Origin of the sequence: Streptomyces sp. NPDC092370, assembly GCF_044755265.1 — a bacterium.
Classification (GTDB): domain Bacteria; phylum Actinomycetota; class Actinomycetes; order Streptomycetales; family Streptomycetaceae; genus Streptomyces.
Genome location: NZ_JBIVQO010000020.1, coordinates 1 through 56,732, shown reverse-complemented (window position 1 = coordinate 56,732; position 56,732 = coordinate 1). Strand labels below are relative to the sequence as shown.

The 56,732-nt window shown below is 68.3% G+C and carries 48 protein-coding genes and 5 pseudogenes (1 of these 53 running past the window's edge); 35 read left to right on the top strand and 18 right to left on the bottom strand.

Annotated elements, in window-relative coordinates; all coding sequences use genetic code 11:
• The 4 genes from ACIQHQ_RS36425 to ACIQHQ_RS36410 form a co-directional block, all read right to left on the bottom strand.
• Positions 1-2 carry a 2-nt sliver of a WhiB family transcriptional regulator gene (locus ACIQHQ_RS36425; RefSeq protein ID WP_402620808.1) on the bottom strand. It extends 304 nt beyond the left edge of the window, so just 2 of its 306 coding nucleotides fall inside the window; only part of the start codon is in view: it crosses the left edge, with 2 bases visible at positions 1-2; its stop codon lies off the left edge, out of view.
• Between the two features lie 164 nt (positions 3-166).
• The gene (locus ACIQHQ_RS36420) at positions 167-352 is read right to left on the bottom strand and encodes a hypothetical protein (protein ID WP_402620805.1); all 186 of its coding nucleotides are present in this window, start codon (positions 350-352) and stop codon (positions 167-169) included.
• Positions 353-434: 82 nt separating this feature from the next.
• Positions 435-599 carry a hypothetical protein gene (locus tag ACIQHQ_RS36415; protein WP_402620802.1) on the bottom strand — a complete coding sequence of 55 codons (165 nt, stop codon included), beginning with the start codon at positions 597-599 and terminating at the stop codon, positions 435-437.
• 174 nt (positions 600-773) lie between these two features.
• A complete protein-coding gene (locus ACIQHQ_RS36410) occupies positions 774-1,382 on the bottom strand; it encodes a hypothetical protein (RefSeq protein WP_402620799.1) in 609 nt (202 codons plus the stop codon).
• Between the two features lie 381 nt (positions 1,383-1,763).
• Here ACIQHQ_RS36410 and ACIQHQ_RS36405 point away from each other — a divergent pair, with 381 nt between their 5' ends.
• The 13 genes and pseudogenes from ACIQHQ_RS36405 (at position 1,764) to ACIQHQ_RS36345 (ending at position 15,208) form a co-directional block, all read left to right on the top strand.
• Positions 1,764-2,519, top strand: coding sequence for a GntR family transcriptional regulator (locus ACIQHQ_RS36405; RefSeq protein WP_402620796.1), 756 nt, complete (start codon positions 1,764-1,766; stop codon positions 2,517-2,519).
• Between the two features lie 669 nt (positions 2,520-3,188).
• Positions 3,189-3,896: a hypothetical protein gene (locus ACIQHQ_RS36400; RefSeq protein WP_402620793.1), complete on the top strand. Its 708-nt coding sequence runs from the start codon at positions 3,189-3,191 to the stop codon at positions 3,894-3,896.
• Entirely contained in the window at positions 3,893-4,483 is a 591-nt protein-coding gene (locus ACIQHQ_RS36395) for an isochorismatase family cysteine hydrolase (protein WP_402620790.1), read from the top strand. Before ACIQHQ_RS36400 ends, ACIQHQ_RS36395 begins: the two co-directional genes overlap by 4 nt.
• Positions 4,480-5,388, top strand: coding sequence for an NAD(P)/FAD-dependent oxidoreductase (locus tag ACIQHQ_RS36390; protein ID WP_402620787.1), 909 nt, complete (start codon positions 4,480-4,482; stop codon positions 5,386-5,388). The genes ACIQHQ_RS36395 and ACIQHQ_RS36390 overlap by 4 nt, the downstream gene beginning before the upstream one ends.
• Before the next feature lie 100 nt (positions 5,389-5,488).
• Entirely contained in the window at positions 5,489-5,785 is a 297-nt protein-coding gene (locus ACIQHQ_RS36385) for a helix-turn-helix transcriptional regulator (RefSeq protein WP_402620784.1), read from the top strand.
• 777 nt (positions 5,786-6,562) lie between these two features.
• On the top strand, positions 6,563-8,755 hold the full coding sequence (locus ACIQHQ_RS36380; protein WP_402620781.1) for a hypothetical protein: 2,193 nt from the start codon (positions 6,563-6,565) through the stop codon (positions 8,753-8,755).
• Positions 8,752-9,618, top strand: a complete 867-nt coding sequence (locus ACIQHQ_RS36375) for a DciA family protein (RefSeq protein WP_402620778.1) — start codon at positions 8,752-8,754, stop codon at positions 9,616-9,618. Before ACIQHQ_RS36380 ends, ACIQHQ_RS36375 begins: the two co-directional genes overlap by 4 nt.
• 55 nt (positions 9,619-9,673) lie before the next feature.
• A complete protein-coding gene (locus tag ACIQHQ_RS36370; RefSeq protein WP_402620775.1) occupies positions 9,674-10,060 on the top strand; it encodes a hypothetical protein in 387 nt (128 codons plus the stop codon).
• A gap of 149 nt (positions 10,061-10,209) precedes the next feature.
• A complete protein-coding gene (gene tap, locus ACIQHQ_RS36365; RefSeq protein ID WP_402620772.1) occupies positions 10,210-12,420 on the top strand; it encodes a telomere-associated protein Tap in 2,211 nt (736 codons plus the stop codon).
• Between the two features lie 12 nt (positions 12,421-12,432).
• The gene (gene tpg, locus ACIQHQ_RS36360) at positions 12,433-12,990 is read left to right on the top strand and encodes a telomere-protecting terminal protein Tpg (RefSeq protein WP_402620770.1); all 558 of its coding nucleotides are present in this window, start codon (positions 12,433-12,435) and stop codon (positions 12,988-12,990) included.
• Positions 12,991-13,249: 259 nt separating this feature from the next.
• Entirely contained in the window at positions 13,250-13,747 is a 498-nt protein-coding gene (locus tag ACIQHQ_RS36355) for a hypothetical protein (RefSeq protein ID WP_402620913.1), read from the top strand.
• Between the two features lie 25 nt (positions 13,748-13,772).
• Positions 13,773-14,122, top strand: a pseudogene (gene tpg, locus ACIQHQ_RS36350) (telomere-protecting terminal protein Tpg); the annotation flags it as partial.
• Between the two features lie 219 nt (positions 14,123-14,341).
• Positions 14,342-15,208, top strand: a complete 867-nt coding sequence (locus ACIQHQ_RS36345) for a GNAT family N-acetyltransferase (protein WP_402620767.1) — start codon at positions 14,342-14,344, stop codon at positions 15,206-15,208.
• Positions 15,209-15,225: 17 nt separating this feature from the next.
• On the opposite strand, the gene ACIQHQ_RS36340 is transcribed toward ACIQHQ_RS36345, so the two are convergent.
• A complete protein-coding gene (locus ACIQHQ_RS36340; RefSeq protein WP_402620910.1) occupies positions 15,226-15,390 on the bottom strand; it encodes a DUF6233 domain-containing protein in 165 nt (54 codons plus the stop codon).
• A gap of 268 nt (positions 15,391-15,658) precedes the next feature.
• On the opposite strand from ACIQHQ_RS36340, the gene ACIQHQ_RS36335 reads away from it, so the two are divergent.
• Together ACIQHQ_RS36335 and ACIQHQ_RS36330 are read left to right on the top strand one after the other, a co-directional pair.
• Positions 15,659-17,692: an HNH endonuclease gene (locus tag ACIQHQ_RS36335; protein ID WP_402620764.1), complete on the top strand. Its 2,034-nt coding sequence runs from the start codon at positions 15,659-15,661 to the stop codon at positions 17,690-17,692.
• 9 nt (positions 17,693-17,701) lie between these two features.
• Complete coding sequence (locus ACIQHQ_RS36330) at positions 17,702-19,060, top strand: hypothetical protein (RefSeq protein WP_402620763.1); 1,359 nt, start codon at positions 17,702-17,704, stop codon at positions 19,058-19,060.
• 137 nt (positions 19,061-19,197) lie between these two features.
• On the opposite strand, the gene ACIQHQ_RS36325 is transcribed toward ACIQHQ_RS36330, so the two are convergent.
• The gene (locus ACIQHQ_RS36325) at positions 19,198-20,451 is read right to left on the bottom strand and encodes an endonuclease domain-containing protein (RefSeq protein WP_402620760.1); all 1,254 of its coding nucleotides are present in this window, start codon (positions 20,449-20,451) and stop codon (positions 19,198-19,200) included.
• A 109-nt stretch (positions 20,452-20,560) separates the two neighbouring features.
• Here ACIQHQ_RS36325 and ACIQHQ_RS36320 point away from each other — a divergent pair, with 109 nt between their 5' ends.
• Positions 20,561-21,121, top strand: a complete 561-nt coding sequence (locus ACIQHQ_RS36320) for a hypothetical protein (protein WP_402620758.1) — start codon at positions 20,561-20,563, stop codon at positions 21,119-21,121.
• Positions 21,122-21,129: 8 nt separating this feature from the next.
• Here the strand turns inward: ACIQHQ_RS36320 and ACIQHQ_RS36315 are convergent.
• Positions 21,130-21,649: pseudogene (locus tag ACIQHQ_RS36315) on the bottom strand (DUF6233 domain-containing protein).
• A 2-nt stretch (positions 21,650-21,651) separates the two neighbouring features.
• The gene (locus tag ACIQHQ_RS36310) at positions 21,652-22,014 is read right to left on the bottom strand and encodes a nucleic acid-binding protein (protein WP_402620755.1); all 363 of its coding nucleotides are present in this window, start codon (positions 22,012-22,014) and stop codon (positions 21,652-21,654) included.
• Between ACIQHQ_RS36310 and tpg (ACIQHQ_RS36305) the strand changes: the two genes are divergently transcribed.
• On the top strand, positions 21,980-22,639 hold the full coding sequence (gene tpg / locus ACIQHQ_RS36305) for a telomere-protecting terminal protein Tpg (protein WP_402620753.1): 660 nt from the start codon (positions 21,980-21,982) through the stop codon (positions 22,637-22,639). The genes ACIQHQ_RS36310 and tpg (ACIQHQ_RS36305) overlap by 35 nt on opposite strands.
• A 306-nt stretch (positions 22,640-22,945) precedes the next feature.
• Here tpg (ACIQHQ_RS36305) and ACIQHQ_RS36300 read toward each other — a convergent pair whose 3' ends face one another.
• Entirely contained in the window at positions 22,946-23,110 is a 165-nt protein-coding gene (locus tag ACIQHQ_RS36300) for a hypothetical protein (protein WP_402620751.1), read from the bottom strand.
• A gap of 194 nt (positions 23,111-23,304) precedes the next feature.
• Here ACIQHQ_RS36300 and ACIQHQ_RS36295 point away from each other — a divergent pair, with 194 nt between their 5' ends.
• The 8 genes and pseudogenes from ACIQHQ_RS36295 to ACIQHQ_RS36260 all read left to right on the top strand — a co-directional run bounded on the left by ACIQHQ_RS36295 (position 23,305) and on the right by ACIQHQ_RS36260 (position 35,127).
• On the top strand, positions 23,305-27,048 hold the full coding sequence (locus ACIQHQ_RS36295) for an NACHT domain-containing protein (protein WP_402620748.1): 3,744 nt from the start codon (positions 23,305-23,307) through the stop codon (positions 27,046-27,048).
• 488 nt (positions 27,049-27,536) lie between these two features.
• Entirely contained in the window at positions 27,537-28,298 is a 762-nt protein-coding gene (locus ACIQHQ_RS36290) for a hypothetical protein (protein ID WP_402620745.1), read from the top strand.
• A gap of 743 nt (positions 28,299-29,041) precedes the next feature.
• On the top strand, positions 29,042-29,275 hold the full coding sequence (locus ACIQHQ_RS36285; RefSeq protein WP_402620743.1) for a hypothetical protein: 234 nt from the start codon (positions 29,042-29,044) through the stop codon (positions 29,273-29,275).
• A pseudogene (locus ACIQHQ_RS36280) lies at positions 29,275-29,548 on the top strand (hypothetical protein). The gene ACIQHQ_RS36285 and the pseudogene ACIQHQ_RS36280 overlap by 1 nt, the downstream one beginning before the upstream one ends.
• A gap of 883 nt (positions 29,549-30,431) precedes the next feature.
• A complete protein-coding gene (locus ACIQHQ_RS36275; protein WP_402620907.1) occupies positions 30,432-31,490 on the top strand; it encodes a bifunctional DNA primase/polymerase in 1,059 nt (352 codons plus the stop codon).
• Positions 31,487-33,016 (top strand): phage/plasmid primase, P4 family, encoded by a 1,530-nt coding sequence (locus ACIQHQ_RS36270; RefSeq protein ID WP_402620740.1) that lies wholly within the window; start codon positions 31,487-31,489, stop codon positions 33,014-33,016. Before ACIQHQ_RS36275 ends, ACIQHQ_RS36270 begins: the two co-directional genes overlap by 4 nt.
• A gap of 190 nt (positions 33,017-33,206) precedes the next feature.
• Positions 33,207-33,590, top strand: a complete 384-nt coding sequence (locus ACIQHQ_RS36265) for a DUF6009 family protein (protein ID WP_402620738.1) — start codon at positions 33,207-33,209, stop codon at positions 33,588-33,590.
• A 1,069-nt stretch (positions 33,591-34,659) separates the two neighbouring features.
• Positions 34,660-35,127: a hypothetical protein gene (locus ACIQHQ_RS36260; protein WP_402620735.1), complete on the top strand. Its 468-nt coding sequence runs from the start codon at positions 34,660-34,662 to the stop codon at positions 35,125-35,127.
• 52 nt (positions 35,128-35,179) lie between these two features.
• Here the strand turns inward: ACIQHQ_RS36260 and ACIQHQ_RS36255 are convergent, their stop codons facing one another.
• The 4 genes from ACIQHQ_RS36255 to ACIQHQ_RS36240 all read right to left on the bottom strand — a co-directional run bounded on the left by ACIQHQ_RS36255 (position 35,180) and on the right by ACIQHQ_RS36240 (position 41,666).
• A complete protein-coding gene (locus tag ACIQHQ_RS36255; RefSeq protein ID WP_402620732.1) occupies positions 35,180-36,544 on the bottom strand; it encodes a hypothetical protein in 1,365 nt (454 codons plus the stop codon).
• A gap of 777 nt (positions 36,545-37,321) precedes the next feature.
• Positions 37,322-38,440 (bottom strand): ParB/RepB/Spo0J family partition protein, encoded by a 1,119-nt coding sequence (locus ACIQHQ_RS36250; protein ID WP_402620729.1) that lies wholly within the window; start codon positions 38,438-38,440, stop codon positions 37,322-37,324.
• Positions 38,437-39,585, bottom strand: coding sequence for a ParA family protein (locus ACIQHQ_RS36245; protein WP_402620726.1), 1,149 nt, complete (start codon positions 39,583-39,585; stop codon positions 38,437-38,439). The genes ACIQHQ_RS36250 and ACIQHQ_RS36245 overlap by 4 nt, the downstream gene beginning before the upstream one ends.
• 152 nt (positions 39,586-39,737) lie before the next feature.
• On the bottom strand, positions 39,738-41,666 hold the full coding sequence (locus tag ACIQHQ_RS36240) for a protein kinase (protein ID WP_402620723.1): 1,929 nt from the start codon (positions 41,664-41,666) through the stop codon (positions 39,738-39,740).
• Between the two features lie 1,419 nt (positions 41,667-43,085).
• Here ACIQHQ_RS36240 and ACIQHQ_RS36235 point away from each other — a divergent pair.
• The 5 genes and pseudogenes from ACIQHQ_RS36235 (at position 43,086) to ACIQHQ_RS36215 (ending at position 47,201) form a co-directional block, all read left to right on the top strand.
• Entirely contained in the window at positions 43,086-43,688 is a 603-nt protein-coding gene (locus ACIQHQ_RS36235; protein WP_402620720.1) for a sigma-70 family RNA polymerase sigma factor, read from the top strand.
• A complete protein-coding gene (locus ACIQHQ_RS36230; RefSeq protein WP_402620717.1) occupies positions 43,685-44,353 on the top strand; it encodes a hypothetical protein in 669 nt (222 codons plus the stop codon). Before ACIQHQ_RS36235 ends, ACIQHQ_RS36230 begins: the two co-directional genes overlap by 4 nt.
• Before the next feature lie 739 nt (positions 44,354-45,092).
• Positions 45,093-45,963: pseudogene (locus tag ACIQHQ_RS36225) on the top strand (IS5 family transposase).
• A gap of 142 nt (positions 45,964-46,105) precedes the next feature.
• On the top strand, positions 46,106-46,549 hold the full coding sequence (mscL, locus tag ACIQHQ_RS36220; RefSeq protein WP_402620714.1) for a large conductance mechanosensitive channel protein MscL: 444 nt from the start codon (positions 46,106-46,108) through the stop codon (positions 46,547-46,549).
• A gap of 397 nt (positions 46,550-46,946) precedes the next feature.
• Entirely contained in the window at positions 46,947-47,201 is a 255-nt protein-coding gene (locus ACIQHQ_RS36215; protein WP_402620904.1) for a DUF6207 family protein, read from the top strand.
• Between the two features lies 1 nt (position 47,202).
• On the opposite strand, the gene ACIQHQ_RS36210 is transcribed toward ACIQHQ_RS36215, so the two are convergent.
• From ACIQHQ_RS36210 to ACIQHQ_RS36190, 5 genes and pseudogenes are all read right to left on the bottom strand, one after another.
• Complete coding sequence (locus ACIQHQ_RS36210) at positions 47,203-47,352, bottom strand: ATP-dependent DNA ligase (RefSeq protein ID WP_402620711.1); 150 nt, start codon at positions 47,350-47,352, stop codon at positions 47,203-47,205.
• A 30-nt stretch (positions 47,353-47,382) separates the two neighbouring features.
• Positions 47,383-47,577 carry a hypothetical protein gene (locus ACIQHQ_RS36205; protein ID WP_402620709.1) on the bottom strand — a complete coding sequence of 65 codons (195 nt, stop codon included), beginning with the start codon at positions 47,575-47,577 and terminating at the stop codon, positions 47,383-47,385.
• A 423-nt stretch (positions 47,578-48,000) separates the two neighbouring features.
• Positions 48,001-49,284, bottom strand: a complete 1,284-nt coding sequence (locus ACIQHQ_RS36200; RefSeq protein WP_402620706.1) for a pentapeptide repeat-containing protein — start codon at positions 49,282-49,284, stop codon at positions 48,001-48,003.
• Between the two features lie 1,236 nt (positions 49,285-50,520).
• Positions 50,521-51,015 (bottom strand): annotated as a pseudogene (locus ACIQHQ_RS36195) (IS5 family transposase); the annotation flags it as partial.
• Positions 50,991-51,191, bottom strand: a complete 201-nt coding sequence (locus ACIQHQ_RS36190) for a hypothetical protein (protein ID WP_402620703.1) — start codon at positions 51,189-51,191, stop codon at positions 50,991-50,993. The pseudogene ACIQHQ_RS36195 and the gene ACIQHQ_RS36190, both read right to left, overlap by 25 nt.
• A gap of 101 nt (positions 51,192-51,292) precedes the next feature.
• Here ACIQHQ_RS36190 and ACIQHQ_RS36185 point away from each other — a divergent pair, with 101 nt between their 5' ends.
• The 5 genes from ACIQHQ_RS36185 to ACIQHQ_RS36165 all read left to right on the top strand — a co-directional run bounded on the left by ACIQHQ_RS36185 (position 51,293) and on the right by ACIQHQ_RS36165 (position 56,569).
• A complete protein-coding gene (locus tag ACIQHQ_RS36185) occupies positions 51,293-51,604 on the top strand; it encodes a hypothetical protein (protein ID WP_402620701.1) in 312 nt (103 codons plus the stop codon).
• Positions 51,601-53,769, top strand: a complete 2,169-nt coding sequence (locus tag ACIQHQ_RS36180) for a pentapeptide repeat-containing protein (protein ID WP_402620698.1) — start codon at positions 51,601-51,603, stop codon at positions 53,767-53,769. Before ACIQHQ_RS36185 ends, ACIQHQ_RS36180 begins: the two co-directional genes overlap by 4 nt.
• A 536-nt stretch (positions 53,770-54,305) precedes the next feature.
• Positions 54,306-54,884, top strand: coding sequence for an RNA polymerase sigma factor (locus ACIQHQ_RS36175; protein ID WP_402620695.1), 579 nt, complete (start codon positions 54,306-54,308; stop codon positions 54,882-54,884).
• A complete protein-coding gene (locus ACIQHQ_RS36170) occupies positions 54,881-56,104 on the top strand; it encodes a hypothetical protein (RefSeq protein ID WP_402620693.1) in 1,224 nt (407 codons plus the stop codon). Before ACIQHQ_RS36175 ends, ACIQHQ_RS36170 begins: the two co-directional genes overlap by 4 nt.
• A gap of 84 nt (positions 56,105-56,188) precedes the next feature.
• A complete protein-coding gene (locus tag ACIQHQ_RS36165; RefSeq protein WP_402620690.1) occupies positions 56,189-56,569 on the top strand; it encodes a hypothetical protein in 381 nt (126 codons plus the stop codon).
• The last annotated feature ends 163 nt before the right edge of the window (positions 56,570-56,732 follow it).

The following is a 56,732-nucleotide window of genomic DNA, read 5'->3' as shown; positions in this document are numbered from 1 at the left end:
ATTCGGGCCTCCCAGAAGGTCCAGTGCAAGAGACAGCCCCGGGGTGGCCGCCCCGGGGCTGTTACGTGTTGTGGCGGCCGGATGGCCGGAGCGGGGGATGAGCTCCCGGCGCTCTCCGCCGGCCCCGGCCGGGAAGGCGCGGGGACGACGGGCAGGGCCGGGGGGATCAGCGCTGCTGTTTCTGGCGTGCGGTGTAGGCGTCCTGGAGGCGGGCGAACCGATCGTGGATCGGCACCCCCTCCGCACACGGCGTCTCGCCCTGGCAGGCCGGGCAGGCGGCGGTGTGCTCGGTGGAGTCCTGGAACGCGCGCATGTAGCGGACGAACAGGTCGTCGGTCGGCCGGGCGCTCATCGGCGGTTGGCCTCCGACCGCTTGTTCTGCTCCCTGTTCTTCTGCGAGAGCGCCTCGCGTTCGGCGTCGGTGAGGCTGGTGATCACGCCACTACCTCCCAGTCGGTCGCCGCCGACGCGGTGTTGGGAACGAGGACCAGGGCGACGTCGACGCGGGCGGCGTCCTCGGGCTCGTAGCCCTTGGCGTCGTCCTCGCGCTCGATGTCGTCGATGATCCCGGCCCGCGGCTGGGCCGTGGTGCGTGTCATGCTGTGCTGCATCAGGTCCTCCGAGTCAGGTCCTGGACAGCCCGTCGGGCCGCAATCCCTAGGGCTGTCGCGATCACTCCCCAAGTGGGGAGCTGACTGCTTGTACGAGCAGCCAAGGCCCCGGCCTCCCCTCTTACGGGGTGGCCGGGGCCTTGGTCGTTCGTCCGGAGCGGGTCAGCTCGCGCGGCGCTCGGGGTGCAGCGTCGTACGCGGCACCGGCGGCGCACCCAGCGGCGCGTCACCGGCGGGCAGCTGCGCGCGGCGGGTGTCCGCGTCGCGGACCGCCGACTCGGTCGCCGCCCACTGTTCCTTGCGCAGCAGCCACATGGGCCGGCCGTCGCCGGGCTGGTCGACCGTGGTCGTCTGCTTCTGCGCGGCGATCTGGCTGACGGCCGGGGCGACCGCGACCTTCGGCTTGCGCCGCACGGTGGTCCGGCGGCGGTGCACGGTCTCCGAGTTGCCGTCCGTCAGGCGCTCCTCCCACTTCCTGGCCGTGACGTTGACGATGACCAGGCGGTTGCTGCCCAGGCGGCAGCGGACGGCCGCGTCCTTGCCCGCGCGGCCAGCGTCGTGCGGCACGACCTTGGGCTTCTTGGTCTGGAGGCCGGTGATCGGCACCCACGTCTGGCAGTCGGGGCAGATCAGCGACGCGCAGGCCGGGCGCAGGTCGTACTGGTGGGGCTTGAGGGTGGAGAGGGCGAGCGCCAGGCGGTTGTTGACGGTGCGGGAGCGGGTCCGGCTCCGGCGGGGTCGGGCGGTGCGCTCAAGGGTCGAAGCAGACATCTGAACTCCTCACGGACGGAGCGGCAGGGGGAGCGTCGCGATGCTCTCTCCGCCCTCCGGGCCGCACGGCACGAGGCCGGCGTCCCGCAGGACAGACAGCGCACAGCGCTGCGACGTGCACACAGTCGTCGCGGCCGTCAGGCTCCGGGGGAGTTCGATGGTGCTCTCGCGCCCTCGGTGACCCGAGGACTACCCCGGCCGCCCCGAAGGGCGGACGACTACCTCCGCAACTTCGATATCGAAGTTGCAGTACGATGGTGCGCAATCTCGCTATCGATGTCAAGCACTTCGATAGAGATATTTCCTCGCTATGTAAGTCGCGAGCCGTAGCTGACGCTGAGCATCGAAGCCCTTAGGATCGCTAGCGAAGTTAGGAGACACATGGCAGGCGGAAAGGGCCCTAAGCAGCCCAGATACCTCCAGATCGCTGACGAGCTGAAGGCTGCGATCGAGCGTGGGGACTACCGACCCGGTGATCGGCTGCCGGGGGAGAACGCACTTGCACCGCAGTACGGCGTCGCCGTGATGACGGCTCGGCGAGCGCTGCGCGCGCTCACCAACGAAGGGCTCGCGGAGTCCCGGAAGGGCGCGGGGGTGTTCGTTCAGGCTTTCCGCCCCATCCGGCGGCGCGGTATTCAGCGTCTGGCACAGGACCAGTGGGGCGCCGGGAAGTCGATCTGGTCGGCTGACGAAGACCGCCCCCTGACGGTCGACCAGGTCTCCGTACAGGAGGTCGTTCCGCCGGTGCACATTGCCGAAATGCTTGCCCTGGATGCCGATGAGACCGCCTGCGCCCGGTCCCGGCGCTTCGTCCTGGATGGCCGGCCAGTCATGCTCGCCACCTCGTACCTGCCCTACGCCTTGGTGGAAGGGTCGGCGATCACCCAGGCCGACACCGGGCCGGGAGGAACCTACGCTCGTCTCGCTGACCTCGGTCATGGCCCGGTTCGCTTCCGGGAGGAGATCCGCGGACGGCTGCCCACTGCCGAGGAAGCGGCAACGTTGGGCATGTCCCCTGAGCGCCCTGTCCTGAAGATGTGCCGGACAGCCTTCGACGCCCACCAGCGAGTTGTTGAGGTCAACGAGATGACCCTCGACTCCGCCTCGTACGTTCTGGACTACGAGTTCGATGCCTGACGGCACGCAGGACTCGCCGCGGGCACGGCACTGGGGTGTGCCCGGGATCGCCATGGTTCCTCCGGCCGGGATTGCGGGTGTGGATCAACAAGAAACAGCATCCGCACCAGGGGCCTTGAGCGAGATGTCTGACCGTGGAAGTGGTGTAGCAACAGCGTGGCAATAGGGCCGTTGATACCTGGAACGTGACCGCCAAGGGGGTGTGTAGTGATCGCTGTGGACAGGTGGACAGGTGAGGAGGCGCTGTTGTTGCGGTCGGTGATGCGAGCGTCTGTGCGCGAGTTCGCCGGTCGCCTCGGCATCAGCCCCAGGACCGTCTCGAACTGGCAGCGGAACAAGACGAGCGTCTGTCGTCCCCAGATGGCGCAGATCCTGGACACGGCGCTCCTCCAGTGCACTCCTGCTGAGCAGCAGGCGTTCAGCCTCCGTCTAGCAACGCTGCGTGGAGCGGCAACTCCCATCACCGCCGAGTCGGCAGCGCGTCCGGCACCGTGCACGGTCGTCTCCCACAAGTTCTTGCCGGTGTACCTCGGTGAGTGCAGTGCGCCCCTCTACGCTGCGGGTTCGCCAAGCGAGCCTGGGCCCGGCGGCTTGGAGCAGCGAGTCCTGCCTGCTGACCACCCCTCCGCGCAGTCGTCGACGGTGCACATATACGCCTGCGGTGTCGCTGTGGTGCATCTCGAAGAGCACCACAGCCTCGAGTCGTTGACCGAGTTGGCCTTGTGGCGTTACCGCACGTACCTGAAGGAGCCGGGCTGGGTGGGGGAGTGGATGGCCCACCTGCTGGTCCGCCACGGCGACCACAAGGACCAGCGCGCCCAGTCGCTCGTTCCGCAGTACGTGCTGTCGGCCTACGAGCTCCGCACACATTCCTGGTCAAGCGCCGGCCTGGACACGGCTCTCCAGCTGCTCGCTACGCCATCGGTGCTGGTCAACCGGCAGAATCCAGCAAATGTGGTACCGCTCGGGCCTGGGGTCGAGGAAGCCAAGTTCCGTGAGGGCTGGGCTCACCCCGAGGCCGTGACATTCGACGGTGGAGTCTCCCGCGGTGTCGTCGGCTGGTCTGGTGTCGCCTATCACCCGCAGTCGGACGAGCGGGCTCTGACCATGAGCCAGATCGTGGCCCTTGAGCTCGACGTACAGGCCCTCTGGGCCCTCTCGTCGCACATCCTGCACATGATCGAAGACGGCCAGGACCCGGTGATGCCGACGGCCTATGGCTGGCGCTTTCTACGCAGCGCATACTTCCGGCTCACTACCGCACGCCCCACCGAGACCGCCCAACACCGGGTGATGCGCGAGGCCATCCTGGCCACCAGCGAACTTCCTGATCGGCTGCGCGCCGCCCAGGACGCTCTCCGAGACAGCAATCCGTGACGGCCATGTGGAAGGCGGAGTGGGTGGACCCTCGATCGACAGCGCTGCTGGTCATTGATGTGCAGCAGGGCTTTGTCAACCAGCACAGCCGCGGAATCATCCCTGCGGTTGTTCGGCTGGTGGAGGGCTGGCAAGCAGCCGGCGCTCCCGTTGTGCTGTCACGGTTCCACAACGAGCCCGGATCGCCGTACGAGACGATCACGGGATGGACGCGATTGCGTACTCCCGAGGAACAAGCCCTCGTTGCTGACCTGGCGCCCTTCGCCGCCACCGCCGCCGCGATCATCGACAAGCCCCAGGCGTCAGTGTTCACCCCTGAGGGCGCCCGGACTATCCACGAGGCGGGCTGGACCGATCTGGTGCTGTGCGGCATCGACACGGATGCATGCGTATACGACTCCGCTGTCGCCGCCTATCAGGCCGGATACCGGCCCTGGATCGTCACCGACGCTTGTGCCTCTACCGGCGGCGCCCGCTACCACGACGCCGCGCTCCTGCTCGCCGCCCGGAACATCGGCGCTGAGCAACTGGTGACGAGCGAAGTTGTATTGTCCCGAATTAGCGGAACGCAGGGAGCCCACGCATGAACACACCGCACGAGACAGACGTGCTGGTAGTCGGCGCCGGCCCGTCAGGCGTCGCGGCCGCGGTGATGGCGGCCAGCCTGAACCTTCGAACGGTCATCGTGGAGGCTGACTCAGTAGGCGGCAAGCTGCACGTCATCGGGGCGCTGGAGAACGTCCCTGGCAATTGGTCGACCGGCCCCCAACTTGCTGAAGCCCTTGCCGCCGACCTGGACCGCCTCCAGCAGGCTGGCCGATGCTCCGTCATGCAGGGCCGTGCGGCCAGCGTCACCGGCTACGACGACCGGGCGGAGCTCGCACTCGAGGACGGGCGCACACTGAGCGCACAGGTAATTGTGGTCGCCACCGGCGTGGCCGCCCTGGCTCCGCCCGATGCCGACTGGATCAGCGCTCCTGCACATTTGTCAGTTCCTCCGCTGTGGCGCACCAAGCCTGCAGACCTGGCGGGTCGGACCTACGTCCTCGGAGGAGACCGTCCCCTCGGAACGTGGCTCCGCACCCATCCACACTCCTCAACGACGCTTCACGTCCTCTGTCCGCCGGCGGATGACTACAAGATCGCCGAGGTCGCGGGGGACGAGCGCGTGCGCGTCGTACCTGTCTCTCACGTCACCCTGTCGCCGATGGCCTACGGAGACGAGTGGAGCTTGCAGGTCAAGGACCGGCAGGGAGAGCGCAAGTCCTACGTCGCCAAGACTGTGCTGAACAACCTGGGCAACACACCAGCGGGTCTGGACGGTCTCACCTCGAGCGAGGACGGCTACTGCCCTCCCGGCAAACAGCACCCTCGGATCCAGGTCGCCGGCGACTTGCGGGCGGCCCAGTTCCAACGCGTCACGACGGCGCAGGGCTCTGGGGCGGAAGCTGTGCTCGCCTCCTATTACGCCTCGGTCCTGAAGCCATGTTGAGGTCCAACGCCCACCGCCCTGCCGGCGTATCGATGCGTGCACCCGAGATCGATCCCGTGGTGTATCTTTCAGGAATTCGGTGATCATGAGAGGTTGGGGCATGTCCGACGCGGATCCCATGCAGCGGGTCAACGCTATCCTCGACGACGTCCTGCCGACGCCGCGCGTGCGTCAACAGCTGCGCCTCGCCGCGGGGCTCACTCAGCAGGAAGTCGCGGACGCCGTAGGTGTGAAACGCCTGGCCGTAGCCCGCTGGGAGCTAGGCCAGACCCACCCCAGGCGGCCCCATCGCGCCGTCTACATCCATCTACTCAAGGGGCTCGCGGAGCGTTTCCCCGAGGTCGCTGAGCTGAATGCAGGCAGCACGACGCCGGCCTCCGAAAGGGGGTCGGGATGACCTAGCGGTCATCGGCCGCGCGCGCCAATGAGGTGGACTGCAATCCACTGTGGCCCCGCGCGGCCCGTCTCACCGACCGTCAGGTCGGCCGCCCAGTCCCCGGTTGGCGCCGGTTCTGGGCTCCAGCTCATGGAGCTGGTTCATCTCTCGCAAAACCCCGCTTTGGCAAGCGGGTCCACCCGGTCCGCTTTGGCAAGCGGGCCACCTCGGCTCTCCAGGAGCCCCTTTGGCAGGGGGCCTCTGTTGAGCCACCAGCGTCACCCCGGGTTCCGGCGGCTTTGGCAGGCCGTTCGGTGCTCGGGGCTCCGTCCGTACAGATCGCTCGGCCGTGGTCGGGCCCCTTGGCGGGGGCTTGGTCGCGGTCGGGGCGATCCATATGAAGGTTGGTGTCCCCGCCATAGTGCACGAGATCGGTGTTCCCTGTCAGCTCGACCATGTCCGATTCAGCCTGGTTCGAGCCCTCGACCTTTCCCGTGTGACGGGATTCGCACACCCTGTTTGCCCTGTTCGCGGCATTAATCACGAAGATTCATGGGGTCGGAGTGTCACACGCCCCACGGCCCGGCGTACCTATACCGAGAGGGGGACCCATGTCCTCCTGGCGGCACCGGCCGCCGCTTTCTTCCGGAGCTCCGTCCCATGGGGCGGGACGCGATCCGAAGTTCCTGCCCGCCGGGCGGGAGGAACCGGGGGTCTCGCCGCTGCTCGGAATCTGTCCACAGGCAACCTGCGCAAGGCTGCCGAGATGATCTCTTTCTCGTCCGTCCGGGTGGGCCGATGAGCGCCGTGGCGGCGTCGGCCGCCGTCCTCCCGCGCTCGCGCACGAAGTTCGCCGGTGAGGCGTCGCGCCGTCGACTGCGGTCGGTTCCGGCGCAGGCCGGTCCCGCTGTGCCGCCGAAGCTGGGCAACCCGCTCCAGCTGGGGAAGTCGATGCGGGCCCGGCTGCTCGCCGCGGTGCGTGCGCTGGTGACGTCTCCAGCGCTGGCCGGTGCGTCGGACGGCGCGCGGCTGGCGTCGGTGGTGCTGACGGCGAAGTCGAACGTGGCCAACGACTACCAGGCGTCGATCTGGGCGGCGGAGCTCGGTCGGTGGCTGGGGGTGTCGCAGTCGACGGTCGCGCACACCGTGCTGCCCGAGCTGCGCGCTGCCGGGTTCCTCGGCTCGAACGTCGCGACGAACGCCTTCGGGCACGCGACGGGCCTGGAGTGCTGGGTGATCCCGATGTACCGGGCGCAGAAGGCCGGCGACCGGCGGCACCCGCTGGCGCTGTCGCGCTCGGAGCTGGCGGTGTTGCTGAGCCTGTGCGAGGTGCTGTTCGGCCCGGGGTGGGCGCCGAAGGACAAGGCGCCGGTCCCGGCCGGGCTGCTCGCCGGTCGTACGGGCCGGGGTGCGGCGACGGACCGGCTCGGGCTGCTGCTGATGGTGCTGACGACGGGTTCGGCGGGCTGGCTGCAGCTGTGCCCCGGGTCGGTGGACACCGGCCGTGGGCGTCCGGCAGCGACGGTCGCGCGGCTGCTGGGCTGCACGGCGGCGGCCGGGGCAAAGGTGCTCAAGCGTCTCCAGGAGCACGGCGTCGCGGACGTTGTGCGCAAGGAGACCGGCTCGGGCCTGAACGCGCAGTCGCGGGTGCGCCTGGTGCCGGTTGCCGAGGCCCACGGCGTGGCCGTGCGGGAGGCTCGCCGGGTCGCCAAGGCTCTGATTTCAGACCTCGCCGGTACTGCATCCGGAGATCTTGAGTCCGGCGAGACGGGCGAGTCCCTTGTGACCACTGGGATCGAGGGCGCCGGGCAGGGCGAGGTGGCCGGATCGGCAGACCTCGCCGCAACTGCACAGCACCACGCTTCCCACGCTGCTGTGGTTACTCCCGGTGGTTCTCTCGCGCTCTCTGGTGGCTTTTCCGGCGAAGGCCGTGGTGGGAACCACGGTCTGCCGGACCGCGCGTGCGTGCGCGAGGACGGCGGCCCGCTCCGCGGGGAACAGCAGGAGAAGTCCCCGTCGATCAGCAGCGAGAAGCCCGGCCGCGGGCCGGTGGCCGGCACTCCGGTGCGGGCCGTGGACGGTGAGGGTCAGGGCAGGCAGCAGCGGGGGAGGGTGCCCCTGCCGCCGGAGGATCTGCGGGCCGTCCTGGCGCCGGTGGACCTGGTGTGGGCGCGGCTGGAGCGTCCGGCCGCCCGTCGCCTGGTGGAGGCCGCCGCCCGCAGTGAGCTGGGCAGGGTGGTTGGGTTCGTCGGCCGCGCCGATGCGCCGCAGGTCCTCGCCGACCGGCTCGCCCGGCGTCTGGCTGACCAGATGCGGCTGGCCGGGCCGATCAAAGACCCGGTGGGCTGGCTGATCGGCCTCGGTCTGCCGCAGCGTCAGCAGTGCGGCGACGTGCGGTGCGATGACCGGGTGCTGCTCGACTCCGGGCAGGACTGCCCACGCTGCGAGGAGAAGCAGGCCGACCGCCGCGACCAGCGCCGTGCGGTCGCGGCCGCCGTCGACGCCGCCATGCCGCACGCCTCCGAAGCCGAGCGCCGCGCGGCGACCGAGCAGCAGCTGCACCAGGATGTGACGGCCAGGGCGTGGGCGAAGGTGCACGAGTGGGACCAGGTCCGGGCGAGGCAGGCCGCCGCAGCTCAGGCTCGTGCCGAGGCCGCGGCCGCGCAGCTCGAGGAGAACGTCCCGGCCGCGCCGGTGGCCCCGGTCGTGCTGCCCGCGCCGCGCCAGGCCGTCATCGCTTCGGTCTCGGAGGCGGCTGACGTCGACGACGACCAGGAGCAGGAGCTGGTCCTCGAGGACCTGACTCGCGACCAGGTCCGCGACTGGCGGGTGCGCGCGATGAAGGACCCGCAGTTGGTGTTCGACCACATCGACCGGTACGGCGAGACGTCGGCCCGGCGCCTGTTCACCGGACGGCTGGTGGACCAAGTGCGGCGGGTGGCTGGCCTCGGGCACCTGGACCTCGGCTACATCCCGTGGGGGCAGGCATGAACGGCGGCGAGATGTCCGGCGTGGACATGGCCCGGGTCGCGCTGCGAGCCGCGATGGCGCAGGCCCGCCAGAACGGTGGCGGGCAGAAGGCGAAGGCGAAGCCGCGGCCCGTTCGTACGGTGCGCCGGGACGGGCGCGAGCCGATGGGCCTGGGGGCCGCAATCGGCGCGCTGGTCACCGAGCGCGCGTGGGAGCTCCCGGCCGCCGGCGCGACGCTGCGCGAGCGGTGGGCGGCCATCGCCCCCGAGCTCGCCGGGCATGTCGCCGCCGTGTCGTACGACGCCGACTCCGGCCGGCTCACCGTGTGCCCGGAGTCGGCGGCCTGGGCGACGAAGGCCCGGCTAGAGCAGACCCGCATCGTCGCGGCCGCCAACGAGTCGGCGGGCCGGACGGTCGTCCGGTCCCTGCGGATCCTGGCGCCCGGCGCGGTGCCGGTGCCCGAGCCGACCGACGTCGCCCCGGCTGCCCCGGCCGACGCCCCCACGGGCCCGGCGAAGACCAGGGAGACGGCATCCGAGGGCTACCGGCGCGCCCTCGAAGCGCACCGCGAGGTCGCGCCACCGTCCCGGATCGATCCGGGGATCGCGGAGGCGGTGGAGCGGCAGACCAGGGCGATGCGCGAGCTGTCCCGCAGGGCGTTCCCGGAGCCGGAGACCGTGTCCGACGATGCGCCGGCCCCGATCGCGGCGGCTCGCACCCAGCGCCGTCACCAGGCCGACGCCTCCCACGCTGCGGCTCTGCGCCGGGCCCGTGACGCCTCCCACGCTGCGGCTCTGCGCCGGGCCCGTGCGGAGCGCACGGCGCGGGAGGCCGGGACGTCGGCCGTGTTGCCGCAGTCGGCCGGGCTCCAGGAGTCGGCGTGAGCGGGAATGACTGGATCTCCTCCGTGCTCGGTTCGTCAGGGGGCACCATCGTCGAATGGACACTCAACGGGTGCGCTACTACGCCTACTTCACCAACGCCGACGCCGCCGAGGGAGAGGATGACGAACTGGAGCTGCTGGTGGAGTCCTGGGACGCGGACGGCAGGGCCCTGGTCCTGGTCCCGGAGGAAGGCCGGCTCGTGGCAGCCATGGACCGGCCGGGTTTTCTGCGGGTGGAGCGGTACGAGGTGCCGCAGGTGCGCGGCGTGCTGCCGGGCGGGAACTGGAAGCTGCGGAAGAAGGACGGCCCGAACAAGTTCGGGCACCAGGTCGTCGCGTTTCTGGTCTACGACAAGTACGTCCGGCCCGTGTCGAGCCTTCCCGCCGCCAACGGCCGGTGGCGGACCAATGCGGAGACGCACCACCTCTTCCAGTCGGACTGACCAGCCCTCCAGCCTGACCGCGGCGCCCTTGCTCAGCAGGGGCGCCGCGCGTCGTTTCCACCCCCGAACGCAAGCAGTACGCCATTCGTACGCCAAACGTACGTGAAACGTACGGTTCATGGGGTAGGGTGTCGGTCAGGAGGTGTTCCATGTCCGAGTTGTTCGACGCGGTCGACGCACTGCTCGCGTCCCGTGCCACGCTGCCGCCCCCGGCAGAGCGCAAGCGGCTGCGCGCCGCGCACGGCCTGACGATTGACGAAGTGGCCACCGCACTGAAGGTGCGCCGGGCCACGGTGTCCGGCTGGGAGTCCGGCAAGACGGAGCCCCGCCCGCCGGAGCGCGACGCCTACGCCCGGCTGCTGGACAAGCTCGCGGAGCTCTACCCCGCCCCGGTCGACGCGGCCGCACCCGCCGCGGCGGAAGCGCGGACTCTGTCCACAGGTCCGGCGCCCGAGGCTGCGGACATGACTGCAACCGAGAACACCCAGATCCCTGCCCCTGCCCCTGCCGCCACCGCTGGTCCGGCGGCCGCGCCGCGTCCGGCGCGCACCACCAGGCCGACGTCGTCGACGTCGCGCCGCCCGGGTGCGAAGAAGGCGGCCCCGGCCGCGACCCTGGCGGGCGGCGCCGACCCGCGCTTCGAGAACGGTCCGCTTGCGGTCGTCGACGTCGAGGACGGGCAGGTGCTGGCGTACTGCACCGGCGGCCTGGTCCTGGATGTGCCCGCCAAGTCCATCCCGGCCCTGGTGGACTGGACGCTGAAGGAGGCCAAGCTCGGGCAGCCTAAGTTGTCCGGTCCGGGCAAGGACGCCGACCCGCTGCTGGTGCTCACCGAGGCCGCCCTGGAGCGCTACGGCCTGCCCGTCGCCCTCACGGAGGAGGAACGGCTCGCCGGGCGGATCCCGGAGGGCCACAAGGTAATCAAGCAGCTCGCACGCGCGGACTGGAAGCTCACCAAGCGCGGGTTCGGCCCGTGGGCGCGGATCTACCGCCCTGCCATCGGTTCGGAGCGGGCCTGCGTGCAGCTGTGCATCCCGTCCTGGCATGCGCTGGACTCCCGCCACTGGGGCAACGCGGGGCAGCTGCCGCCGGCGGAACTCGCCCGGGTGCTGGGGGTGTACGCGTCGCGGGTGATGACGCCGCGCGGCTCGACCGCCGTCACCGGCCTGGAGCTGATGACCGCCCTGCACCCGCCGACCCGCGCCTCCGAGCCCGACGAGACGGGGAAGCGGCACTCCGAGCACAACCCCGGCAGCCTGGGCAAGGACCCGGTGGACTGCGCGCCGTGCGAGGCCCCGGATGGTCACCCGCTGCTCAAGGACCTGCCGCGCTTCCACGTCCGCGGCCCGGCGGAGAAGCTGTTCGAGGAGGCCTATGACTGGGCGCGGCCGATGACCGATGCCGAGTGCACCTTGCAGCACCTGGTCGGCATCGACGTGAACATGGCCTTCGCCGCCGGAGCCAACGGCCTGGTCGTCGGCCTCGGAGCGCCCACCCACGTCAAGGCCCCGGTGTTCGACCCGAAGCTGCCGGGGAGCTGGCTGGTGGACCTGTCCCACGTCGACCTGTCGAGGGTGAAGGTCGGCAAGGACAAGTGGGCGGACCTGGACGCGAGTCTGCTGCCCAGCCCGTTCACGCCGAAGGGCGAGCGGCCCGAGGGCCCGGCCTGGTACGCCACGCCCACCGTCGCTTACGCGGTGGAGCTCGGCTACGAGGTGCGGCCGATCGAGGCCTACGTCCGGTACGAGAACGGCCGCTACCTGGACGGCTGGTACAACCGGATGCGCGACGCCTTCCTCGCCACCATGGCCGACCTTGGCGTCGACGCCGACCTGTCGCCGGCCGACTTCCTCGCGGCCATGGACGGCTACAAGGAACGCGACCCGCAGCTGGCGATCGTCGTGTCGGCGATCAAGGCGACGGTCAAGGGCGGCCTGGGCAAGCTGCGCGAGCGGCCCCGGGGTGAGGGCTGGCGGCCGGGCGAGCCGTGGCGGGCGCTGTCCCGGCCGACATGGCGGCCTGACATCCGTGCGGCGGTCATCTCCCGCACGCGGATCAACCTGCACCGCAAGATCGTGAAGCACGCGGCGTTCACGGGGCAGTACCCGGTGGCGATCCTGTCGGACTGCGTCGTCTACGCGGCCGACGGAACGTCGCCGTTGGACTTCCTGCCCTACCGGGACGGCAAGCCGCTGCCCGGCGGCTTCAAGCTCGGCATCAACCCGGGCCTGGTCAAGCACGAGGGCACCCAGAGCGTCCTGTGGGGCGAAGAGGTCCGCGAGCGGTTCAACGCCCCGGAGCTCAACCTCGCCCGGTACATCAAGGACGGCACCGTCACCGACGTCGACAACGGAGAGTAGGAGAGGGCGACGATGAGCCTGTTCGGGGACGGCCTGGAGGCCGCGGTGCAGAAGGCGTTCACCCGCCCGGCGCCCAAGAGCGCGGGCGCGCAGATGCGGTACCTGGTCAAGCAGCTCAAGAGCACCAAGGCGGTCGCCCAGATGCTGCGGGTCTCCCAGCGCACCGTCGAGCGGTACGTGAAGGACCAGATCAAGAAGCCGCGCCCGGACCTCGCCGCGCGCCTGGAGCGCGAGGTGAAGGCCCGCTGGCAGCCGCAGATCCGGGCCAAGGCCCGGCAGCAGGCGGCCACCACCGGCGGCATCGTCATCGACACCCGCGCCCGCCTCGGCTACACCGCGCCGATCGGGTCGACGGACCAGGACCGCATCCGGCACCTGACCGTCGCCCTGCCGCCCCGCTACGCCGCCCGTCTCTTCGAGGCCCAGGAGGCCGGAGCCAGCGACCAGCAGCTGCGGGAGATCGCGGCCGAAGGGCTCAAGGAGGTGTACTTCCAGGACAACGGCCGCCGCGCCGGCCAGCTGGAGGAGGTCCGCTTCACGGACATCGAGCACCTCGAGTTCGATCTGTAGCAGCTGCTCCCCGAACAGCCTGCGAACCCGGACCAGGAGGAAGTAGTACGGGATGCCCGTGCCTTCGTGGGTGTTCATCTGCCGCAGACCGGCCCTCGGACCTAGCCGTGCTCGTGCAGTGATCCCACGCCGCCGCTGGGCTCTCGGCGCAACTTATCCCTCTTTCAGGGAGTTTGATTGCCGTTGGGCTTCGCAGAGGCAACACCGACCAGTACCTCTAAGTGTTATGACGTTTCTCGGAGGACGGCTCTCAGCCGCTGTGGCCAGGACTTTGCTGGCAGGTCTCTTCGTACTGGTGGCAGGTGCCGTTCCTGCCCAGGCCGCCAGTTCCCGCCTCTCGGTAGAAGGGTGCAGCTCGGAAAGGGATAATCGCAGTCCGGACAATTGGACGTCAGCTACGTGGAAGATCTGTATCGGCGACTACGGCGGAGCGCATGGCCAGGCTGACGTGAAGTGCTGGGCCGGTCAGACCATCGGCTGGAACGCAAGCAGGTGTTTGATCACGGGGCAATTCGAGATCCGCAAGGGGAATGAAGTCATCAAGTCGGGCCCCTTCGCCCTCGATGTCCCTCTGAACGGTGCAAGCACCGCCCGTCCGTTCCGCTTCTACTGTCAGGGCCACGGCGAGTACACCTTCAGCACCACCGGTGTCCAGGGAACGCTTCTACAGACGGACAGCGACGGGGACGCCCAGGCCAGGCCCGGGTACCAGTCCGTGAACATCGCGGATGCGACGGCCACTGTCACCATGTGCTGAGCTGAGCGACATCGTTCCCTCACGCAGAAGGCCCCGCCCGGACCTCGCCGCACGCCTGGAACGCGAGGTGAAGAAGCGCTGGCAGCCGCAGATCCGGGCCAAGGCCAAGGCGAAGGCGGCAAGCACCGGCGGCATCATCATCGACACCCGCGCCCGCATGGGCTACACCGCGCCGATCGGCTCCACTGACGAGGACCGCATCCGGCACCTGCCCGTCTCTTCGACGCCCAGGAGGCCGGCGCCACCGACCAGCAGCTCCAGGAGATCGCCGCCGAAGCGCTCAAGGAGGTGTACTTCCAGGACGGCGGTCGCCGTGCCGGAAGCCTGGAAGAGGTCCGGTTCACGGACATCGAACACCTCGAGTTCGACCTGTAGCAGCCGTACCCCGAACAGCCCGCGAGCCCCGGACCGATGTGGTCCGGGGCTCGCCCGCGCATGGACCCGGTACGACACCCAACGAGGCTCAAGCCTTCCGAAGGATCTTTCGCAGGATCTGCCACGCAACGGACCAGCCGGGGAGATTCTGGACGGGAGCAACGACGGTGAGCTGCTTCTCCGGAACGCTGCGCACCACCGACACTGAGGGAGACACACATGGGGCGGGTCAAGGCACGCAAGGGGGAGACGTCGGGCGTACGCCCGGCTCGTGTCGGAGAAGGCGACGCCGTCCGGACCCTGCTCGCGGAGGTGGCCCGGGATGAACAGGACCGGATGCAGCTGGCGGCGTCCTGTCATCTCCTCGACAGCGGGGTCGACACGGCCCGGTACGCCGAGCCGTTCCGCCTCCTGGTCTTCGAGCGGCACCGCACACTGCTGGGCGCCGTGCTGGTCCAGGGCGGCAACCTCGGTTCGAAGCCGGGCGACGACTTGGCCGACCTGAAAGCGCATCAGAACCTGTATGCCCAGCAGGTTGGCATGCAGCGCAAGATGTTCGACCGGGTCAACGCGGTCAGCGCGCACTTGGCCTTTATGGCTGTGGCACCCGCCTCCCGCGGGCAGGGCATCGGCCGGCAGCTGGTCCGTGCAGCCGCCGACATCGAGCGTCGGCGCGGCCGCCGGCTGCTGACCGGCTACGTATGGGACGACGATCTGGCGCACATGTACGAGAGGTGGGAGTTCATCGTCTCCCCGGCGGAGATGGCCGCGTTCTTCCTGCGGGAGAAGGTCGGCAACCTGTACGCGCCCTCCGCTGCCGCGCTCAACCTGACGGAGGGCTCCCGCCTGATCGTGCTGCCGCTCGTCCCAGAGGTGCGCGCCTACGACATCGGGACGGCAGACCAGCCGTTCCCGGCGGTGGTCGGTGTCGAGGAGCCGTTCGATCCCACACACCTGGACACGCCGGAGGAACTCACCAAAGTCAAGGAACGCATCGAGGCCCTCGTCCAGCAGCAGATGACCCTGTACGGGCCGGAGCGCGCCCGCGCCATGTTCGATGCCTTCTTGGGCCAGTCCGGTAACTGAGGCAGCGCCCGGATCCGTCAGCTGCCGCCGTGGCCGAAGCCCCGGAGCACGGGATCGAGTTCGAGGGCAGCACCGTACAGGGAACACAGCCGGACGCCCGGGTGCTCCGCCGTACCCAATGCCTGGTCCAGGGTGAGCGGCGGCGCCCCGGCGGGTGCTTCCCCGCAGCCGACGGCGTGGATGACGCCCTGGCTGGGGCCGCGGCCGCTGCCCCAGCTTCTGCAGGACCCAGCCGGGGTGCCAGCGCGGCCCTAGGATCCCGCGGACCGTCGACGGCTTCTCCAGGCGCTCAGTGCGTTGTGCGCCTGCCGACCTGTCCTTCGGCCCGTCAGCCGATCAGAAAGAAGTGATGATCGGTCAATCCCGTTCAGTACACGGCTCATTGTCAGACCCCGCCTGTAGCCTGCGAACCGGCACTGAGGTGCATATCGGGGGACTTAGGGAGCTGTAGTGGCGGATCGGGATCCTCAGCGGTTCTTCACCCAGAACCAGCGCAACATCCTGTACGACCTCGCCGAAGGACGGTGCGAGACGTGCAGTGCACCGCTGCTGGACGGCTGGGAGGCCGACCACATGGTGCCCTGGGTGCAGGGCGGCCGGACAGTGATCGAGAACGGGCAAGCACTGTGTGCGCAGTGCAACAAAGGAAAAGGACGTGGGGTGCAGTACACCGACGAATTCTCGCCGCGGCCCTTCCAGCGGGAGGTCATCGATCAAGTCTTCGACCGTATCCATGCGGGTGAGCGCCTGACGGTCGTCCTTGCCTCTCCCGGGTCGGGAAAGACGCTCACCTACCAGGCAACAGCCACCAGGCTCTTCAGGGCCGGCCTGATCGACCACGTGGCGGTCTTCGCCCCCCGGGTCGCTCTCGCCGAGCAGTGCGAGACCGACTGGATGCAGCGGGACAGTCAGGGCTCTGTGACGAAGGGGATGTGCCTGCTGTTCGACAGCACCAAGCGCATCGGGATGATTCGTCACAAGATCAAAGAAAAGCCGCTCACACCGGTAACCGAACCGGGAAGCGGCTTCGTCTCCACCTATAGCGCGCTGGTCACCAACGAGTCGGTCTTTCTGGAATGGGCGGCCAAGCATCAGGGCCGGTTTCTGCTCGTGGCTGACGAGGCGCAGTTCTGCGGCGACACGACCGACCCCGACGCCGGCGAGGGCGGTACCCGCGCTGGCGCGTTGATCAAGCAGATGCACGAGTACGCCCGGCACACCCTGCTTTTGACCGGCACGCCGAACCGCGCAGACAACCAGCGGCTGGTGCTGGCTGACTACGAGCCCCACCCGACCGACCCCAAGCGTGAGGTCCTGGTCCACCACGCGGAAGCCAAGTACTCCAACGGCATTGCGGAGGGCTACCTGCGCAAGTTCGAGATGCGCCTCACCAATGCGCGCGTCTCCAAGCGAACGCTCGCCGACGATGCCGGCCGCGGGGACAGCGTCCTCGAGTACAACCTGTCCGACGACGGCAGCGAACTCGTACCCGTGCTCAGGGACGAGAAGACCTGGCAGCCCCTCGTCGACGACGTCGTGAGGGCCATCCGGGACAAGCAGAAGTTTCACGCCTCCTACCGCGGCCTGATCTCCTGCATGCAGCAGCAGGACGCCAAGAAGGTCTACAAGTACCTCCAACAGCGCTACCCCGACCTGCGCGTGGCGCTCGCCGTGTCTTCCGACACCGGCGCCTCACAGGTCCTGCAGGACTTCAAGGTCAAGCCGATGGACCTGCTGGTGACCGTGCGCATGGCGTTCATCGGTTACGACTGCAAGACCATCACCGTCGTCGGCATCCTCACCCACTACCGCGACGGCGGCCACCTGATGCAGTTGATCGGCCGCGGCCTGCGTGTATGGGACGGCACACCGGCCCGTGAACAGACCTGCCTGATCGTGGCCCCGGACGATCCGAAGATGCAGGGCTTCCTTGACCTCCTGCGCGAGGAGAACGACCGGGGACTGAAGGTCCTGGAGGAACGGGAACAAGAGGAGCGCGAGGAGCCGGGAGACGCCGTCCAGGAGGAGTTCTCCTACATCGACTCCGCGGTCGCCACGACCACCAGGGCCTCGAGCAACGAACTCGACATGGACGCGGACGAGACGCTGATGGTCGAGACGCTGAAGCGAGCTGTCGACGCGGCAGAAGACGTCACCAAGCTGAAGCAGATCATCGAGATGGCCGGGATGATGCTCAAGCAGCCGACCCCGGTCCCCCAGCCGCGCACCGAGCCGGAACCGGAGCCGCCCACAGAGGCCCCGAAGACCGAGCGCCAGAAGATCGCCGATTTCAACTCCAAGACTTCAGAGACGATCAGGCAGTATCTGTACCGCGGCGGTGTGAAGCCGGGAGACGCCGGCTACCGGGACGCTGCGATGAAAGCGACGGCACGCGTGAACGAGGCTGCCGGCTGCACGGCAGCGAACGCCAATACCGTAGAGAAGGCCAGCAGGAGGTTCCGCGCTGCACTGGCCCTCAAGTAGGAGAGCTCCATGACCGTCCGAGTCGAATCAAACAGCTATCTGACTGAGGAGCAGCATCAGGTCTACCAGCTCCGAGACTCCCTGGAGCGCAACGGTGGCACGCCGATCGGCTTCCTGGAGCTGCTGGCAGCCGTCATGGCGGAAGGAACCTGGAAGAAGGTCCCCTCCGGCGTCAACCAGGAGAAGCCGTTCAACAGCTTCTCCGAGTTCATCGAAGCGAACCCCCCCTTCGGGCTTGGCGCCAGCGTGGAGAACGTCCGCATACTGCTTCAGTTGCGGCATCCACACGAAGGCGTGCCACGCATCCGAGAGCAGATGGACGCCATGCGCGCGGAGGTCACCCGGCTCCTCGGGCCCGACCCCGAACGCGACCCCGTTGCCCGCGATGCCCGGGTTTTCGGCGCCTATGACCGAAGCGGTGGATGGGTCTTCGGGCTCTTGGTCGCCCGCAACGTCCAGCCCGGCGCAGTCGAGCGCCGACCGAGCGAGACGTGGGGTGTCGACGATGGGGATGTCGAGAAGGTATCCGCCAGCAGATTCGCCGAGATGGCCGGCACCTCTGCTGCGCGGGTGATGCGCTATTACCGTGCATGGGAACGTGCGGCGGCAGCCAGTAAAGTCCCCAGTTTCGACCAGCTGACCCCGGGCCAAGAGATTGACCTGCCCGACGCGAACCTTTGGGGCGACTACTTCACCGTCTACGAACAAAGCACCGACCGGCGCGAGCGCATCGCGGAGGAAGCCAAAGCCGCAGGCACCAGCTACACCGAAGCCATGAAGGTGGCCAAGAATCCGGCCGCGATGCGCACTGCGATCCTGGGCGACCCCAAGACAGCCGAAGCCGCTCGCGATGCCTTGATGGGACGCACGGAACTCAGAGCCACTGTGGTTGCGCAGGCGATGTCTGACCCGGCGATCCGCAAAGAAGCCGCGGCCCAGACACGCAAGGCAGAACGCATCGAGTTCGTACGGCAAGTCGCCACAGAGGGGAAAGCCAAGACCCCCGCCGGCCAGATCATCGAGCTAAGCAGCCAAGCCCGCCAGAAAGTTTCCGCGTGCCTGGCAGCCGTCGAAGACTCAGAGGCGACCCCTGAGAGCGTCACTGATGCATACGAAACCGTACGGGAAGCCATCGAGGAGACGGTGGAGTCCGATCGGGACCTCCAGACAATTGAACAGCGCACCCAGTATCTCAAGGCACTGAAGTCCACCGCGAAGGGCATCGAATCAATCGACCCCCAGCAACTGGCAACGGTGATCGACGATGACGTCCGCGAAAGCATCAAGCAACTCCAGCTGAGGATCAACGCGCTGGCCAGCTCCATCGCGGACCCGAACGCGGAAGCGTCGGCTCCTGTAGTCGGGTGACACCTTCGATCTGTAGCAGCCGCGCCCGAACAGCCTGCGAGCCCCGGACCGATGTGGTCCGGGGCTCGCTCGCATATCCGCGGGGGTGGGAGGATAATGCACGCGACGCCGTGCTCAACGACGTCCCCGCGTGCCGGTCACCCCGCGCCCGTGGCGTCGCCGGGAGAAGGCCGGCCATCCTGCGCGGCGAGTGCCGTATCGACGAAGGCCTGCACGAGCGCGGCGGCCTCGGCCGCCGTGACGTCCTTCGTCCAGTTGCTGACCGTGTGCCAGCCGCTGCACTCCAGCTGGAACCGGTGAACGCCGTGCGCGTGCTCCACCTCGCGGGCGTACGGCTGCTTGCCGCAGCGCCCGTGCCGCTCGGTCTGCTCCAGGTGCGCGCGGACGACGTCGGTGTGGAACCGGCGCGGCAGGGTCCGCTGTTCGAGGCAGCCGCGGCACTCCAGGAGGTGCAGAGCGGCGCCTTCGAGCCGGAGGAAGTAGTACGGGATGCCGGTGCCCTCGCGGGTGTTGCAGCTGCCGCAGAGCGGCCCTCGGACATAGCCGTGCTCGTGGCAGTGATCCCACGCCGCCGCTGGGCTCTCCTTGCACAACCGGCACAGGTAGTCGTCTGCCCGGGTGCCGCGCCGACGCTGCGTCTCGTAGAGCACGCCCCGCAGGTGGCCCATGTAGAGCTGGCAGGCTTCCCCGGCGCAGGGCGGGCACATGGTGACGTACCCCGTCCTCCTGTTCCGCCTCCAGCCGCCCCAGTACGGCCCCTGCGCCCCGCAGGAGCAGAGCCGGGCCCGGGCGGTCAGCTCGCCCTCCCGCTGCTGCCAGCGGTCCAGCAGCTCCGTGTAGGCGCGAGGCAGGAGCCAGGTCTCACCGGACCAGGTCAGCAGTTGCAGAGGCCGGGTGCCGGCGATGTTCTGCAGGTGCCGGGCCCGGCTGCTCGATGCGACGAACTCCTCCCACGTCAGGCCGCCGGGCAGCCCGTTCGGCCCGATGTCCCTCCAGGCGCCCCACTCCTCATAGGGACGCTCCTCCTGGAGCAGCTTGTTGCGGGCCCGATCGACCATCCACGACACCAGCCGACGCCTCCAGTCGGGGCGGTGCCACTCCTCCGGATCGCGTTCCGGGATGTCGCGGTACGCGGGCAGCTGCACATCGACGACGTCGTCCAGGTCCAGGTCCAGCTCCGCGAACGCCCGGCCGGCGGCGCGGATGTCGCGTTCGTCGTACGTCCAGCGCGCCTTGTGCTTGTAGCAGCGCACCGCTATGTCGCCGAAGAAGACGTGGCCGTGCTGCCGCAGACGAGGCATGTGGAGGAGCTCGTCAGGATCCAGCGGGACCGTGGCGCTCTGCGTCAGGTCCGCGAACAGTGAGCGCGCGTACTCACGGCTGATGGGCATGGCCGGATGGTGGCAGCAGCCACTGACAATCCCCCGTGAGCTGGGCGCCCTTGCGGTCCAATGCAGTTGAAGCCGTCCGGCGACTGCTCCAGCGCGCCTACGATGCCGTGTGCGGAACACAAAGGCGTTCAAGGAAGCCGTTGCCCAGACGCTCGCGGAGCTGGCCCGTCGGGGGGTGACGCTCGCGCCGTCGACCGTTGAGGACACCATCGAGAAGAACATCAACGCCGTGGCTGAGCAGCTGCGTATCCAGGTGCGCTCCGCCTGGAGGTACTTCGACGCCTCTGCTCTTGCCGACCGTCTCGCCCACAACGCGCGCGCCTTCGAAGAGAGCAGCGCAGCGGAAGGCGCCGGGCACGCGCCGATGCCGCCGGTCGGCAACCCCGAGCTGGCGCTGGTCCTCGCCGGCGTTCCGGATTCCCTGGCACAGACGGGCGGCGACCTGTACAGCGTCATCGTCAACGTGGCGGTCAACGCCTGGATGGCCGGCCACATCCACGGCGAGGACGGCTGCACCGGATGCGACGGCAGCCGCGGCCCGGCCGGACACGCCTGGGAGGCCCGGATGCGCACCATCACCGAGCTGCAGCCGGACATCGCCAAGTGGTTCGACCGCGACGTGTGGACTGCCGCCGTCAACGACGTCGGCTTCACCGTCACCCGCCGCTGAACCGCAGCTCAGCTCTCGCCGAAGCCGTGGTCGAAGCCCTTGAGCATGGGGTCCAGTTCGGCTGCCGCACCACACAGGGAACACAGCCGGGTGCCCGGACGCTCCGCAGCGTCCAGCGCCCTGTCCAGGGTCAGCACCGGCGCCCCGGCGGGTGCTTCCTCGCAATCGACGGCGTGGATGACGCCCCGATCGGGCCCGCGGCCGCCGTCCAGCTTCTGCAGGACCCAGCCCGTCGGCCGGCGCGGCCCAAGGATCTCGCGCTCCGGCGACGGCGGCGGCAACCGCGTGGTGGGGACGTCGTCGTAGGAGGTGCCGGGCACGGGCTTCACATGGGCAGGGGCCTTCACCCACACCACGTACCAGGCGGGCTCCACACGGGCCCGCAGGGGCGTTTTGCCAGGCCGGAACGGCCACACGGTACAACCAGCCGTCCTGAGTCTGCCGACGCTCGTGCAGCCGCCCTGTGACGGCTTCGCCGTTGGGGAGGACCACCGTGATGGAGGGTGGCTCGGGCGGGGTGTCCGCCACGGCTACGCCGCCTCCTGGCCCTCGCCGTCCTCGCGTTCGAGGGCGTGCTTGAGCTGGGAGCGGGCATCGGGGCGTTCGGGCCCGGGGACCTCGCTCCAGAAGGCGTGCGTGAGGATCACCCCAGTGAGGTCGCGTTCCTTCTCCCGCAGCGCGGCAACCTGCTGCTGCTCCTGCTCCGACCAGCCCGGCGAGTCCGGGTAGGCGCGGGATGTGGCGAGCCAGTAGCCCTCTGGACGCTGCCAGGCCTCCATCGGTTCGACGGAGTACGGCAGCCGCTCGTACAGGGCTTCGAGGTCGGCCCGCACCTGGTTGAGTTCCTGCTGCGCCGCGATGAGCTCGCCGGGAAAGTCGTACGTTTTCGCCACGGCCCCAACAGTAGTTCGACCCGGCGGCCACCCAGCCCGTACGACGCCGGAGTGCCGCTGGCACCGGAGTCTGTCCACAGGTGATCCGTGGTCTATGGAACCTATGAGCGATCACGAGACACAGCAGCCGGCCTCGCGCCGCAGCAGGATCTTGGACGCCCTCGCACGGGCGGAGCGGAAGGTGTTCACCCGACCCGCGCCGAAATCCGCGAAGGCACAGATGGAATTCCTCTACACGCGCGCCAAGCGGTCCACGAAGGCCCTCGCCGAACAGCTGGGTGTCTCGACCCGCACCGTGCAGCGCTACCGTGCCGGGCAGCTGAAGAAGCCACAGAAGAAGCTCCAGGCCGCGCTGGTGGAGGAGACCCAAGCTCAGTGGCAGCCGCAGGTCAGGGCGCGGGCGAGGGAACGAGCGGCGACCTCCAGCGGCATGATGGTGGAGGTGACGGCGTACTTCGGATTCACGTGCTCGGGCAGCTCGGACGACGGCCGCATCCGCACCATCACCCGACTCGCCCACCTACGCCAAGCAGATCCTGGAGCTCCAGGAGGCCGGAGCGACGGAGGAGGATCTGCATCCGATCGTCGCGGAGGCCATCACCGAGTCGTTGGTACTGCCCGGTAGTGGCCGGGTTGTTAGGCATCATGTGCACCCATGGGGCGGCAGTCGGTGGAGGAAAACGAGCTGGTCGAGCATGGAACGGTGCTCAAGTACGAGACGGGGGCTTGTGGCTGGCAAGTGGGGCGCGTCGAAGCTGGGGTTTGGGCTGCTGCCCGCGTACTGCACCTGCCACGGCCGGTTCTTTCAAGACTGGACGACGTTCCCCGATGAGGTGGTCAGCTTCGTCGCCCGGCAGGTCGGCTCCCGCCTAGGCACCGGCATAGCGGGGGCAGGCCGATGCCGAGGCGGTGGGGCGCCGGGCGTGAGTCGTCATCGGCGCCGACGAAGTTCCCGCACGAATGCCGCGACGGCTCGCAGGATGTCGGCGCGGTCCTGCGAAGCGGTGCCCTTCAGCGCCATGCCGGTGATGGTCACCACGGCAGTCGCGAGAATCGCAAGCCCGGCCATGAGCACCGCTGCCCACCAGATGTCCATGTGCAAATCCCTCTCTCAATCAGCGTCGGCCGCCCCGGGCGAGGCGGCCATGAGTACCTTCGCCAGGACCCTCGGGGGGCGGCCATGGATGCCGGATCGCCGGATTTCTGGCAGGAAGTCACCAAGTCGGGCGGGCGGTCGGCCCCCGGACGCCGGATCGCGCCGGATCGGACCAGCCGAACGGAAAGTGGGAAGTGGACGCGACAACAGGGACGGCCTCGGGGCGGACTGCTCTGGCGGAACAACTCGGGCGGCTCCAGGCCGAGCTGCGCCGCCGGGGCAAGACACAGAAGGCCGCAGTCGAAGAGGCCAACCGGCGCCGACGAAAAGAGCAAGGCCGTGCGCAAGACGCACCGTGGCCGCGCAAGGAAGGTGGCCTGGACCTGCCGGTCCAGACGGTCAATGACTGGTTTCCGAAGCAGAGGGGCACCAAGGAGCCCAGCGTGCCCGACGACTTCGAGGATCTGTGGTCCGTAATCGCCGTCATGCTCGAATGGACCGGACAGCTCACTGATAAACCGTCCGAGCGCAGGTACCGCTACCAATGGAAGGACCTCCACAACGATGCCCAACGCGGAACCAGCCTGGACGAGCAGGTACGCGCCTACCTCCAGGCCGCCCGCAAGGCCGCCGAGGAGCACCCGCACCCGGGCATTCCCGGCCGGACGGCCCCGCCCTCTCTGGCCGAGGTCTACGTGCGCCAGCACAGCAGCCCCACGGCCCGGAGCAGGTACGGCGCCTCCCACCGTCATGATCATGACGCAGCAGCAAGCGGCACCGGCCCTACCTCTGCGGCCGAGCCCGCAGAGGCAACCTCCCGTAAGACTGATCGCGTGGTCGTCCTTATCGCTGGCCCGGGAGCCGGCAAGTCCACACTGCTGCGCACCCGGCTGCGCAACTTGGCCGATGAATGGCTCGACCCCACAAAGGACTCTGTAAAGATTCCTCTCGCCGTGCCGGTATGGGTGAGCGCACACACCCTCGCTGGAGAGGAGACACCCGTACCCGAAGCGCTCGCCGCCGCCACCCGCAAACTCAGCCGGTACGGGCGCCACCCCGGACTGGACCACGCCCGCTTCCTTGAACGGCCGTGCACAGGGGCGCACTGGCAGTTACTCGTTGACGACCTCGACGAGCTCCCCAACTCTGCCCAGCGCCGCGCCGTGCTAGAGAAGCTGGCCAACGCCGTTACGGACGACCCACCGCTGTACCGGTGCCTGGTGGCCACCCGCCCCCTGACCGACAACGAACTCGATGTCCTCGACCACGTCCTCGGCCAGCCGGCGCGGCGCTACCACCTGCAGCCCTTCACCACGGATGACCTGCACACCTACGCCGAAAAGTACTTTGCCACCCGCTGGCCTTCACAGGAGGCCACCCGCCGTGCCCAGCAACTTACAGGCGCGCTGCGCAGCGCTTCTCTGACCGAGCTGGCTCGCACCCCGCTTATGGCGTTCATGCTGTGCCAGCTCTACAGTGCCAACCCCGAACGCCCGCTGCCCGGCGGCCGCACCGCGCTATACGAGGCATTCACTGATCTGATTTACGAACACAATCAGAGCAAGCACGTCGCGGACAGCCACGACAGTGCGATCAGGCACCTCGTTCAAAGCCTCCAGAGCCCGCAGGCCCGTCAGAAGGCCACCAAAGCCGTACGGCGCGTGCACAAACGGCTGCGCGAACTGATCGACTACCTCGCCCACGAATGGCTCACTGGCCAACACAGCCCAGCGGCCGCGATAGTTGCTTCACACAAGGCTCTCCGCCGCCCGGACGAGGTCCGCCCGGAGCTTTGGCAGGCATTCTTGGAAGACCTTATGCGGCACACCGGCCTGCTCGTCCACCGCGGGGATGGCCTCGGCTTTCCCCACCAGACCTTCCTCGAATATCACGCCGCCCGTTACGCCACACGCAACGAACAGGCATGCACACAAGTCCTCTGCCAGGTATTCCCTCCCGGGGAGGAACCCAAGGTTCCAGCCCTCGAACCGCCCTACCTGGGCTTCCTCCTGGACAATCTCCTCGCCTCACGCGACGGAATCGCAGCAGAAACCATCAGCAGGATGGAAGCCCTCACCAGTCAGGGAGGAGAGAGAGCGTGCAGATTCCTCTTGGACCAGCTGGATTTGCGGACCAACCTGCCCGCCGAGCCAACCGCAAGACAACTCATGGGTTTCGTTCAGGACGAGGCCTTGGACATCTCCGTCCGCGTTCAGGCAGCCCGGGGCCTTACCAAGGTGGACGGGTACCGGTACCGCGCGACCCAGGTCCTCGCCCAATTCGCAGACGACGCCACTCTCAAGGGTAACGACCGCGTGTATGCGGCTTGGGTCCTGGCCGAGGTGGACGGGTACCGGGACGCCGGCGTCAACCGGCTGATCGGCTTCACCCACAACACCACCCTCGACAGCTCCGACCGCGTGCTGGCGGCCTGGAATCTGTCCAGGATGGCCGGGTACCGGGACCGCGCGGCCCAACTGCTCGCCGATTTCGCAGACGACACCACCAACGGTTATTACGGCTATACCCGTCAGATGGCGGCCCGGTTCCTGGCCAGGGTGGAGGGGTACCGGGACGCAGGTGCCGACCGGCTGATCGCCATCGCGCACGACATCAACGTCAAAAGCGACGTTCGCCTACAGGCGGTCTTGGACCTGGCCGAGACAGACGGGTACCGGGACCGTGCAATCCAGTCCCTCGCCCAAGGCAGCTTCGGCGACGGAGACCGGCAGGCGGCCTTTGCACTGGCCGTCTTTCAAGGCACGGAACCGGCCGAAACCGACTGGATCACGGCTCGCGCTTACGTCCTGTACCTCCAACTCATCAACGACCCCGCCCTCGGCGACTTTGGCCGCAGGGCCGAGGTAGAGGCGTCCGAGAAGGCCCGTCACAGAGCAGAGTTAATGCTCATGAACAGCGTCAGTAGCAGAAGCGGCCCCAACGACGACGACTACCTCGTCATGGCGGCCCGGTCCCTGGCCGACGTGGAAGGCTTCGAGGACCGCGGAGTCCAGTTCCTCGCCGATCTCGCAGACGACACCACCCAGGCCGGACGCTTAAGGGTGGACGCGGCCGCGAACCTAGCCGAGGTGGAAGGGCACTGTGACGCTGGCGCCGAACGTCTGATCGCCCTCGCCAACGACGCTGCTCTCTCCGGCTACTGCCGTTGGGACGCGATCGAAACACTGGCCCGGCTGGAGGGGTACGAAGACCAAGCGGCCCATCACCTCGCCCCAGTCGCGGACGGCACCTCCACCCTCAAGAGCAATGACCGCGTGGAGGCGGCTCGGACCCTGGCCAAGGTGAAGGGGTACAGGGACGCAGGCGCCAACCAACTGATCGCCATCGCAGACGACGCCACCATCATCTCCACCCTCTTCAACATCCCCCACCGCGTTCAGGCAGCCTGGTATCTGACCAGGGTGGAGGGGTACGGGGACGCGGGCGCAAACCGGCTGATCGCCATCGCAGACGACACCACCCTCAGCATCTCCGACCGCATATGGGCAGCCTCGTACCTGACCTCGGTGGAGGGGTACGAGGACGCGGGCGCCAACCGGCTATTCGCCGTCGCAGACGACACCAACCGCAACATCTCCGACCGCATTCAGGCAGCTCAGCACCTTGCCGACAACCATGGGTACCGGGACGCGGGCGCAAACCGGCTGATCGCCATCGCAGACGACACCACCCTCAGCATCTCCGACCGCCTGGAAGCGGCTAGGATCCTGGCCGGGGGGATCGGGCTCGGGGTGCGCGGGTACCGGGACGCGGGCGCTATCCGGCTGATCGCCATCGCAGACGATACCTGCCTGAACATCTCCGCCCGCAAGGAGGCGGCCGAGCACCTAGCCAGGGTGGACGGGTATCGAGAGCCGGGTGCCAACCGGTTGATCGCCATCGCCGAGGCTATCCGCAGCGACTCCGACCGCAGGTAGGCGGCCGCCTACCGCCACCTGACGGCCCGCAAGCCGGCATGCGCTACCGCGACGGCGGCGCGGCTCGCGCACTCCGGTAGTGCCCGGATGGCGCTCGGCGACTCGCAGATCCGGTGTCGCCGCGGGCTCAGTGGAGGTCGACCGCGTTCAGGTCGACGGCGGCCGGAGAGATCGGAAAAAGGGGGTTGATCGGGCATCCGACGGGAGGCTGCGGGCGGCGCGGGGGCCTCCTCCGATCGCCAGGGCATCGGCGCGCTGTCCGCCGCCTGCGGCGGTGTAGGCGATCGTGCACATCATCTGCGCGTGGGCGGAGGCCGCCACCCAGACGCATGTCGGGCGTACTACGGCGGGCCCCGGTCACACGGATTGAGCATCTAGTTGGCCAGAGGGGCCCTCTACGGCGCTCAGTCACAACAATCCGGCGGGCCGTCGTACAGCGCTCTGGCGGCGGCCCGCTCCGAATCCGCACCACGAATACGAGGCCGATGATGACCACGCCCTGGCCGCCCCGGCGCACTGCGCGCCGCCCGCTCGCCCCGCGCGCCGCCGCGCCCAGGGAGCCGGTCGACCCCGCCCGCATCGGCCGCCGCGTCGTACGGCGCCGGGCGAAGGGGACGGACGCCGACGCCGTCGCGGCGGCCCTCGAGGACGCGCGGTTCGACGCCCGGCAGGACTCCAGGCACGAGGACCTGGCCGACGGCGTCCGCGGCCCGGCGGAGCTCGCGGAGTGGGAGCGCATCGCGCAGCTGCTCGCCGACGCGGCGCCGGGCACCGGCTACGACCCCGACGCCGACGACGTCGTCCAGGCCGAGCTCGCCGCCGACGCCGCGGCCGCCGCCGCCTGGGAAGCCGAGCTCCGCGAGGCCGCGCGGATCGCGGCCCGTGCCGATGAGCTCCAGGCGCTGCGCGAGCTCGGCGCGTTGGAGCAGACCGAGCCCCGCGACGGGGACGAAGCCGTACGCGACGAACTCACCCGCCGTGCGGGCGGGTACGTCCAGGCCGACGTCCACGCCTGGCTCGCCCACGCCCTCGCCGCGCACCTCGGGCACTATCGCGACCCGGCCGCACGCGAGGCCGCGGCCGGCCATCTCACCCTGCCGGTCCTCGCGCACGCCGCGCTGCTCGCCGAACTCGCCCGCCTGGTCCCCGGCGTCGACGTCGACCAGCTGGCGTTCGCGGCCCGGCTCGCCACCACCGAACCAGAAGCCGCTGGCGCCCTCGCCGTGTTCCTCGCCCGAGCCCGGTCGTAGCGCAGTAATCGCACGGCCCGCTCAGGCACGCGTCGGCACTCACGCTCCGCTGTCCCCCAGACCTCCAGCGCCTGGGGGACAGACCTGGGAGGGACCTGGGAGGCCGAGGCCGGAAATACCCCGGAACACCTGTGATGTCTGGGACGTGGGAAGACTGTTTCCCCAGGCAGACGCGCTCCTGGGAGGTGACCTGTGAGCCTGGAAGGAAGCCGAGGGAACAGACGCTCCCGTGATCACCGAGGGTGACTGTCACGCTGTCACGCTCACCGTTGTCACGCACCCCGATCCGGTTGTCACGTTGGGGTGTCACGCTGGCGGTTCGGCCCGGAATCACGGGCCCGCCCCCGGATTCGGGCCACCTTGCCGATCAGCGTGACAGTCCTCTCAGAGTGACTACGGACCGCATCCGGATTCGATCCCTTGCCCGCCTGAACAGTCCGGCCGATCTGTGTCATCCACCCCCTGTTTTCCCAGGTGGACACGCTCATCTGTGTCACTGTTCAGTTGATCTGTGTCATCACCAGCGGGCGGACCCAGGGACCCAGCAACCGCCCCGGAACCTGGGTCCCTGGGTCCCGAGACCGGTGTTTTCCCTGGTGTCCGCGGAACCCGCCGGAAGCTGGGTCCACCTGGGTCCCTGGGGCCCGCCTCCTCGTACGAGCCGGTTCGTCCGGAGTGGTCCCCAGGGCCCGAGGCGGCCGATACCGTTGGAGCAGACGCCAGTTCTGCCCCTGAAGCCCTCGATGAGCGAACAGCCGGCCCCCGCCGACCACGCCCGGCAGCAGCTGGAGCCCGCGGCCGCCGACGGGTTGCGCGCGTACGCGGCCAAGACCCGCGAGAACGCCGACCAGCTCGCCGCAGTCCTGGAAGACATCGCCACCAACGGCCTGCCCTCGGTGGAGGACTGCACGCCGTGGGAGGAACTGCGCGAGGCCCATCTCGCCCGGCTCGCTGCCCAGCGCCCGGCCGGCGTCTGATGGCCCAGCCCCACGGCCCGCGCCGCGCCCGGATCGCCTTCTCCGACTCCGCCGCCAAGCAGCTGGAGAACATCACCAAGCGAGGCGGACATCCACGCCCTGGACCGCGCCCTGGTCGTGATCTCCGTCGACCCGGACGTCGGCGAACCGATCCCCAGCAACACCGCCGCACCCGCACTGCGCCAGTACGCCGACGAAGTCGAGCAGGTGCGCGTCCTGTACTTCGTCACCGCGCTGCGCACCGTCGTGGTCGTCGCCTACATCGAGGTCTAGCCGCCGGACGTTGCGGCCAGCGCGCAGGCGAACGCGGTGCCCGTCGTCCACGTCGGCGGTCGGTGCAGCCGTTCCAGCTCCGAGAACCGGGAGCCATCCGGCGTCTTCAGCGTCGCCAAGCCGGGACCACGTACTCGTGAACTCGTAGGCGTCCCAGATCTCTGGTGACCAGTGACTGTGTCGTCTTCGGTCCCTGCTCCTCAGTCCCTGGACAAAAGTGCAGGTCAAGCGGGTATGAGTCTCAGTAAAGGGACTCAAGGGACTCTGCTTCGGAATTATGCGCCAGCTTTGGTGTGCAGATACGCGCGGGCGCATCTGTCTGTACACAGTTGTAGCTGGCAGATAATTGCAGATTTCAGTCCCTACGGTCCCTTGCGAGTGGCTCATTGCGCCTCCGACCTGCGGAGATGTGCAGGGACTGTGGCGAGGGACCGTAGGGCTGCGGCGGGCGGATGCGTCCCTGCTGCTCCGTGGCGGGTTGGCGGCTGAAGCCGCCCGGGGGGACTGCTCGGTGAGAAGTCCGGCCTAGCTCACGGCCCCACTCAGGCTCCAGTCCCAGCCGCGCGGTTGGGCATACGTCTGCCGGTTATGCGAATTACGGTCCCTCCAGTCACTCTCAATTCAGACTTTTCTCCCGTGGGTTGTGCCGTGGGGCGGCTCAAGGGACCGTAGGGACCCGAAAAGCTGATAGGCCGCCACGCGGGGGAGCTGCTGCCCGCCATCGTCCTTGGGTTCTAGACTCTCTTCCGAAACACAGTCCCTACAGTCCCTTGGGACCCTCGCTGCAGCATGCGGTCACTGCACCAGCTGGGCCTGTCAGGGACTGAAGGAAAACGAGAACCTCGAAGAAGGACGACGCGTGCCCGGCCCCAGCGCGACGAGAGTGCCTGCAGGCCCTGCGAGGCCTGCCACACCGCATGCCGTTGCCCGGTGGTGCGCTGAGCAGGGCTGGCCTGTCCATCCCCTTGCGGCGGGCCGCAAGACGCCTGCGGGAAACTGCGCAGCCTGCAAAGACCAGCACCACCAGTCGGCCGACTGCCCCTGCCTGCCCGCAGGCCGTCCATGCCACGGGTTCCATGCCGCGACCACCAACGTCGCGCGCATCGACGCCTGGTGGTCCGGCACGCCGTCCTGGGGCGTCGGCGTGGCCTGCGGGGGAGCCGACCTGATCGTCATCGATATCGACGCACACTCCGCGCCGGTCCCCGACCGCAACCGCCTCCTGCCTGGCATCCCCATCCACGACTCTGTCGACCTGGAGGGTCTGGCGTCCGGCTTCGACACCCTCGCGCTCCTGGCGGCACTGCGCCGGCAACCCAGTCCCGCCGACGACGACAGCACGCTGCGCGTGCGTACCCCCTCCGGTGGTTTGCACGTCTGGTACCGAAACCCCCATCCAGCCACACGCTTCCGCTGCTCGACCGGATCCAGCTCAAAGGTCGCCCTGGCATGGCAGGTCGACGTACGGGCTGACGGCGGCTACATCGTCGCGCCCACCACTCGCACCACCCAGGGGACTTACCTACGCGAAGGGTCGACCCGACTGCCTGCGCCCCTGCCTGAATGGCTCGGCGAAGAACTCGTGAGGACCGGCCACGTGATCCAGCGCCCACCGGTCCGCCGCAAGCCCGAGGTCCCCCGTTCCCGCCATCCCCGAACCGCTGCCAGCGGGCAACGTGTCCTGGAACCCTTGCTCCTGGAGGTCGCTGAGTGCGCGGTCACGCGTGAAGGCGCGGCCTTCACCGAAAAGCTCAACAAGGCCGCATACACAGCCGGAGGACTCACGGCAGCCGGGCATCTCGACGAACGCACCGCGCGAACCCAGCTGCTTGAGGCTGCCGAGGCTGCACGCCCCTGGCAGAGTGCCCGCAACGAACGCATCGTCGACGACGGCCTCGCCGCCGGGGCCGCCCGCCCGCTCCACCTCGAAGGACGTTCATGAGCAGCGCCGAGACCCCGCGCTTCGACGCCAGCGCCGCCGCTCAGCAGATGCTGGACCTCGAACAGGCCGCCCCTCCGCCCGCAGCCCTGCCGGCCCAGGCCAACACCTCGCCAGCCACCCCTTCCTGGGCGGAACCAGCCCTCCTGCCCGGCACGCTCACCGACCGCGGCAACGCCAAACTGTTCGTCAAGCTCTACCGCGACCAGTTCCGCCACGTCGAAGGCCTGGGCTGGTTCTCCTGGGACGGCTACCGCTGGAAGCGCACCGGCGGCGAGAAAGCCGCCCTGTGGGCCGCGGGCGAGATGGCCGAGGGCATGCCGAACAGCGACCCGCGCGGCCTGTTCAGCGACCGCGAGCTCCACCACCACAAAAAACGCACCCTGTCCACCACCGGGATGAAGGCGCTCCTCACCCAGGCCAAGGCATCCCCGGACCTCTCCGTCGATCCCGACACCCTCGACGGTGACCCCTACGCCTTGTGCACCCCCGCCGGCGTCGTCGACCTGAACACCGGCCTGCTCCGCAAACCGGACCCCACCCGCGACTTCCACTCCCGCGCCACCAGCGTGGCCCCCCAGCAGACCCCCACCCCGCGCTGGCACCGCTTCCTGCACGACACCTTCGGCGACGACGCCGAAGGCCAGGAAATGATCAACTTCCTGCACCTGCTGCTCGGCTACTCGATCACCGGTGACGTCGGCGCGCAGGTCCTGCCCTTCCTCCACGGACACGGCAAGAACGGCAAATCCGTCCTGCTTGACACCATGATCCAGATCCTGGGCGACTACGCCGACGCCGCCCCACCCGGATTCCTCATGGACCGCGGCGCATTCTCCGAGCACTCCACCGAACTCACCGAACTCCATGGCCGCCGCCTCATTGTCTGCAGCGAACTCAAGCCCAATGACAAGTTCGACGAAGCCCGTGTCCGGCTCCTGACCGGCGGAGACAAAATCAAAGCCCGCCGCATGCGGCAGGACTACTTCTCCTTCAGCCCCACCCACCACCTGTGGCTACTCGGCAACCACCGTCCCGAAGTGTCCACCGGCGGCTTCGCGTTCTGGCGCCGCATCCGCCTGCTGCCCTTCGAACGCACCGTCCCCGACCACCGCAAGATTGACAACCTGGCCTTCGAACTCGTCCGCGACGAAGGCCCCGGCATCCTGCAGTGGCTCATCGAGGGCGCCCGCCGCTACCTCACCACCCGCGACAACCTCGAAGGCCCCGACCGCGTCCGCATCGCCACCACCGCGTACGCCAACACCGAAGACCACATCGGCCGCTTCCTCACCGAATGCTGCACCCGCGACCTCGAAACCCAGCCCGACCTACGCGTCGAACAAGGCCTCCTCTACACCACCTACGCCTCCTGGTGCAGCAGCGGCGAAGGCATCCGCCCCGCCGGCGCCCGCGCCTTCGCCACCCGCGTCCGGCAGGAAGTCGGCCTCGCCTCACCCGCCGACATGATCAAATCAAACGGCCGCAAGTACTACCCCGGCCTCGCCCTGCTGGATACACCCTCATGAACCAACCCCCGCACCACCACAGCGAACCACTGCTCCACCGCCCCGCCCCTCAGGGCGCCCAGATGCCCCTACCCGCCCTCACCGGCCCGGCCTACCATGAAGCCGCCAGGGCAAGCTCTACAACAGGCGGCACACCACACCACGAGGCGGACCGCCATCCAGCCCCGCACACCAAGGAGGGCAACCAGCTATGAGCTCGCTACTGACCGAGGGCGATCTCACCCACGAAGCACACGTCGTGTGGCTGGAAGACCCCGAAAACCTCGACTACGTCCGCCAAGCCCTCGACAAGACCCCCCGCCGCCGCAACAAACCCCGCTACGCCCGCGACGGCCGCATGGTCGGCTACGCCGAACTCGACGACCACGCCGAAGCCGACCCTGACAGCGGCCTCTACCGCCGCCGCGTCTTCTTCCTCCTCCCGCACGACCGCGACGCCCAACCCGACGGCCTCTACCAAGAAGGCGCCCCCGGAGAGGCCGTCGACCCCCGGACCATCGATGTAAGGAAGGTCGGGGAGAAGACCCCCCGCTCGCAGAGGGGTCCTGCCGCCATAACCGGCACACGGGCGTGAGCTATGCGCGGTGTAGCGCGCTGGTGGCAGTACTGCCCTATATTGATCGTGAGCGGGCCGCAGAAAACTGCAGGTGTGCCTCGCGCTGGTGGTCCAAGGAAAGATGCCCCGCTTCCTGTGGGGAGATGCAGGTGCAAGGCCTGCCCGGCGCTCTATCAAGACCGCACCCCAGACAGCCGGGGTGCGGTCTCTGCGTTGATGACGTCAGCGAGACGCACTTGGGCGATCGACAGAGCCGCTGCCAGCCCCCAGTCCCGTGGGCGGGCTCAGGCCCACATTTCGATACCAGGAGTTTGGGTGCGTATCTTCCTCTCGGCGTTCGGCATCCTCGCAGGCCTTGGACTCATCATCTACAGGAAGAAATTCGCGCGCGCCGCCACAAGCCAGCGCAACGCTTTCGGCAGGGCGAACGCAGCCGCTGGGGGTCCACCGTGCGGACTGGTCCGCTGATCGCAGGAGTGTTCCTGATCATCATTGGAGTCCTCGCAGCCACCGGAGTGGTTGGGGGCGAATAGCCCGCCGTACGAGTGGGCGACAGGATACGGTGATCTTTACCTGGCCGCCGCAACTCTTGGCGGTGAGCGTCGCGCTGGTCAGAGCGGAGCGGTGGGCAGAAGGAGCGGCAGGACCTGCACTGAGCGGCGACGTCGCCGGGTCCCTGGCTGAGTACGCCGGCCGAGCGTATTTGTGCATTCTGACGGGCGCGGGGCTACCGCAGCAGTTCGCCGAGATCCTCGTGGACCTGGACACGGCGACCGAGTCGGGCGGCTGACGGGCCGGTCTTGCCACCCCGCTTGCGGACACCGTCACGGCGCTGGCGCTACAGCGTGAGGATGGCCACGCTACGCGTCCAGAGCAAGGACACCGCCGGCTGCCACCTTTTGCGTTCCGGACCTGTCGACCACCTGATGCGGTCCAGCGCATCACGGCCCGCTTTCAGCCGAGATCAGCCATCTTGACCGTCAGAACGGCTGCCTACCGCCCGGAAGGCGATGCCTCTGTGCCCCGAGGGGGGGCAGACTTAGGATCACGGGGATGACCAGTCGTTTGTCATGCTCAAGGAGCTCTCATGGCTGAGCTTGTCCGGCAGCAACACCTTGATGCGGATGTGGGGCATCACGGCTTCGGGCTTCAGGAGTCCGATGACGGTGACCTCCCCGTCCCCTTCCCTGACGACTTCAAGCAGGGCGTGTTCCTGAACGACTTCCCGGGGCGTCTCGACATCTACAGCGGCGGCCACACACATACCGCTGCGGTCACCGTAGAGGTCTGGGACGGGGAGCCGCCCCAGCAGGATCCTTCCCGGTGGGACGAGCAGGCTGAGGCCCCGTTCGAGTCGACCAGCGGCGAAGTAGCTGTGTGGTCCATGGACTTGGGGCGCGCCGATGATGTGATCACGCTTGCTGATTCGGGGGGCTCCTGGCGGGTCCGGGTGAGCTGTGCCGGGCGCAGGGAAGCTGCGGCACTGTCGGAACAGGAGGGTACGGGCGAAGGCGTGGAGAAGTACCTCGTGCAGTTCTGGCCGGCAACGGCCTGAGCGCCGTCCAGGGGCGGGGCGCCGGCAGTTCGGCGCCCCCGCCGTGGGCCCGTCAGGAGACGATCTTCACGATGAAGCCGTCTTCCATTCCGTCGATGACCCGGTTCTTGGCGTAGAAGCTGAGCAGCAGGCTGCCGCCCGCACCGTTGTCTGCTTCTGCGATGGGCTTCACGGAGAAGTTGAACTTCTTCGCGTCCGCGTCGTAGTCGTGCTCCGCGGCGCCCTCATAGGTGGTGGCGAAGGGGTACTCGTCGCACTCGCGCGTGCCACCGTGCGTGTAGTTGGCGCCCCAGTAGCGCTTGCACTGCTTGACCGCCGCCTTGCGGTTGTCGTCCTTGCGAGTCTGGTTGACCAATCGGTGCAGCGGCGTGTCGGGCGTCTGACCGGGCACCTTCTTCGCCGACATGTACGGCTTGGTGTCCTGCGGTTTCGTGAACGCAGTCTTGATGTGCTGAGCCGCAGCCCGCTCCTTGGCGCCGGCCTTCGCGCTGTAGTTCAGCATGCCGATGTAGGCGAATGAGGCTGCGCCTCTCTTGTCAGGGTTGCCGCCGCCGGTGGAGTTGGCCAGGTACTTGGCGGCGTCCCAGCGCGGCGGCAGGAAGAACAGGTCCCCCTTGAGGTCGCCGGTGATGTTGGCGTTGGGTGGCGGTGTGATGGTGATGGACGGCTGGTAGATGGCCGCGATCAGGTCGGTGCTGCCTTGACTGCCCTGCCCGGGCTTGGCGTTGACGGTTTCGTTGAACGCGCGCAGCACCTTGAGTTCGGCGAAGGTCTTCGTTCCGGGCATGTTGCCGCCCCTGGTGTAGCGGACCGTTGACGGCCAGCTGTTGGGCATCTTCCCCTTGGTGCCGATCTTCATCGCGGGAGCCTCGGTGGTGCCCTGAGATTCCATCTCGGTGAAGTAGTACTTGAAGTTGATCGTGCGGCTGTTCTTGGCGATCGTTCCCACGACCCGCACGTTGAACATGCTCACCCCGGAAGGCCTGCCGTTGACGAGCCAGGTCTGCACGAACGAAGCACCCGAACAGGCCGCGAACCGGGACGTGAAGTAGAACTTCTTGTCCGTGCCCAGGCCCTTCTTGCACTCATCGAGCGTCATCGTGCGGGCCGGCTCCGGTGCCGCAATCATGGGCGTCGGCCCGGCGGTTGAACCGACAGGTGCGGTGCGAGATGGCTGGGTCGCCAGCCGCGCGTGCGACGCCGCAGGACCCACCGTCTCGTGCGGCAACTGCGCGATCGGCTCCGCGCGACGGGCAATGTCCCGCAGACGTTCCATGCCGTCCTCGCTCTGCAACTCCTCGAGCGACGGCGTCGCTGAACCAATCGGCAGGACGTATGACTCAACCTCAAGATCCGCCGACGCGTCTGCCTGCGCCATAGACGGCACGGCCGACAGCAGGGCGACCGTGGTCGCCATGGTGAGCGCCTGTCTACCGGCGCGTCTGAGCCACGGTATGTGCATCGAAAACCCCCGAACTCATGCGGACCGAATCAGTGATCCGAACGTGTGGTCGAGGGAAGGTCTACCGGTGGAGTGATCGAACGCATGGGCGACACGCCGGATGCGACGCGATCACGACTGCTGTTGGCCGAGATCGACCTTTGCACCCAGCAGGCGTAAGCACCTGTCTACTCGGCCACCGACTGCACAGGGCGCTGACCGGCGCCGTGGACAGTGCCCCGGACGTCGTCAGCACCCTCCACGGCGACAGGGTCGACGACCAGGACCACGATCCCGAGGGCACCGCCGACCACGAGCCCTCCGAGCTGGAAGCGGTCGCCGGGTGAGCCTCGCCGCGGACGACCTGTTCTACTCCCGTCTGTGCGCCTTTCCTGACACGGTCGACACCGATCGCGTCGCTCACGCCCTACTGTCGCGGTTCGGCGCAGCGACCCGGACGACATGCGCTACGCGTCCCGGACGTCAACACATGCGCCAGGGCAGGCGCAGCCCCCGAAACCTCCCGTGGTCTGAACCGCGCCACGCCACACAGATAGGTCCCGCCCGTCAGCGCTCCACCCGTCCCCGGGCGGCAAATGCAACTATGCACGTGCGGAGAACTGAACAGCGTCTGAGCCGAAGCAGCTCGGCTACGCGGGGCGAGAGCCTCGCTGCCCGGCTGAGCACACGAAGGACCGTACCCCCAGCGAATCACCGCTGGGGGTACGGTCCTTCGTGCGTTTCAGACCAGCCTCAAGCTGATTGATGCTCCTGCTGGGACAGCTCCTGGAGAAGCGCGCTGTACTCGGCAGGATGCTGATCACGGAGGATACGCAGCCACACGCGAGCACCCTCCACGAACACCTCCGACTCCATCTTCAGATGCAGGTGAGTGACAACGGAGAAGGCGTCGCCGTATGGCAGCCGACGAGGCTGCCCGGCCTCGCTCCGGGGCCCTTCCTCGGTCTCCGGGGTATTAACGCCGTTAACGGTTGATGCGCCAGTGACCGACACCGGCTCGGGGCTGGGGGTGTTAACGCCGTTAACGATCGAGGAGGCGCCAGGGACTGACGCCGATGCACCCCCGGGGGTATTAACGCCGTTAACGGTGGAGGCGCTGCTCGACTCTTCCGCCGCAGGCCTGCGGCGCTGGCGGGGGGCCTTGGCGGCTGCGATGGCCTTCTGGGCCTCGCCCGCCTGCTGCTCCTTGGGCAGTCGGCCGATCCGGCGAGCTGGCTCCACCTTCAACTGGCCCGTCTCCACCTGCTCCTGAAGCTCGGGCGTGAGTTCCAGAAGCGCCAGACGCTGCGACACCCAGGCCGGCGTTTTCCCCAGCCTCCTGGCCACCGATCCCTGCGACCCGTGAATCTCCACCAGCCCCTGGATCGCCTTCGCCTGGTCCAGCGGAGGAAGGTCGACGCGGTGAACGTTCGCGATCAGCGCTGACTCCACAACGTCCGCCGCCGTGGCGGCGAGATCGTCATTCACATCGATCCGAAGTTCGGCGAGACCAGCCAGCTCAGCAGCGGCCAACCGCCGGTTGCCGTCGATGACGACGTACTCGGCGTCCTCCCCGATCTCACCTTCGTGCCCCGGATACGCGTTCAGGAAGGCCGAACGCCGCACCACAGTGACGGGCTGGATCTGCTTTATACGCAGTGACTCTGCCGTCTCTTCGATCTCGGTGAGTTCCTCCCGCGGATTGAACGGGTTACCGGCGAGCAGCTTGAGCTCCACCTTGGCCGGAGGCCGCTTGCCTTCACCGCTCATGATCTGCGCACGGGTTCGGACCCGGCGCGGTTCCTTCTTCTCGCCGGCCTCACCGTCCTCCCCCATGCTGAATCCGCGGGTGACCCGCTGAGTGGGACTCATACGGCAAGCTCCTTCGCCAAGTCGCGCATCACCTGCGCGTGTTCACTGTCGGGGGCGTACTCCAACAGCGGGATCTCCCCGTCTGCCGCCTCCCGGCCTTCCTTCAAGTCCCCGATCACGGCCAGGACCGGCGGGGAACTGCTCTTCTCCCACTCGTCCTTGTTCTGCTTCACGAGCTTGCCGCGGCGGCTGTCGTACGCGTTGATGATCAGGCCGAGGTAGTCCACCTGGATCCGGCCCTTGGCGCACAGGTCGTCCTTCTGGTTCTTCAGGAGACGGAACGCCCTGTGAGACGCCTTGTTCGCCCAGACAGGTGTGATGAGCCCGGACCGGTCGGCGAGCTCTCCGTCACGCCGACGGACGTAGTACAGGGCCGTGTCCATGTTGAGGCCCAGGCTCGGCGGGCCGTCGATGATGATGACGTCATAGTCGGCTTCCAGAGGCTCCATGGCCCGTTCCAGAGCTGCCTCACTGAAGCTCACCTTGGACAGGGCGACGTCGCGCAGGAACGCGTCGTCGGATGCGGGCAGCAGGTGGAGCCGATCCCCGAACCGCTCACCGTCCAGGGACACCAGCAGGTCGTGTATGTCGCCCTTGGCGGATCCGTCCATGTGCATCATCAGGGTCTCGACGTCGTCCTCGTACATGAGGTCCTCGAAGCCGAGCTCTGCGGTCAGGTGCCCCTGCGGGTCGTAGTCGACGATGAGCACCCGATGGCCGGCCTCCGCGAGGGCCTGAGCGATGCCGGAAGAGATGAACGTCTTGCCCACGCCGCCCTTCTGGTTGGCCACTATCACCCGCACCACTGGCTGCGACACCAATGGCGCTGTAGGCGAGGGGTGATTGCCGAGCCACAGAGTGAGGGCCTGGGCCAGCCCCTGTACGTAGGTGACGCCTCGATCCGAGCACGCCCCCTTGAACCTGTCGGGCTCGCCGACCGGGAGGAACGTCCCCCAGGTCTTCGCGCCGTCGGTCTTCACCTCAGGAAGGCCGTCAGCTTCGTACCAGGCCTTGATGGCGTGCTCAGTCGCGTCCTGGATGTCCATTCCGTGCTCGAAAGCGCGGATCTTCAGATGTCTGCGCAACTCGGGGGTGAGGGAAGTGATTAGTTTCTCTCGCTCCCCCCTCGGGCTGGGGATGCTCATGAGGCCGAACATTACTAGGTCACTGCGGTGTCAGCCGCTGAGCTGTCCCAACTTTCACCCTGGAGCGGGCTGCCCCCATACCTTCGCTCCCTGCGAGCCCGGGCCCAGGAGGCGATGCACTGTCGGGCTCTGCGGAGCCTTCGGCCGAGGGATCACCGGAGCTTTTCGTGGATCATGCGGCCCTTCTGCCAGCTCCCGTGCTGTGTCCGGTAGGGCAGTCTGAGCCACCAGAGGATGGCGTCTCCGGTTCGTTTGTCGGAGGCGATGTTGGTTTTCTTAGTCTGATCGCTGGCGACGGCGGGCAGCGTTCCGTGGGCTTGAATCTCGAAACCGCTTGAGGCGAGGTAGGGGGTCAACTTCTTCTGGAGCGCACGGCGCCTGTGATGCCACCAGCTGTCCCGGCTGGGTACCGGATCGGGCAGAAGCGCGGCCAGTGCTTCATCCGCGTTCACGAGGGTGTGCTGGTGCAGAGGGGCATGTGTTGCAGAAAGGGCGAGGTCGGCCAGCTGTGCGTCGACTTGTCGCAGGTATTGGTCCATAACGTCGCCAGTGCCGATCCGACGGACGTTGCCGCCCGTCAGGGATTCGAGGGCCACGACGAGACCGGAGTCGTACTGGGCCAGGAGCCGGTTCTCGCTTGCATGTTCCTGGATCAGGGCAAAGAGGTAGCGCAGCTTCCCGGCCATCTCGACGTCCGTGACCCCGCCGCGTGCCAGCAGCGCCTTGGCGTGATCGCGGATCGCAAGCTGCGTCATGACGGACTCCGGGGCCCGCAGCGGCAGAGGTTCGACGACTCCAGGAAGGCCTGGGACCAGCCCGTCCCCATCCACCCCGTAGAAGAGGTCCGTGGCCATCGCACGCCAGCGTGTCCTGAGCCGGGCTGCGTCTTCCACGGGAAGACGCAGCGCGAGCAGGTGCAGGGTTCGCCACAGTCCGCCCAGATCCGGGCGAAGCAGTGTTACAGGCTCGGCGGAACGGGCCAGCTCGGGTCGGACCAGAGCCTGGCAGTTCTCGCTGCCCGGCTCGGTGAGCGTACGGAACTCATTGACGAGAGACAGCCGGAGAACTTTCGCAGGGCCAAGGGCGCGGTCCGGCACAGCCAACTCGCTGCCCTGCGGCGTGACATGCTGCTGGGCCCGCCGCCGGATCTGTGCGGCTTCCTCTTGTGCTTCGGCCAGCAACTTCTCGGCACGCGCGGCCGCGCGTGTCTCCACGGCGCGGGCGCTCTGCTCAGCCAGCGAGGACGCGGGTGGGTGGCTGAGGTGGTCACGGACCTCGGCGGCACTGGCGGGCCGGTCGCCCGGTTCCTTGGCGAGGAGTTCGGCCAGCAGTGCGTCGAGGTGAGGCGGCAGGCCGGGGCGGTGGCTGGAAGGCGGTGGGGGCGGGGTGTGTACGTGGGCGTACATCAGGGCGGGGGTGTCCAGGCCGCCGAATGGGGTGCGGCCGGTCAGCAGTTCGTACAGCACGCAGCCCAGCGAATACAGGTCCCCGCGGGCGTCGCCGACCTTGCCCAGAAGCCGCTCAGGCGGCATGTAGGCGATAGTGCCGACGACGCGGCTGGCAACGGTCAGGGTGGAGATGTAGCGGGCGATTCCGAAGTCGAGGATCTTCACGCTGCCCGACGGGGTGAGCATCAGGTTGGCGGGCTTGAGATCACGGTGCAGGATACGGACGCTGTGCGCAGCGTGCAGCGCGTCGGCGGTCTGCGCGGTCCACGCCAGGATGTCCGCGACCGGCGGCAGGCCGTCTTGCAGCACAAAGCCCAGGTTCCGGCCGGGAACTTTCTCCATGACCAGGTAGAGCGTGCCGTCGCCGTCCCGTCCGAGATCGTGGACGGTGACGATTCCCGGATGACTCAACGCCCCCGCCGTGCGGGCCTCTCGGAAGAACAACTCCTCACCCTCGGCCGTCCCGAGATGCGCCTGGAGCAATTTGACCGCCACGGAACGCTCCATCACGCAGTCGCGGGCCGCCCACACCTCCCCCATCCCGCCCCGGCCCAGCAACTGCTGCAGCTCATACCTGCCCGCGATGACCCGCTGTGCCACTGGCTCCCCCACTTCCTGCAGAACTGCGCGCATTCTCCCGTACAGATCTCCAGCGAGATGGAGATTCCACGGTGCTCACCGTCATCACTCGCACGTCCTGAACCTCGCACGCGTCCGGGAGCAGACGTATTGATCCAAGCGACGCCGTCCGGCAACTGGTCAGTTCCAGGACGCCTTGCGGCCACCGCTCACATATCAGGAGTCAAGCGCCCGCCGGGCGTGGTGGTGTCGAGCGACTCGTGCAGCGACTGGAAGCCGATGCCGCGCCTGCGCAGACCGCCGACCTGGCCGGCGGTCACGCGCCGATGCCCGTACGGCCGCCGTTACCGGCGGGCCAAAGCAAGAGCAAGCGTGACGAGCAAGGTGACGCCTCCGCACGCCACTACGAGCGGGGTTGCCAAGGACGGGTGGCGCCACGCCACGTAGGCGAGGCCGACTGCGATGAGCAGAACCAGAAGCCACCAAGGCCAAGACCAGCAGTGCTCAGACCACGTGCGAGTCAGTGCCGGATGATTCGGTACCCAAGGATTGACGCCGGTTGTGCCATGTAGAAGGCATGACACTTCCTTGCTTCTGGCGTGACAGAGTCACGCGTATATGGGTGGTCGGACTTTGGATTGCGTGGGTCCTAGCTGTGCAAATCCCGTCTGTTCGGCGGCGCCTGCCGAACAAGGAGAGGGTTGCCACGGGTCCGCTCAGACCCGTTGGAGCGTTTGGCCCCCGTAGCTCCATGACCCCGCCCAGGAGCAGTCGCCACGGACGCAGGGGTGACAGTCCATGGTCCGCCACAGCCGTTCGGCCTCTGCCTGGTGAACCTGTGGCCCTGACCCCTGACCATGCCGCTGGACCTCACCCTGGGCGAAGACCCTGAGCGTCCCGCTCGCCGTACCGGCGAGACCGCTAAAGGCACGGCGGGGGACCGTGGATGGTGGGCGGAGCGCGCCTGGCGTCCCTTGGTGTCCTCCCCGCCGACGCGGGGGTGTTCCGATCTTCGCCCCCTTCGGGGCTGCGGTCGGCGCGTCTTCACCTCGTGGGCACCGGGATGTCAGCGGCAACGCACCCCACCCGAACGGGTGGCGGCGGATCGGTTGTGCGCACAGACGGCCGTGTGTGGCGGCTTGCGCTTCGCGAGATGTCCACGCAGTGGCGAGGCCAGTGTGACCTATGCCACGAGTCCGACGATTCTTGAAATCAGAACTTTCGCAGCTGGGCCAATTGTCGCAGCTCACGGCCCATTTTCGAACACGCTAGCCAATATGGTAATCACGTTCCGTTTATGGAGAAGATCGCAGAGTCACGATTTCCGAGGGTCGTATGAGTTTCCGGACCCGAAAAACGCCAGGGTGGTGCGTGAGGGCCCAACCCAACGGGGTTCTCACGCGGGCGAGTTGACCCGCGTCCGATCCCGCCGGCCTCAACGGAGAGGACCGGTGTCACCGCCTGGAGGACTGCATGGGCAACGGCGACGTCACCACTGACGTATCGCCCCAGGACGGCGGCCACGGCCAGCCCGTCCAGGCCCCTCCCAATCTGCCCATCGACTTCGAGGGCTTCTACCTGGGGCACCAGGAGTTCTTCCACGACTTCGCCGAGATCCACCTCGGCAGCCGCCGCACCGCCGAACACGTGGTCCACCAGGTGTTCCTGGAGATCCTCGGAGGCTGGGACGAGCTCCTACAGCAGGGCGACCTCGAACAGCAGACCCTTGCGGTGCTGCACCGCGGCGTCACCCGCCGCCTCGAAGAGGACGGACGCCCCCCGGCGTTCCTCATCAACGGCCCGATAGCGCAGAACCTCGAGGCGGTCCGCAACCAGCTGGAGCTCAACAGCAGCGCCGGCGGCCTGTACGAGGCGATCCTGGAGCTGCCCACCCGCCAGTTCACCGTCATCGTCCTGCGCCACCTGCTTGGCTACCCCACCAAGCGGATCGCCCGCTACATGGGCCTGGACACCCGTACCGTCGACTACCACGGCCGTAAGGGCAAGGAACGCCTGCGCATCCGCCTCGACCTGCCCGCAACTCCTGCCAAGAACAAAAAGGGGACAGGACAGTGACCGCCATCGACGCACTTCTGGCCGACGCCCGCATCCCTACCTCGCCACGTGACGGCTTCGACGTCGGCGCTGCCCTTCGCCGCCTCGCCGCCGACGCGGCCGCCGTCGCTGCCAAGCCGCACCCCGACACCGTCCGTGCCACCCAGGCACGGCAGCGGCTGTCTGTAGTGTGCCGCTGGATCCTCAACAAACCCGACGCCGCCGACCACGTCGACCGCCTCGCCCAAGAACCCGACGCGGTGAGCGTGGATCAGCTGGATGTCGACGGCGCCCTCGTCTTCGCCTGCCTGCTCCACCTGACCGACCACCGCGAAAGCGCCCAGTTCTGGTGGCAGCTCGCCGCCGGGGCCGGCCACCGCGCCGCTGCATATTGCCTGCATCTGCACCACCTCGCCTTGGGCGAGTCTCGCGAGTCGCGACACTGGCTGCACGTGGTCACTGACGACGTCCTCGACTCCGAGGCCCCCGACGACGCCTTCCTCGAGACCCTGGAGGCCGTCGCGATGTACGTCCGTAGAACCGGCTCCAGCCTCGCCAGCGCCCCCACCGGTGGGCTTGAGATGGAAGTCGACCGCCTGGCCACCGAGAAGACCGGCTCCTGCATCATCGTCCAGCGCCCCGACCGGCGCCTCGCCGACCGGCTGCACGACTTCACCCGCCGATGACCACCTGGGAGCGGGATCGCTCCCAGCCGTCAACGACTTCATTCAACGCGTTCAACGCTTTCAACCATGACAGCCGGTAGCGCCCGATTCTGATCAGCACCCCTCGTTAGACTCCCAGAACGCGCAGAAGGAGCCCTGCATCCCCAACAGGTTTCCTAGGCCTCTGAGTTGGGAGGGCTCCCTGCGCGGTGTTCCAGCACGCCCAAAAACGAGAGGAACTCCGTATGGAAGACGAGAGTAGCGCCAAACCCTGGGCGAGGCACCTGGCACGCATGGACAGGTGGCGTGCCAGGACCATCGGCCACCTGCGGAAATGGGTCGGACGCCATGGACACAGCGTCCATGCCCAGTTCCTGCAAGGCGCGGCTTACAGGCTCGGCAGCGGAGCCGTGACCCTGCTCATCCTGTGGTGGCAGAGCCGCCACTGACGCCGACGGCGGGCCCACCGCGTGGGCCCGCCCCCGTCCTCACCAACCCGCCGTTCGTAGAGGACATGGTCTTCCTCAAGAGGGACCTGCTGACCGGAGGGGTTCTTTGTCATCGCTGGTGCCGGAGGTGGTCCTGGCAGTGTTGGCGCCCCTCCAGCGGCGGCAGCCCGGCGGCCTAGCCCGCATGCCAGATCACCTCGACCATGATCCCTGCCGCCTCGCACCGCTCCTCTCTCAGTCCCACTGAACGTGAGGCGCTCGCCGAAGGAAGGTGCGGGAGATGGCTGCTGGAGGCCCTCGCGGGTGCCCGCCTGACCGAAGCGCTCGTCCGGGCGGCAGCGGCCGGCGACCTGCAGTGGGAGTTGCTCGCTCCGCTGATACCCCGGGCTGCGACGGGACGGCCCCGCGTGGAGGACCGGCAGGTCATCGACGGGATGGTCTACAAGATCCGCACCGGGATCTCCTGGCGTGACCTGCCGGAACGCTACGGGCCGTGGCAGATCGTCTACACCCGCTTCCGCCGCTACGCCCTCGACGGAGTCCTCACACGGGCCCTGCGGCAGATCCGGGCCCACTCCGACGCGGCCGGCGACATCGACTGGCTGGTCCAGATCGACTCCACCATCGTCCGCGCTCACCAGCACGCCGCCACCGGCCGAAATGGGTGATCCAGCGGCAGGACGAACCGGACGATCACGCCCTCGGCCGATCCCGAGGCGGACTGACCACCAAAATCCACCTCGCCTGTGACGGCAAGGGCCGACCGCTCGCCATCCTGGTGACGCCCGGCCAGCGCCACGACAGCGTCTGCACACGCCCTCCTCTGGAACGGATCCGTGTTCCCCACACGGGCCCGAGCCTGCCGCGCCGCAGGCCCGGCCAGGTCATCGCGGACAAGGCTCACAGCTCCTGCGGCTTCCGCGCCTACCTGCGAAAACGCGGCATTGCACACACCATCCCCGAGAAGACCGACCAGCGACGGCACCGGCTGAGGCGCGGTGGCCACGCGGCCGACCACCAGGGTTCGACCGGGAGACCTACCGACGGCGCAACACAATCGAGCGCTGCTTCAACCGACTCAAGGGCTTCCGCAGGGTCGCCACGAGATACGAAAAGACCGCCACTTCCTACGAAGCGGCGGTCACCCTCGCATCGATCCTGCTCTGGGCAAGATCCGTTTGAAGACGGACCCTAGTACATCACCGCGCCGCGCGGCGGAGCGGGCATGGGTGAGGTGTGGCCGGGCATCCGAGGTGAAGGGGGGTGGGCTGACCGCGCTCTCGGTGCCGCCCGTCGACGTCGAGAACCTCTTAGGGGTGAGAAATTGAAGGGCTTCCGCAGCTTCATCCTGCGCGGCAACGTGGTCGACCTGGCCGTCGGCATCGTCATCGGGGCAGCGTTCACCGCCGTGGTGAACGGCTTCGTCAGCGCCTTCCTGACACCACTCGTCGGGCTGGCTACCGGCGCCACCGGCGACATGAGCCGCAAGACCTTCACCCTAGGCACCACCGAGTTCCCCTACGGCGCCTTCATCAACGCGGCGATCAGCTTCCTCCTCCTCGCCAGCGCCCTGTACTTCCTGGTCGTGCTCCCGATCAACAAGCTCCACGAACGCCTCGCCCCGCACCACGACGTCCAGGCCCCCAAACGGGACTGCCCCGAATGCCTCAGCCCCGTACCCGCCCAGGCCCGACGCTGCGCCTCCTGCACCGTCTCCCTGCCCGCCGTACCCGCTCAGGCCGGGGAGACAACCCAGCGCGCCGGGTGACCCGACCTCCATGGCCCGGCCTGGGTTGCCGGGCCCGTCGCGGGCACGTCCGTGGTGACCGTAGTTACCGACGGCGTCCGATGCCGAACCGGCTGCGTGGCTTCACGGCCGGCGCTACGGCGGCCACGCTCGCCGATGAGACCTGACGTCGATGACATTGAGCAGCAGCATTGCCCTGGCCGGCCCCGGCGGCTAGTGCTCCCATGGACGCGGCAGCATGTGCCACATGGCCCTGAGCCAGTCGGGCGGGTTGGTCAGGAACTTGTCCACCAGGCGGCGTGGGGCGATCTGGCCCGCTGGGACTGGGGCGGCGACAGCCTCTGACGGCCTGCCACTCAGTCGGGTGAAGACACGGCAGCGGCGGAACTCTCCCGGGGTGACCGGCGTAGTGCCGTACATGGACCCCATCCACGAGACGCACGTGAGTGAGCCGGGCCTGGTCGTCGTCGACGTCGCGGCCGCCGACGACGCCACCGCGCTCGCCTTCCAGCAGCTGCTCGCCGAACGATGGGCGACGGCCACAGCGGAGCAGACGAGGCGGGACGCAGGGCAGCCCGGCGTACGGCTGCGCTGCTACCTGGACCTGCGCCAGGAGCTCACCGCAGCCGCCGTGGTCGGCCCGACCATGGAGCCGACCACGATCCGGCCCTGACTCATGACAGGGCGCCGCCTTCGCCGGACAGCGGCACCTCCTGGACGTCGACGTCCGCGCGGATGCGGTGGGGGCGGGCCGGGTGCCGCCACCGTCCGGCGCTGTCGCGGGCGACGTCGACGCCGACTTCCATCACGACATCCAGCTGCACCAGGACGGCATCAAGGGTGCGCTGCGTTCCTCAGCCTGCCGAGAACGTCCAGCCCGTCCACGGATGCGCGCCGCGCGGCGGGGCCAGCTGTTCGGACACAGCGCGGCCGACGGCCCCGGACAGGGTGGTGCTGCGGCCGACGTACCGCAGGCGGCCCGCCGGGTCGTAGCGGCCCAGCAGCAGCGTGCGGGGCGCGGTAAGCGACCCGGTGACCGCGCTGATCACGGCTTCTGTGGTGACCCGCACTTTGTACTTCAACGTCCGTGCACTGACCCTTGATACGGGCTGTCGAGCCTTTTGAAGACGCTCCCCTCAAGGCCGACTGTCGTCCAGGACAGCCACTCCGCCACCTGCTTGGGGTTCGTGGTGGACGGGCACAGCGTCCACGGCGCTGACAGTCGGCGATGCGGCGGTCATGGATTCCAGTGCTGCCCTGCGGCGCCGGTACGGCCAGCCGGTTGCATCGGTCCCCTACAGCCGCAGCAGATCGAAGACGACGAAATGCGCCTTGCTGTTCATCCGCAGCCCGGGCCGCCGCAGCGCCGCGCCGGGCCAGCCGCCCCTGCAGCCGCTTGAAAGCGAGCCGGCCTTCCTCCCAGACGACCAGCTCACCGGACGTCGTGGTCACACACCCGAAGGGGCGACGCGCTACTGCTTCGCCTCAGTCAGGTCCGCGTCGGTCAGGATCGCGCCGCGCAGGTTCGCGTCGGTCAGGTTGGCGTCGATCAGGTCTGCGGTGTTCAGGTTCGCGTCGGTCAGGTTCGTGTCGGTCAGGTCCGCATTAGCCAGGTTCGCGAGGACGAGGGTGGCTTCGGCCAGGTTCGCGTGACTCAGATCCGCTTCGCGTAAGTCTGCATCGGTCAGTTCAGTTTTATTCAGGTTCGCACGGATCAGGGATGCATCAGCAAGGTTCGCGACATTCAGATGCGCTTCGCGTAAGTTCGCGTCGTTCAGGTTCGTGCCGTTCAGTTTTGCGCGGCCCAGGTCCGCGCCGTTGAGTTTTGCACCGCTCAGGTTCGCGCCGGTCAGTTTCACGTCGTTCAGGTTCGCGATGGTGAGATCCGCGCGGGTCAGCTTCGCGCGGTTCAGATCCGCGCCGGACAGGTCTGCTTTGTGCAGGGTCGCGTCAGCCAGGTCCGCGGCGTTCAGGTGCGTGCCGCGTAGGTTCGCGTTATCCAGGTCCGCGCGGCGTAGATCCGCACCGTCCAGGTCCGCACCGTCCAAGTCCGCGCCGCTCAGGTTCACGTCGAGGAGGTCCGCGCCGTCCAGATTCGCGTCGGGCAGGTTCGCGCTGCCGAGGTTCGCGCCGCGCAGGTACGTGCCGCGCAGGTCTATGCGGGCGGTGCCGTCGTGGGCGGGGTTCCGGCTGCCGAGTGCGGTGAGGGCTGCTTGGATATCGCTGGCCGGTTCCTTGGATGCGTCGGTGCCTTGTTCCGGTTTCTTGGCGTGGTTGCGGATGTAGGTGGACAGAACGTTGACGATGGAGGGCTGGTCGCGGGAGGAGTCCTCCATGATGCGTTGCAAGGCGTAGATGCCGCCCAGACGTACCTCCAGGGAGTCGTCGCCGATGTTGCCGACGGCGTTGTTGTAGCGGTCGGTGACCTGCCCCTCGCGAGTGAGAGCGTGTTCCTTGTCGACCTGTTGAATCGACAGCCAGGTGAAGATGATCACGGCCAGGGTGCCCAGTGCGGCCAGTGTGTTCGCGCCCTGCTGGATCCGCGACCACCCGTCCGCTGGTGCGATGACGGTCGGCTGTTGGGCAGCGGGAGGTACGGGGATGACGGCCGGCCGCTGGGCAGCGAGAGGTACAGGTTCGAGGGGGTGGCGTCGCCTGCGTGCCGGTCGGGAGTCGGTCAGAGCGGCAGCGCGGCGGCGGGCGACGCGCTGCAGATGGGCGACGCGGCCAGAGCGGCGGGGCGGTGTGGTGGCCATGAAGACGTTGATACGGGTGGCGGGCGGCCGGGTGCGCTGGATGTTGCGAGGCTGTAGCAGACGAGGAACGGCTCCTTGGACGGCGCCCTGGGCTATCGCGGCGGGCAGGCCCGCACCGGCGTTGGCTGCTGTGGGATGGGCGCGGGGGAGGGCGGCTGGACGGGCGCGGGAGCGTTGTTCCGGGTCATGATGCTCCGGGATCTGTTTCCTGGCCGCCGCACATTGGGACTTTCAGCGCCACCGGGACGCGAGCGTGGCAAGTACCACCGCTGAGCTTACGACTGCCGCACTCGCCGAGGGCGAGGACACGACCCCTGTGGAAGCGGCGATGACGGCGTTCGAGGACGCAGAACGTTAATCCGGTGGTCGCAGGGAGGGGGTGGCCACACGGCAGCGCTTGCGTTCTCTCCCGCGGGCGCAACCGTCGCGCTTGCGACGGCGTCTTCAGTAATCCGTATCGGATTGCGAGGTCAGATTGCCCCAGGCCCGCCCAGCGCGCTTACGCATACGTCAGCTCAGCCCACGTCCGGCCATCCGTCGGGGTAGCGAGCTGCCAGCGCCGACTGAGACGCCCCCGTCTGCCTCAGGTAGTCAATCGGAGCACGAGGGCTGGGCCGCGTTCCTTCGCGCGGCGGCGCGTTGGTATCGGCGGGTCGATTGGGCGCGGCACGCGACCGTGGTGGCGGCTGTCGCCGCCGCTGTTGGTCTGGTCATCACGGGCTGGGGAACGCTGAAGGCGGCGCAGGTGGCCGACGATCAGCTCGCCCAGTCTCGTGAGCGCCAAGAGCAGGAGCAGCGCAAGGTGGCCTCTCGCGTCACAACATGGGATGACCGAACTGGGACTATGGTGGCGAACCGCAGCCTTGATCCAGCTCTGGCAACTCTCAAGATCGATACGCTGCATGGTGAAGGGTTCCTCATGAGAATTGGGACGATTCCACCGTGTTCCCGCCTGGACATCCCCCAGCGAGCCATGTCAGACGCCGTGACATCCCACGCGAGGAACGCGGACCTCTACTTCATCGAGGCGCTCCTCATCCGTGAGCCGGGCGGGACCACGTGGCTCCGAGGCTCTGACGGCGCATTGCGGCGCGCGAAACCGTCCGATATGCCCAAAGCTGGTTGGTTGGCGTCGCTGGTCGTGAACCCTAAGACGGGACTCCGGGAGAGATACCCTGCGTTGGCGTCCCTGCCTGCAGTGAAGCAATCTGCACTCGAAGAGTGCAGTACTGGCAGCTAGGCGGTTTCGTTTGGATCAGCCGGCGGACCAGAGGAAGATGCCCGCGATGTGAGTCCGGCCAGGTAGACGGTGGCGGTCTTCTCGTAGCGGGTGGCGATGCCTCGCCACTGCTTCAGGCGGTTGATGCACCGCTCGACGGTGTTGCGCTGTTTGTAGGTCTCACGGTCGAAGGCCGGTGGCCTGCCGCCGCGGCTGCCCCGACGGAGCCGGTGTGCGCGCTGGTCAGCGGGGACGGGGATCACTGCCCGGATGCCGCGCTTGCGCAGGTGCTCGCGGATCGCTCGGGAGGAGTACGCCTTGTCGGCCAAGACCAGGTCCGGCTTGGTACGCGGTCGGCCTCGCGGACGGGGAACGCGCAGGCGGGCCATGACGTCGGTGAAGGCGGGTGCGTCACCGGCCTGCCCGGCGGTGAGGACGAACGCGAGTGGCCGGCAGCGGGCATCGGCGGCGAGGTGGACCTTTGTGGTCAGTCCGCCGCGGGAGCGGCCGATGGCGTGGTCGCCGGGTTCGCCGGCCGGGGCCCCCTATTGCGGGCTCCGGCCGCGTGCTGGTGGGCCCGCACGATCGTGGAGTCGACCGAGACGGCCCAGTTGAGGTCCTCGTCCGCGTCGGCCTGGGCCACCAGGGCGGTGAACACTCGCTCCCAGGTGCCGTCGACGGCCCACATCCGCAGCCGGTTGTAGACCCCTCGCCAATTGTTGAGCCGGAACCGTGTCCGTCATCAGGGCGTCCCTACGGGCACCCCTGACACCGTGGAGCCGCCGCACCATGAGCACATCCGAACCGCCGACCTGGCCGCACTGCGCACACGGCGCGGACCCTGCTGCCGACCCCGTTGGTTGCCGCGGCATCCACGTACCCGGCCACGCCGCATGTCTCGCCCACCTGCCCGACCGCGACGCCTACCTGGCCGGCCTGACTCCCGGTGCCGACATCGACCATCGGGGCACCCCCTTCACTGGCTCCCTCCTCAACGCCTTACTCAACTCCCTCCGTGACCCTGCAACCGGTCACCCCCGCTTAGGCGGCGCCTGGTTCGAGTCGGCGATCTTCGAGGGGTTCGCCCGGTTCGAGCGGTGACCTTCGAGGGCGACGCCGGGTTCGAGTCGGTGACCTTCGAGGGCGCTGCCTGGTTCGAGTCGGTGACCTTCGAGGGCTTCGCCAGGTTCGAGTCAGCGACCTTCAAGGACGTCGCCAGGTTCGAGTCAGCGACCTTCAAGGACGTCGCCAGGTTCGAGTCAGCGACCTTCAAGCGCGACGCCTGGTTTGCGGCGGCAAGCTTCGAGCAAGACGCTGGGTTCGAGTCAGCGACCTTCGAGGGCGACGCCAGGTTCGGGTCGGCGACCTTCAAGGGCGACGCCGGGTTCGGGTCGGCGACCTTCAAGGGCGACGCCTGGTTTGCGGCGGCGACCTTCGAGCAAGACGCCGGGTTCGAGTGGGTGACCTTCGAGGGCGTCGCCGGGTTCGGGTCGGCGACCTTCGAGGGCGACGCCGGGTTTCGCTCGGTGACCTTCGAGCAAGACGCCGGGTTCGAGTCGGTGACCTTCAAAGACGACGCCTGGTTCGAGTCGGTGACCTTCAAGCGCGTCGCCGGGTTCGGGTCGGTGACCTTCAAGCGCGTCGCCAGGTTCGGGTCGGTGACCTTCAAGCGCGTCGCCGGGTTCGGGTCGGCGACCTTCGAGGGCGACGCCGGGTTTCGCTCGGTGACCTTCGAGGGCGACGCCAGGTTCGAATCGGTGACCTTCAAGGGCTTCGCCGGGTTCGGGTCGGCGACCTTCAAAGGCGCCGCCAGGTTCGAGTCGGCGACCTTCGAGGGCGCCATCGGGTTCGAATCGGCGACCTTCAAGGGCAACGCCTGGTTCGAGTCGGCGACCTTCGAGGGCGCCATCGGGTTCGAATCGGCGACCTTCAAGCGCGACGCCTGGTTCGGGTCGGCGACCTTCAAGGACATCGCCGGGTTCGGGTCGGTCACCTTCAAGGACATCGCCTGGTTCGAGTCGGCGACCTTTAAGGGCGCCGCCGGGTTCGGGTCGGCGACCTTCGAGGGCGACGCCGGGTTCGAGTCGGTGACCTTCGAGGGCGCCGTCTGGTTCGGGGCGGTGACCTTCAAGGGCGCCGCCAGGTTCGAATCGGCGACTTTCGTGGAGGCTGACCAGTTTGGGCCGTTGGTGTGTGCTGGGCGGGTTGTGTTGTCCGGTGCTAGGTTCGGCGGTCCGGTGACCCTCTCGTTCGCTGCGCGCCGTCTGGAGTGCCGTCGCACTCGCTGGTCATCGACCGCGGAGATCCGCCTGCGCTATGCCACGGTGGACTTCGCTCATGCGGTGTTCGAGTACCCCCTCACAATCGCCGCCGAGCCGGATACGTTCGTGCTCACCGACGGCCGACCGCTCGACGAAGATCCCCTTCTGAGGCTGTCCGACCCCGAGGTGCGGGTGGCGTCGCTGCGCGGGGTGGATGCGGCTCATCTGGTCCTGGCCGACGTTGATCTGTCGGGGTGCCTGTTCGCCGGCACGGTCCACCTGGACCAACTCCGTCTGGAGGGCGCCTGCACTTTCGACACAGCCCCGCCCGCATCATGGCGGCGCTGGCCGCCCGTGCGGTTCACCGAGCGCCGCGTCCTGGCCGAGGAACACCACTGGCGCGCCAGCCAGCCGGGAGCAGTGCGGGACTGGAACGTGGCGGTCCTCGGCGCCGGGCGGGCCGGGCCGCTGCAACTGGCTCCGGTGTACCGGGCACTGCGCAAGGCCTTCGAGGACGGAAAGCATGAGCCGGGGGCCGCGGATTTCTACTACGGGGAGATGGAGATGCGCCGCCACGCCGACGACATCCCCCGCAGTGAACGAGGGCTGCTGACCGCGTACTGGGCGCTGTCCGGCTACGGCCTGCGCGCCTCCCGCGCCCTGGCCTGGCTCGGGACGGCCATGCTCCTCACCATCGTCCTGCTGATGGCCTTCGGCCTCGCGAAGGACACCCCCAAGCAAACCGCGACCGGCACCGTCCCAGCCAGCGGGGGCAAGGTCACCTTCGAAATCGACAAGGACGACCCCCAGAACCCCACCGGCGACCGGTTCACCGGCAAGCGCTTTGAGAAAGCTTTGAACTGCACCCTCAACTCGGTGGTCTTCCGCTCATCAGGCCAGGACCTGACCACCGCCGGCACCTACATCGAGATGACCTCACGCCTGACCGAACCCGTCCTCCTCGGCCTGGCCGTCCTCGCCATCCGCAACCGCGTCAAACGCTGACTACCCGCGCCTTCCCGGAGACCGCCGTGCCGGACGGGCAGGCGGCCCCGCTCGAGATGTCCCGCGCCACGGCTGGCGCACCTCGAACTCGCGCCGGCACTCACTCGGCCGGGGCGCAGCCTGGCCCCCGCCAGGCCCGGGCGTGCGTCACCTCGCCACCGGCACCACCCCCGATCCCGCCGACCTCATGAAGGCCCTCGACCGCATCAATCAATAAGAATCTTGGTTCGTCTGTTCACGCGGGCGGCCTCTCTGGCCTCTCATCCATGGACGGCCGGTCCGTCCGCCGTACGGACGAGAGGATGGGGTGCGATGGATGCTGTCACTGTGGTGGGGGTCGCGGGTCCGGCGCTTGTCGGCGTGCTTGCCGCGTACTTCCGCTACCGGGTGCTGCATGCTCGGGCGGTCCGCAGGCACCTGGCCGAGGTGACGCGGGCGGCGGGGCCAGGTGGGCAGGTGTGCCTGACCGAGCGGCGGCGTGGGCGGTACGTGCGGCTCACCGTGAGCCGCCGTGGGGGTAAGGGGGACGAGGCAGCGTGACGACTTCGGGGGAGCCCACGGACGCTAACCCGCCGGTGGACCTGTCCGTCGGCGGGGTCGAGGACCGGGCCGCGGAACGCGCCGCCGTCGACGCGGAGTTTTCCGCCTTCTACCGGGCCGACTTCCCGCGTCTAGTCGGGTTCCTCATCCTGGTAGGTGCCGGTCGGGAGGACGCGGTGGACGCCGCGCAGGAGACGATGCGCACGCTGCACCAGAAGTGGGGTGAGGTACGCCATCCCAAGGCGTGGGTGCGTACGACGGCCCGCCGGGTGCTGATCCGCGCGCTCGGCTCCCTCCGGGAGGAGGTTTTCGGGGAGCCGCCGGAACCAGCTGCGGCGCTTTTGGTGGGCGACCAGGACATGTGGGAATCAGTGGAACGCGACGAGGTGTTGGCCGTCCTGCGCAAGCTGCCTCCTTGCCAGCGGCAGGCGCTGGCTCTGACGTTCGATGGATTCAGTCCGGCGGAGATCGCACAGATCCTGGACGTGCCCGCGACTCAGGTGCGGGGCAACCTCGCCCGCGCGCGCCACACCGCGGTGATAGTGCTCGGGAAGCGGAAGGGGGAACGCCAGTGACCACTCACAGGGACGAACTTGGGCCCGCCGACGATCCGCCCGACCGCGAGCTGACGCTGCACCATGAGGCGTTCACAGCGAAGATCGAAGCAGCGCTGGATGCCGAAGCCGGCCTGCGCGACATCCTGTTCCAGTCCCGTCATGAGGCGTTCGCGGTGAAGGTTGAGACCGCTCTGGGCGTGGAAGCCGGCCTGCGCGACATCCTCATGCCTCCCACCATCCCGGCGCCCCCCAGCATCCCTCCTGCCGTTTCCCCGCCTGTCGTCAACGCAGCCCCAGGCGGTAGCAGGTGGCAGGCCAGTGCGGCCCAGCGGCTGAAGCTGCGCAGCAACCCTCGCGTGGCGGCTGCGAGCCGCGTGCTGCATCTCGTAGGGAACTGGGCCAGCACCTCCCCCCGCAGCCGCGCCCTCGCCCTCGACATCGGCCGCGCCCTCGACCTCGCCTTCGACATCGCCCGCGACCTCGACATCGCCCGCGACCTCGACATCGCCCGCGACCTCGACATCGCCCGCGACATCGCCCGCGACATCGCCCGCGACCTCACCAGCGCCCGCGCCCTCGCCCTCGACATCGCCCACGACCTCGACATCGCCCCCCACCTCACCCTCGCCCGCGCCCGCGCCCTCGGCATCGCCCGCGACATCGACCGCGCCCGCGACATCGCCCGCGACATCGCCCGCGACCTCGACATCGACTGTGACCTCGACATCGACGGTGACCTCGACCGCGCCCTCGACATCGCCCGCGCCCTCGCCCTCGGCATCGCCCGCGACATCGCCCTCGACCTCGACCGTGACCGCGCCCGCGCCTGCGCCAGCGCCCTCGACCTCGCCCTCGCCCTCGCCCTCGACATCGCCCGCGCCCTCGACCTCGCCCTCCACGGCACCCTCGACCGCGCCCTCGACCGCGCCCTCGACCGCGCCCGATACCGGTGCCTGCAGATCATCAATGACGAGTACACGCAGGCCATCGGCGCGCCAGTGGCAGTAGACGAGGAATCCCTCGCGAGTCTCATGGACGACTTCACCACGGACGACCTCAGCAACGCGGATGTACGCGAGGACGACATCAAGCTGACCGGAGTCAGGTGGTCGGACCGCACCACATGGCCCGCTTCCACCGACATCTACCGTCTCAAGCAGCGTTCCGATCGTCAGGCAGACGGATCCTGGATCATCCGTGCCGGCACCGGGAACGTACGCGAGAACCTCCTCACCTGACCGTTCTGCGACCACGCCTGGCGAACCCACAGGCCAGCAACCCTCGACCGCCCGGGTCCATGCTCACTGCTCCGTCTGCGGCTGATGACACGGTTCTGCGGGGTCACGGCCGCGGAGACCGCTGCCGCGCTCGGCTACCCGGCCGGGCTGACCCGTCGCGCGGGCACCTGTGCCGCAGCCGTCCTGCTGCATGCCCGCGGCTGGACCACCACCGACACCCCGCCGGCTGTCCAGCACCCGGACGACGACGAGTGCGTAGCCGCACTCGTCCCGGACGGCCCTGACGCGCCAGCCTCTGCTCTCGTGTGGTCCGAGCGGCACGGCTGGCGCACCGCACCCTCCCGCCGCCACCCGCTCGGCCGGGGCGCAGCCTGGCCCCCGCCCGGCCCAGGCGTGCGCCACCTCGCCACCGGCACGACCCCCGACCCCGCCGACCTCGTGAATGCCCTGGAGAGCAGCGGCTGACCCACTTCGCCGCACGCGCCGATTCGGGCCCTCCGGACGCCCCTGGGGGCCCGGATCGTGCCCGGTTAAGAGGTCCTAACAGAAGTTGTTGATCAAGTGACCGTCGGCTTGTCTGCTCGTTGGTCGAGGCGTGGGGAAACGTCAGTCGCGGCCGTGGATCGTG

What these genes read in the sequence shown, in the direction of transcription:
- ACIQHQ_RS36240 (WP_402620723.1), bottom strand. Translation starts at nt 41,666, where the DNA reads ATGCGCGCAGTTCTGCAGGAAGTGGGGGAGCCAGTGGCACAGCGGGTC.
- ACIQHQ_RS36325 (WP_402620760.1), bottom strand. Translation starts at nt 20,451, where the DNA reads ATGCCCATCAGCCGTGAGTACGCGCGCTCACTGTTCGCGGACCTGACG.
- ACIQHQ_RS36185 (WP_402620701.1), top strand. Translation starts at nt 51,293, where the DNA reads ATGAGCACATCCGAACCGCCGACCTGGCCGCACTGCGCACACGGCGCG.
- ACIQHQ_RS36255 (WP_402620732.1), bottom strand. Translation starts at nt 36,544, where the DNA reads ATGGCGACCACGGTCGCCCTGCTGTCGGCCGTGCCGTCTATGGCGCAG.
- ACIQHQ_RS36390 (WP_402620787.1), top strand. Translation starts at nt 4,480, where the DNA reads ATGAACACACCGCACGAGACAGACGTGCTGGTAGTCGGCGCCGGCCCG.
- ACIQHQ_RS36190 (WP_402620703.1), bottom strand. Translation starts at nt 51,191, where the DNA reads ATGTGGGCCGTCGACGGCACCTGGGAGCGAGTGTTCACCGCCCTGGTG.
- ACIQHQ_RS36235 (WP_402620720.1), top strand. Translation starts at nt 43,086, where the DNA reads ATGGGCAACGGCGACGTCACCACTGACGTATCGCCCCAGGACGGCGGC.
- tap (WP_402620772.1), top strand. Translation starts at nt 10,210, where the DNA reads ATGTCCGAGTTGTTCGACGCGGTCGACGCACTGCTCGCGTCCCGTGCC.
- ACIQHQ_RS36370 (WP_402620775.1), top strand. Translation starts at nt 9,674, where the DNA reads ATGGACACTCAACGGGTGCGCTACTACGCCTACTTCACCAACGCCGAC.
- ACIQHQ_RS36245 (WP_402620726.1), bottom strand. Translation starts at nt 39,585, where the DNA reads ATGAGCATCCCCAGCCCGAGGGGGGAGCGAGAGAAACTAATCACTTCC.
- ACIQHQ_RS36200 (WP_402620706.1), bottom strand. Translation starts at nt 49,284, where the DNA reads ATGGCCACCACACCGCCCCGCCGCTCTGGCCGCGTCGCCCATCTGCAG.
- ACIQHQ_RS36415 (WP_402620802.1), bottom strand. Translation starts at nt 599, where the DNA reads ATGACACGCACCACGGCCCAGCCGCGGGCCGGGATCATCGACGACATC.
- ACIQHQ_RS36385 (WP_402620784.1), top strand. Translation starts at nt 5,489, where the DNA reads ATGTCCGACGCGGATCCCATGCAGCGGGTCAACGCTATCCTCGACGAC.
- ACIQHQ_RS36285 (WP_402620743.1), top strand. Translation starts at nt 29,042, where the DNA reads ATGAGCGAACAGCCGGCCCCCGCCGACCACGCCCGGCAGCAGCTGGAG.
- ACIQHQ_RS36165 (WP_402620690.1), top strand. Translation starts at nt 56,189, where the DNA reads ATGACACGGTTCTGCGGGGTCACGGCCGCGGAGACCGCTGCCGCGCTC.
- tpg (WP_402620753.1), top strand. Translation starts at nt 21,980, where the DNA reads ATGAGCTCGCCGGGAAAGTCGTACGTTTTCGCCACGGCCCCAACAGTA.
- ACIQHQ_RS36290 (WP_402620745.1), top strand. Translation starts at nt 27,537, where the DNA reads ATGACCACGCCCTGGCCGCCCCGGCGCACTGCGCGCCGCCCGCTCGCC.
- tpg (WP_402620770.1), top strand. Translation starts at nt 12,433, where the DNA reads ATGAGCCTGTTCGGGGACGGCCTGGAGGCCGCGGTGCAGAAGGCGTTC.
- ACIQHQ_RS36345 (WP_402620767.1), top strand. Translation starts at nt 14,342, where the DNA reads ATGGGGCGGGTCAAGGCACGCAAGGGGGAGACGTCGGGCGTACGCCCG.
- ACIQHQ_RS36215 (WP_402620904.1), top strand. Translation starts at nt 46,947, where the DNA reads ATGGACCCCATCCACGAGACGCACGTGAGTGAGCCGGGCCTGGTCGTC.
- ACIQHQ_RS36420 (WP_402620805.1), bottom strand. Translation starts at nt 352, where the DNA reads ATGAGCGCCCGGCCGACCGACGACCTGTTCGTCCGCTACATGCGCGCG.
- ACIQHQ_RS36330 (WP_402620763.1), top strand. Translation starts at nt 17,702, where the DNA reads ATGACCGTCCGAGTCGAATCAAACAGCTATCTGACTGAGGAGCAGCAT.
- ACIQHQ_RS36270 (WP_402620740.1), top strand. Translation starts at nt 31,487, where the DNA reads ATGAGCAGCGCCGAGACCCCGCGCTTCGACGCCAGCGCCGCCGCTCAG.
- ACIQHQ_RS36300 (WP_402620751.1), bottom strand. Translation starts at nt 23,110, where the DNA reads ATGGACATCTGGTGGGCAGCGGTGCTCATGGCCGGGCTTGCGATTCTC.
- ACIQHQ_RS36260 (WP_402620735.1), top strand. Translation starts at nt 34,660, where the DNA reads ATGGCTGAGCTTGTCCGGCAGCAACACCTTGATGCGGATGTGGGGCAT.
- ACIQHQ_RS36265 (WP_402620738.1), top strand. Translation starts at nt 33,207, where the DNA reads ATGAGCTCGCTACTGACCGAGGGCGATCTCACCCACGAAGCACACGTC.
- ACIQHQ_RS36405 (WP_402620796.1), top strand. Translation starts at nt 1,764, where the DNA reads ATGGCAGGCGGAAAGGGCCCTAAGCAGCCCAGATACCTCCAGATCGCT.
- ACIQHQ_RS36380 (WP_402620781.1), top strand. Translation starts at nt 6,563, where the DNA reads ATGAGCGCCGTGGCGGCGTCGGCCGCCGTCCTCCCGCGCTCGCGCACG.
- ACIQHQ_RS36250 (WP_402620729.1), bottom strand. Translation starts at nt 38,440, where the DNA reads ATGAGTCCCACTCAGCGGGTCACCCGCGGATTCAGCATGGGGGAGGAC.
- ACIQHQ_RS36375 (WP_402620778.1), top strand. Translation starts at nt 8,752, where the DNA reads ATGAACGGCGGCGAGATGTCCGGCGTGGACATGGCCCGGGTCGCGCTG.
- ACIQHQ_RS36410 (WP_402620799.1), bottom strand. Translation starts at nt 1,382, where the DNA reads ATGTCTGCTTCGACCCTTGAGCGCACCGCCCGACCCCGCCGGAGCCGG.